Consider the following 57671-nt stretch of genomic DNA (forward strand, 5'->3'; position numbering starts at 1 on the left):
CCGTAAGGAGTGATCTTGCTGATGGTCGCCAGCTTGTAGTCCTGCACATTCAACCGCGCAGTGTAATCGTCGCCTCGATAGGTCAACGCACCTTGCTGGTTGATGTAGTCCTGGCTCTGTACGCCGATCTGATCCGATTCCAGATCCTGGAAATAGTACGGATCGCTGATGTCGGTGTAATCGACTTCGGTCATCAGGCGCTCGTCCAGGCCACCCTTGTGCTGCCAGTTGATCAGCCAGCGCTTTTCTTTGTAGTCGGACTGGCGCTTGCGCTCGTCCTCCTCGTCATTCAGCCACGCACCACCGAACTGCCCTTCGCTGGACTTGGTCAGGTAGCGGAACTCGCCTTCCATCAACAGGCCGCGCTTGGCCATGTAGCGTGGATACAAGGTGGCGTCGTAGTTCGGTGCCAGGTTGAAGTAGTACGGCGTGACCAGCATGAAGCCGGTGTCGCTGCTGGTACTGAACGATGGCGGCAGGAAGCCGGACTGGCGACGGTCATCGATCGGGAAGTAGATGTACGGGGTGTAGAACACCGGTACATCCTTGACCCGCAGGGTGACGTTGGTCGCGGTACCGAAACCGGTGGCCGGGTTCAGCGTGATGTTGTTGCCCTTGAGCTGCCAGGCGTTGCTGTTCGGCTCGCAGGTGGTGTAGGTACCGTCCTTGAGGCGAATGATCGCGTTTTCGGCACGCTTGGCGTACAGCGCGTTACCGCGGATACGCGACTTGTGCATCACGTACTCGGCGTTGTCGACCTTGGCTTCACCGGTGTCGAGCTGGATGTCGGCGTGATCGCCAACCACCAGCGAACCGTTGTCGCGGATCTTGACGTTGCCGCTCAGTTCGCCACGGTTCTCGGCCTGATACAGATTGGCCTCGTCGGCCTCGACCTGCATGCTGCCCTGGCGCATCACCACGTCACCGGCGAGGGTGGCGATCTGCTGCTCCTGCTGGTAGCGCGATACCTTGGCACCGATGAAGGTCGGCGACTCGTCCTTGGGCGTGGTGTCATCCATGCCAGGACGGGTTGGCTCGATGTAGGCCCCGGAGCAATACGGGCCGGCTTCGGCGAGCTGGGCAGGGGTCAGCTGATCGCGTGGTACCCAGTCCAGATGGCTGTAGTCGGCGCTGCGTGCCTTCAGGCCGCGCCCCTTGGTTTCGGTGACGAGTGCTGGGCCCTTGCCCGCCGCTTCGGCACTGCCGTCGGCGCTCTGGGCAGGCGTTTCGCCGGTCGAGCTGACCGCCGCACCGTCATGCACAGGGCGTGGTGGCAGGTTCGCGGTGCTGGTCTTGGGCTTGCAGTCCCAACCTCCGGCAGCGGAAACTTGGCAGTCGAACTGCTCGGCAGCCACCACGTACGACGTGGCCAGGGGTTGCATCGCCAGCAGACCGCCGGTGACGAGCAACGGGAATTTTTTACGAAACGCGGGGGATTTCAATGCCATCTTATTAGTCCGGGCTTCCTGCGTGCCATCTGCCCGCGTGTGGGGCCGCACGCCTCTCGATGGTCTGAAAAAGATGCTGGATAATAAAGCATGACCCGCTTGACGGCTAGGGCCGTCGGAGACCCATGTAATGCCCGAACATGATGTACGCCTGCAACACCTGAATGTATGGCTGGCCGAACAGCTGGCAAATCTTTTCCATAAACAGGGCTGGGGTCCGGTTCCAGCGGGCTGCCTGACCGCTGCCAGCAGCGACGCGAGCTTTCGCCGCTACTTCCGCTGGGCCGCCGAAGGACGCAGTTTTATTGTGATGGATGCCCCGCCGCCGCAGGAAAACTGCCGGCCTTTTGTGGAAATTGCTCATTTATTGGCCAGCGCCGAGGTCAATGTGCCGCAAATTCACGCTCAGGATCTCGAGCGCGGCTTCCTGCTGCTGAGTGATCTGGGCAACCACACCTACCTCGATGTGATCACCAGCGACAACGCCGATGGCCTGTTCGACGATGCCATCCAGGCGCTGCTGGCCTTCCAGCAACTGCCGATGCAGGCGCCGTTGCCCAGTTATGACGTGGCCCTGCTGCGCCGTGAGCTGGAGCTGTTCCCAGAGTGGTACGTGGGCCGTGAACTGGGCCTGCAGATGAATAATGAGCAGCAGGCGGCCTGGCAACGCATCAGCACCCTGCTGATCGACAGCGCCCTGGCCCAGCCCAAGGTGCTGGTGCACCGTGACTATATGCCGCGCAACCTGATGCAGAGTGTGCCCAACCCGGGCGTGCTGGATTTCCAGGATGCGGTGTACGGCCCGGTGACCTACGACATCACCTGTCTGTTCAAGGACGCCTTCCTCAGTTGGCCGCAGGCACGGGTGGAGGGCTGGCTCAAGGACTACTGGCAGCGGGCGCAGGCTCTGGGCGTACCGGTGCAGGCCGATTTCGAGGACTTCCAGCGTGCCAGCGACCTGATGGGCGTGCAGCGCCACCTCAAGGTGATCGGCATCTTCGCGCGCATCTGCCACCGTGACGGCAAGCCGCGCTACCTGGCCGATGTGCCGCGGTTCTTTGCTTATATAGATGAAGTGATCGCCCGCCGCCCTGAGCTGGCCGAGCTGGACGAACTGATCGACAGCCTGCAGGCCGCAGGCGGGGCGCGCGCATGAAGGCGATGATTCTGGCCGCAGGCAAGGGCGAGCGCATGCGCCCGCTGACCCTGCATACACCCAAGCCACTGGTGCCGGTGGCCGGCGTGCCGTTGATCGAGTATCACCTGCGCGCCCTGGCGAGGGCGGGCTTCACCGAGGTGGTGATCAATCATGCCTGGCTGGGGCAGCAGATCGAAGAGCACCTGGGCGATGGCGCGCAACTGGGCCTGAGCATCCGCTATTCCGCCGAAGGCGAACCACTGGAAACCGGTGGCGGGATCTACAAGGCGCTGCCGCTGCTTGGCGACGCGCCTTTTGCGCTGATCAACGGCGACATCTGGACCGAGTACGACTTCAGCCGTCTGCCTGCGTCGCTGTCCGGGCTGGCGCACCTGGTGCTGGTGGACAACCCGGGCCATCACGGCAAAGGTGACTTCCGCCTGCAGGCCGGGCAGGTCAAGGATGCCGACGCGGTTTCGCCGACCTTGACCTACAGCGGGATCGCCGTGCTGCACCCGGAACTGTTCGACGGTTGCCAGGCCGGCGCCTTCAAGCTGGCACCGCTGTTTCGCCAGGCGATGGCCAAGGGCCTGGTCAGTGGGGAGCATTTCACTGGCCAGTGGGTGGATGTCGGTACCCTCGAACGCCTTGCCGAAGTCGAGCGCCTGCTCGCCGAGCGCCGCTGACATGTTGTGGCCGAGCACAGTGATTGGTGCCGGAGCGGGTTTTGCCATCGCCAGCATTCCAGGGGCGTTGCTGGGGGCATTGCTCGGTCAGGCGATGGACCGCCGTCTGCAACTGCACAGTTGGGCGCACCTGCGCGAGCGTCTGGGCGGGCGCGCGGTGCTGCGCGACGACGAAGTGCTGTTCGTGCTGCTTGGGCGCCTGGCCAAGAGTGAAGGGCGGGTGGTCGACGGACATATCCAGCAGGCGCGTCAGGAAATGCAGCGCCTGGAGATGAGCGAACCGGCACGTCTGCGCGCGATTGCCGCATTCAACCGGGGCAAGAGCGGCAGCGAGCGCCTGCACCCGCACCTGCGTCGCCTCAAGCAGCAACCCCATGCTGCCGAAGGCTTGCTGCGTGCCTGCTGGCGCATGGTCTGGGCCGATGGCCGGGTAGGGCGTCACGAGCGCGAACTGCTGATGCAGTGGGGGCAGCAGTTGGGTTGGTCGACGACCCGGGTGCAGGCACTGGCCAGCGACTACGAGCCGCACCGGGCGGCCCTGGGCAATCAGGGCATCAGCTATCCCGAGGCCCTGCGCTTGCTGGGGGTGTTACCCGAGACCGAGCCTGTACAGGTCAAGCAGGCCTACCGGCGCCTGCTCAGCCGGCATCATCCGGACAAACTGGTGGGTAGCGGCGCGAGCCCGGCGCAGGTGCGCGATGCCACCGAGCGTACCCGTGACCTGCATCAGGCCTACGCTGTGGTACGCAAGCGGCGCGGCTTCTAGTCGACCGCTTGCGGGCTCAGCCAGCCGCGAATGCGGCGGAACAGTTGCTCCTGCTCGGCAGCCTGGTTGCCGGGCATGGCCGTCAGGGCGACCTGGTGGTAGCTGCTGTCCTTGAGTCGCTTGCTGGCCTGCAGGCGGTTCACGGCCGCCTGCCTGGCGCCGGCCTGGTTGGCATAGTAGAAGTCGGCGGTCGGCAGCTTGAGCGTGGCGGCCAGGCTGTCGAGGCTGTGTTCGACGCGGGCCGGGTTCTGCGCAGCGACCATCACCAGCTTTTGCACCTGCGGCGGTTGCCGTTCGCTGATGTAACGGGCTGACCAGTAGGCACCGCTGCCGCTGCCCAGCAGCACCACACTGCGTGCGTTCTGCTGCTGTGCGTAGGCGACGGCGGCATCCAGGCGGGCGAAGATACGCTCGGCGTCGGCCTTTTCACTGGCCGCCGGATCGGTACTGGCGGGCGCCTCGGCGCTTTCGCTGTTTTCGGTTTCTGCTGCGGTGGCCTGGGCGATGTTGGCATTGGCATCGGCCGGCGTGGCCTTGGCCGGTGCGCCCTTCACGTCCTTGTCCGGTTGCGGGGGCGGTGCCGGGGTTTCCTTGCGGGCCACCGGGCTCTCGGCCAGCAGATCCGGCAGACTCAGGCTCAGACTGGCCCATTTTGCATCGGGGAACTTGCGCCGCAGGGGGCCGACGGTGCGTGGCCAGTCGGCGCTCTCGCCGGCACCCGGGACGATGATCACCACGCCTTCGGGTGCCGGGGTGTTGGCAGGTTTCCACAGGGCCAGGAAGCTGTCGCTGCCGGCCTGCAGGGTTTGCTGCTCGTCCTTGGGCAATTGCCGCTCCAGGGCCTGGGCGTCTTCCTGGCTGCGCTCGGACAGCGCCTGGCGCGTGGCCGGCGCGGCATCGGCGTCGGCGGCCGGCGTTTCCTGCGCCAGAACTTGTGCGGTACAAGGTAGTATCAAGGACAGGCATAGCGCCGAAAGCGCCGTGCGTTTGAGTACGAACATTGATCGATCCAGGCCAGAGTGATACCGGCAGCCTAATGGTATTTGTCGACGACGGCCATGTTCGATGGCGGTCCCTTCATTGACGAGATTCAAGATGATGCGTTTGCGCTGCCTGTTGTTTATCGGCTGCTTGTGCTGGCCCTTTATGGCGAACGCGGAGCAGGCATCCGTACCGGCTGCGGTACGCCTGGACCCGGCGCAACAGCAATGGCTCGACCAGCACCGCAGCTTGCGGGTGGGCCTGGTGTTGCAGGCTCCGTTCGCGCAGTTCGACCGGCGCCTGCAGCAGCTGTCGGGTGTCAACGTCGAGCTGATGAACTGGCTGGGCAGGGCATTGGACCTGGACCTGACGTGGCGCAACTTCCCCGACCAGGCCGCGCTCGAGCATGCCCTGGCCGGCGGCGAGATCGACCTGGCGCCAGGGCTGACCCAGACCCCGGCCAGCCTGCGTCGCTGGTTGTTCAGCGACCCCTACATGCGCGTACCGCAGTTGATCGTGGGCCCGCGCAACGGCTCGATGGCAGTGGACCTGGAGCGGCTCGCCGAAAACGAGCGGGTGGCAGTGCGCATGCCCAGTTCACTGGCCGACTATCTGCGCGCGACCTATTCCAACCTGAATCTTCAAGGCGTGCCGGCCGAGCGCCAGGCCTTGCAGCTGTTGCTCAGCGAGCAGGTGCGCTACGCGGTGCTGGATGAAGCGCAGTTGAGCCGGTTGTCGCGCGAGAACGAATTCAGCGATCTGGTGGTGGTGGGCGACATCGGTTTGCCGCAGTTGCTGCGGGTGGGCTCACGGCGTGACTGGCCGATGCTGGCCGACATCATCGAGGTCGGCCTGCAGGCCATCCCGGCCAAGGACCTGGAGCAACTGCACAACCGCTGGCTGCAACCCCGCTACCCGCGCCTGAGCGAGTCACCGGGGTTCTGGCAGAACCTGGCGTTGCTGTTCGCGGCGCTGTTCTTCAGTTGCGTCTTCATCGTGATCTGGCAGCGGCGCCAGCAACAGCAGTTGGAACTTAATCTGCTGGCTGCGCGGGAAAACATCGCCAAGCGCCTGGCCCGCGAAGAGGCGCTGCGCCTGAGCCAGTTCTCCCTCGACCAGAGCACCGTGGGCATCCTGTGGGTGCATTGGGACAGCCATGTGCGCTACGCCAACCGCGCGGTCGAAAGCATGCTCGGCTATACCTCGGGGGCGCTGAACGATCGCCCGCTGATCGATATCGAGCCCAACCTGCACATGGACCGCTGGCTGGACCTGTGGAAGCGCGCACGGGCCAGCGACGAGGCGGCGCAGCGCTTCGAGACCCAGTGCCTGCGCGCCGATGGCAGCCTGGTACCGGTGGATGTGTCGTTGAGCTTCTTGCGCTTTCGCGATGCCGAATACCTGGTGGTGTTCATCAATGACGTCACCGAGCGCCGCCGTGCCCTGGCGGCGCTGCGCGAGAGCGAGGCGCGGCTCAAGGGCATTGCCGGCAACGTGCCGGGGCTGGTGTTCCGGCTGGAACGCAACCCGGCGATCGGCGACCTGGAGTTCCCCTATATCAGCGAAGGCAGCGAGGCCCTGGTCGGCTACTCGCCCATCGAACTGCAGCACCCGGACATGGGCTTGCGCAACCTGGTGCACAGCGAAGACCGCGCCGACTATCACCGCGTGCAGGACCAGGCGCTGGCCACCGACCAGGACTGGTCGTGGCAGGGCCGCATCGTCACGCGCCAGGGTGAGCAGCGCTGGGCCGACATCAAGGCCAGTACCCGCAATCTGCGCGACGGCCGCGTGGTGTGGGACGGGGTGGTATGGGACATCAGCCAGAGCAAGCGCGCCGAGCTGGAACTGGCGCGCTCCCAGGAGCAGCTGCGCGAACTGTCGGCGCACCTGGAGAGCGTACGCGAGGAAGAGAAAGCGCGGATCGCCCGCGAGGTGCATGATGAGCTCGGGCAGATGCTGACCGTGCTCAAGCTGGAAACCTCGATGTGCGAGCTGGCCTATGCCGGGCTGGACCCGGGCCTGAACGAGCGCCTGGGCAGCATGAAGCGCCTGATCGCGCAGCTGTTCCAGCTGGTGCGCGACGTCGCCACGGCCTTGCGCCCGCCGATTCTGGATGCCGGCATTGCCTCGGCCATCGAGTGGCAGGCCCGACGTTTCGAGGCCCGCACGCAGATCCCGTGCCTGGTCGAGGTACCGGACAACCTGCCGCCGCTCAGCGACGCCAAGGCCACCAGCCTGTTCCGCATTCTGCAGGAGGCCCTGACCAACGTCATGCGCCACGCCCACGCGCATACTGTGCAGATCAACCTGGGCCTGGACGGTGCGATGCTGTGCCTGACCATCAGCGACGACGGCGTGGGTTTCGTGCAGAGTGACCAGCGCCCGACCTCGTTCGGCCTGGTGGGCATGCGCGAGCGCGTGCTGATGCTGGGCGGCAGCATGCGCCTGGACAGCGAGCCGGGCGAGGGCACCACGTTGAGCGTACGCATCCCCCTGAACAACGACAGGAGCTGACAGTGATTCGAGTATTGGTTGCCGAAGACCACACCATCGTGCGCGAGGGCATCAAGCAGTTGATCGGCCTGGCCAAGGACATGCAGGTGGTGGGCGAGGCCGGCAATGGCGAGCAGTTGCTCGAAGCCTTGCGCCACACCGAATGCGAGGTGGTGTTGCTGGATATCTCGATGCCGGGGGTGAACGGGCTGGAGGCGATACCGCGAATTCGCGCGTTGAGCGCGCCGCCGGCGATCCTGGTGCTGTCGATGCATGACGAAGCGCAGATGGCGGCGCGGGCGCTGAAGATCGGCGCGGCGGGGTACGCGACCAAGGACAGTGATCCGGCGCTGCTGCTGACCGCGATTCGCCGGGTGGCGGGGGGCGGGCGCTACATCGATCCGGACCTGGCCGACCGCATGGTGTTCGAGGTGGGGCTGACGGATTCGCGCCCCCTGCACTCGATGCTGTCGGAGCGCGAGTTCTCGGTGTTCGAACGGTTGGCCCAGGGGGCGAACGTCAACGACATTGCCCAGCAGCTGGCGCTGAGCAACAAGACCATCAGCACCCACAAGGCGCGCCTGATGCAGAAGCTGAATGTGACTTCGCTGGCGGAGCTGGTGAAGTATGCGATGGAGCACAAGCTGGTGTGAGTGTTCCAAAAACGACATCGGGTTGATCCCTTCGCTGGCAAGCCAGCCGCCACAGGTTCGGCGTGTACCGACAAACCTTGTGGGGGCTGGCTTGCCAGCGAAGGGGGCAGCACGGCTATCAACGTGTCTGAAAACGCCACCCTTGTAGGGCAATCCCTACCCGCAAGTTTCCATCCGGCTGATGGCATTCTCTCAGCACCCCCGATTTGCGCCACCTTCTGCCTTCTCTAGTCTTGGGTCACAGCAGTCATCCAACAAGAAGGTGCAGGTATGAGTGAGGTGAATTCGAACGCTGCAACCGGCGAAGTGCTGGTCAGCTTCCGTGGTGTGCAGAAGAGCTACGACGGCGAGTCGCTGATCGTCAAAGACCTGAATCTGGATATTCGCAAAGGCGAGTTCCTGACCCTGCTCGGCCCCTCGGGCTCGGGCAAGACCACCAGCCTGATGATGCTGGCAGGGTTCGAAACCCCTACCGCCGGCGAGATCCTGCTGGACGGGCGTTCGATCAACAACGTGCCGCCGCACAAGCGCGACATCGGCATGGTGTTCCAGAACTATGCGTTGTTCCCGCACATGACCGTGGCCGAGAACCTGGCCTTCCCGCTGAGCGTGCGCAACCTGAGCAAGACCGACATCAGCGAGCGGGTCAAGCGCGTGCTGAACATGGTGCAGCTCGAAACCTTCGCCCAGCGCTACCCCGGCCAGCTTTCCGGCGGCCAGCAGCAGCGTGTTGCGCTGGCTCGCGCCCTGGTGTTCGAACCGCAACTGGTACTGATGGACGAACCACTCGGCGCCCTCGACAAGCAGCTGCGCGAACACATGCAGATGGAAATCAAGCACCTGCACCAGCGTCTGGGCGTGACCGTGGTCTACGTGACCCACGACCAGGGCGAAGCGCTGACCATGTCCGACCGCGTGGCCGTGTTCCACCAGGGCGAGATCCAGCAGATCGCCGACCCGCGCACCCTGTATGAAGAGCCGAAGAATACCTTCGTGGCCAACTTCATCGGCGAGAACAACCGTATCAACGGGCGTCTGCTCAGCCAGACCGGCGATCGCTGCCTGGTGGCGCTGCCCCGTGGCGAGAAGGTCGAGGCACTGGCCGTCAACGTCGGCCAGCCGGGCGAGCCGGTCACCCTGTCGATCCGTCCGGAGCGCGTGCGCCTGAACGGTCACAGTGAAAGCTGCGTCAACCGCTTCTCTGGGCGGGTGGCCGAATTCATCTACCTGGGCGACCACGTGCGGGTGCGTCTGGAAGTGTGCGGCAAGGCGGACTTCTTTGTGAAGCAACCCATCGCCGAGCTCGACCCGGCCCTGGCCGTGGGCGATGTGGTGCCACTGGGCTGGGAGGTCGAGCACGGTCGCGCACTCGATCCTATTCTGGAAGCCCAGTGAGGATCGCCTCACCCATCCCAGCAACGCGGAGAGAACAATAATGAACAAACACTTGAAGCTGACCGCTCTGACCCTGGGCCTGTTCGCAGCAAGCCAGGCCATCGCCGCCGACCTGACCGTGGTCGCATTCGGGGGGGCCAACAAGGCCGCCCAGGTCAAGGCGTTCTACGAGCCGTGGGAAAAGGCCGGCAACGGCAAGATCATCCCCGCCGACTACAACGGTGAAATGGCCAAGGTCAAGGCCATGGTCGACACCAAGAGCGTGAGCTGGAACCTGGTGGAAGTGGAGTCGCCGGAACTGGCCCGCGGTTGTGACGAAGGCATGTTCGAGCAGCTCGACCCGGCCCTGTTCGGCGATGAGTCCGACTATGTGGCCGGCGCCATCCAGCCGTGTGGCGTGGGCTTCTTCGTGTGGTCGACCGTCATGGCCTACAACGCCGACAAACTCAAGACTGCGCCCACCAGCTGGGCGGATTTCTGGGATACCCAGAAATTCCCGGGCAAGCGCGGCCTGCGCAAGGGTGCCAAGTACACCCTGGAATTCGCGCTGATGGCCGACGGTGTGGCACCTAAAGACGTCTACAAGGTGCTGGGCACCAAGGAAGGCCAGGACCGCGCCTTCAAGAAGCTCGACGCCCTCAAGCCAAACATCCAGTGGTGGGAAGCAGGTGCACAGCCGCCGCAGTACCTGGCCTCGGGCGACGTGGTGATGAGCTCGGCCTACAACGGTCGCATCGCTGCGGTGCAGAAGGAAAGCAACCTGAAGGTGGTATGGAACGGCGGTATCTACGACTTCGATGCCTGGGCCATTCCGAAGGGCGCGAAAAACCTCGAGGACGCCAAGAAGTTCATCGCCTTCTCGATCCAGCCCGAGCAGCAGAAGGTGTTCTCCTCGAACATCGCCTACGGTCCGGCCAACAGCAAGGCCGTGGCGTTGCTGACGGATGAGGTCAAGAAGGACATGCCGACCACGCCGGAGAACATCGCCAATCAGGTGCAGATCGACGTGGTGTTCTGGGCTGACAACAGCGAGCAGCTGGAACAACGCTTCAACGCCTGGGCGGCCAAGTAAGCCGTGCCAATGGGGCGTCGGCATCGTGCTGACGCCTCTTGTTTCCAAGATTTTCGGAGTTCGCTATGGCCATCGCAGTGCCCCTGAACGAAGGCGCAGGTTCCAACCTCAAGAAGCGCCTGGCGCGTGCTGAACGCGTCAACCGCTGGAAGGCAAAAGCATTGATCGCACCGCTGGCAGTGTTTCTGCTGCTGGTTTTCATCGTGCCGATCGCCGCGCTGCTGTACAAGAGCGTCGGCAACCCCGAGGTGGTTGGCGGCTTGCCGCGCACCGTCGCCGCGGTGGCTGAATGGGACGGCAAGAGCCTGCCTGGCGAGGACGTGTACAAGGCCCTCAGCGAAGACCTCGCCGAATCGCGCAAGAACCAGACCCTGGGCGATGTTTCCAAGCGTCTGAACATGGAGCTGGCCGGCTACCGCAGCCTGCTGGCCAAGACTGCCCGGGCCCTGCCGTTCAAGACCGAGCCGCAATCCTACAAGGATGCGTTGCAGGAGCTGGACGAGCGTTGGGGCGACCCGGCCTACTGGCAGGCGATCCGCCGCAACACCAGCAGCGTGACGCCGTTCTACCTGCTGGCCTCGGTGGACCACCGTATCGATGACCTGGGCGAGCTGGCGCCGACCACCCCGGACCAGGCCATCTACCTCGACATCTTTGCCCGCACCCTGTGGATGGGCCTGGTGATCACCGTCATCTGCCTGGCGTTGGCGTACCCGCTGGCCTACCTGCTGGCCAACCTGCCGACCCGGCAGAGCAACCTGCTGATGATCCTGGTGTTGCTGCCGTTCTGGACCTCGATCCTGGTGCGGGTGGCGGCGTGGATCGTGCTGCTCCAGTCCGGGGGGCTGATCAACAGCGGCCTGATGGCGCTGGGGCTGATCGACAAGCCGATGGAACTGGTGTTCAACCGTACCGGCGTCTACATCTCGATGGTCCACATTCTGCTGCCGTTCATGATTTTGCCGATCTACAGCGTGATGAAGGGCATTTCCCCGACCTACATGCGTGCGGCGATCTCCCTGGGTTGCCATCCGTTCGCCAGCTTCTGGCGGGTGTACCTGCCGCAGACCTATGCCGGCGTCGGCGCAGGTTGCCTGCTGGTGTTCATCCTGGCGATCGGCTACTACATCACCCCGGCACTGCTGGGCAGCCCGAACGACCAGATGGTCAGCTACTTTGTCGCCTTCTACACCAACACCAGCATCAACTGGGGCATGGCCACCGCGCTGGGCGGGTTGCTGTTGCTGGCCACCGTGCTGTTGTACCTGATCTATAGCTGGCTGGTTGGCGCAAGCCGCCTGCGTCTGAGCTGAGGAGCGTTGTCATGCTGAGCCCTTACATGTCGCCCGTCGAACGGGTCTGGTACTACAGTTTGCGCATCCTTTGCGGGCTGGTGCTGCTGTTCCTGGTGTTGCCGGTACTGGTGATCATCCCGTTGTCGTTCAACTCGGGGAGCTTCCTGGTGTATCCGCTGCAAGGCTTCTCGCTGCAGTGGTACCAAGACTTCTTCGGTTCGGCCGAGTGGATGCGCGCCCTCAAGAACAGCATCATCGTGGCCCCGGCGGCGACGCTGCTGGCGATGGTGTTCGGCACCCTGGCCTCGATCGGCCTGACCCGTGGCGACTTCCCCGGCAAATCGCTGGTGATGGCGCTGGTGATCTCGCCGATGGTAGTACCGGTGGTGATCATCGGTGTGGCCAGCTACCTGTTCTTCGCCCCGCTGGGCCTGGGCAACAGCTTCACCTCGCTGATTCTGGTGCATGCGGTGCTGGGTGTACCGTTCGTGATCATCACGGTGTCGGCCACCCTGCAAGGCTTCAACCACAACCTGGTACGGGCTGCGGCCAGCCTGGGCGCCTCGCCGGTCACCACGTTCCGCCGGGTGACCCTGCCGCTGATCGCCCCGGGTGTGATCTCGGGGGCCCTGTTCGCCTTCGCGACATCGTTCGACGAGGTGGTGGTGACGCTGTTCCTCGCCGGGCCGGAGCAGGCCACGCTGCCACGCCAGATGTTCAGCGGTATCCGCGAGAACCTGAGCCCGACCATTGCTGCAGCGGCGACCTTGCTGATCGCGTTCTCGGTGGTGCTGTTGCTGACCCTGGAATGGCTGCGCGGGCGTGGCGAGAAGCTGCGTACCCAACAGCCGGGCTGAAACAGATGACCCTTCGCCGGCAGGGCTGGCTCCTGTAGGAGCCGGCCTTGCCGGCGAAGTGGGCACCACCGATCCTGATCCAGGCTTGATGCCAGTCAGCCCCTGACGGTTTGCCTGAGGTACAATGCGCGCCACCGTGATTCTGCCCAACAGGTGCGCCATGCAGCCCTACGCTATTGCCCCCTCCATCCTCTCAGCCGACTTTGCCCGCCTGGGCGAAGAAGTCGACAAGGTGCTCGAAGCCGGCGCCGACATCGTCCACTTCGACGTGATGGACAACCACTACGTTCCCAACCTTACCATCGGTCCGATGGTGTGCAGCGCCCTGCGCAAGTACGGCGTGACCGCGCCGATCGACGCACACCTGATGGTCACCCCGGTGGACCGCATCATCGGCGACTTCATCGAAGCCGGCGCCACCTACATCACCTTCCACCCCGACGCCACCCTGCACGTCGATCGCTCGCTGCAGCTGATCCGTGACGGCGGCTGCAAGGCGGGCCTTGTGTTCAACCCGGCTGCCTCGCTGGATGCGCTCAAGTACGTGATGGACAAGGTCGACATGATCCTGCTCATGAGCGTCAACCCGGGCTTTGGCGGCCAGAAGTTCATTCCGGCCACCCTCGACAAGCTGCGCGAAGCCCGCGCGCTGATCGATGCCAGCGGGCGTGATATCCGTCTGGAGATCGACGGTGGGGTCAACGTCAACAATATCCGTGAAATCGCCGCTGCTGGCGCCGACACCTTCGTGGCCGGCTCGGCGATCTTCAATGCCCCGGACTACAAAGAGGTGATCGCCAGGATGCACGCCGAACTGGCCCTGGCCCGCCCATGAGCGGCTTCGAGCAGCTGTTCCCCGGGGGCCTGCCCAAGCTGGTGATGTTCGACCTGGATGGCACCCTGATCGATTCGGTGCCGGACCTGGCGGCCGCCGTGGATCACATGCTGCTCGAAATGGGGCGCCAGCCCGCAGGTGTCGCCGCTGTGCGCGAATGGGTCGGTAATGGCGTGCAGGTGCTGGTGCGCCGCGCCCTGGCCGGCAGCATCGAGCATGCCGGGGTGGACGACGATGAGGCCGCGCGCGGGCTCGAGCTGTTCATGCAGGCCTATGCCGACAACCATGAATTGACGGTGGTCTACCCCGGCGTGCGTGACACCCTCAAGTGGCTGCACAAGCAGGGCGTGGAAATGGCCCTGATCACCAACAAGCCGGAGCGCTTCGTCGCTCCCTTGCTGGACCAGATGAAGATCGGGCGATACTTTCGCTGGATCATCGGCGGCGACACCCTGCCGCAGAAGAAACCCGACCCCGCCGCATTGCTGTTCGTGATGCAGATGGCCAACGTGGCGCCGGCCCAGGCGCTGTTCGTGGGCGACTCGCGCAGTGATGTGCTGGCGTCCCGGGCGGCAGGGGTGCAATGCGTGGCGCTCAGCTACGGCTACAACCATGGCCGCCCGATCAGCGAGGAGTCGCCCGCGCTGGTGATCGATGACCTGCGCGCGCTGCTGCCTGGTTGCTTAGATTCGGCCACTGAGCTAATGTCGGACGATCAATCCCCCCCTGATAGAGATTCCATCGTGGTGGCACCCGGCAAACTCTGGATGAAAGTCATCAAGGCCCTGGCCCGTTGGCGTTGGCGCGCCTGACTTTTTTCTGGCCGGCCTGATCCGGCGCGTTTGCCTGTACGACCTATTGCCCCATTGCCACGAGGCTATCATGACCCGCGAAGAATTCCTGCGCCTGGCCGCTGCCGGCTACAACCGCATTCCCCTGGCCTGCGAAACCCTGGCCGACTTCGACACGCCGCTGTCGATCTACCTGAAACTGGCCGACCAGCCCAACTCCTACCTGCTCGAATCGGTGCAGGGCGGCGAGAAGTGGGGGCGTTATTCGATAATCGGCCTGCCATGTCGCACCGTGTTGCGCGTACATGACCATCAGGTGCGCATCACCCATGACGGTGTCGAGATCGAACAGCATGAAGTCGAAGACCCGCTGGCCTTCGTCGAGACGTTCAAGGAACGCTACAACGTACCGACCATCGACGGCCTGCCGCGCTTCAACGGTGGCCTGGTGGGGTATTTCGGCTACGACTGCGTGCGCTATGTAGAGAAGCGCCTGGGCAAGTGCCCTAATCCCGATCCGCTGGGCGTGCCGGACATCCTGCTGATGGTGTCGGACGCCGTGGTGGTGTTCGACAACCTGGCCGGCAAGATGCACGCCATCGTGCTGGCCGACCCCGCTCAGGACAACGCCTACGAAAATGGCCTGGCGCGTCTTGAAGAACTGCTCGAACAACTGCGCCAGCCGATCGCCCCGCGTCGCGGCCTGGCCCTGGGCGGCCCTCTGGCTGCTGAGCCGGAGTTTCGTTCAAGCTTCACCCAGGCCGACTACGAACGCGCCGTCGATACCGTCAAGGAGTACATCCTGGCCGGCGACTGCATGCAGGTGGTGCCCTCGCAGCGCATGTCCATCGACTTCAAGGCCGCGCCCATCGACCTGTACCGCGCGTTGCGCTGCTTCAACCCCACGCCGTACATGTACTTCTTCAACTTCGGCGACTTCCATGTGGTGGGCAGCTCGCCGGAAGTGCTGGTGCGGGTCGAAGACAACCTGGTCACCGTGCGCCCGATCGCCGGCACCCGGCCGCGTGGTGCCAACGAGGAGGCCGACCGAGCGCTGGAGCAGGACCTGCTGTCGGACGCCAAGGAGATCGCCGAGCACCTGATGCTGATCGACCTGGGCCGCAACGACACCGGTCGCGTTTCCGAGACCGGTTCGGTCAAGGTCACCGAGAAGATGGTGATCGAGCGTTACTCCAACGTGATGCACATCGTGTCCAACGTCACCGGCCAGCTCAAGCAGGGCCTGAGCGCGATGGACGCGCTGCGCGCCATTCTGCCCGCCGGCACCCTGTCGGGGGCGCCGAAGATCCGCGCCATGGAAATCATCGACGAGCTGGAGCCGGTCAAGCGTGGCGTGTACGGCGGCGCCGTCGGCTACCTGGCCTGGAACGGCAACATGGATACCGCCATTGCCATCCGCACCGCCGTGATCAAGGACGGTGAGCTGCATGTGCAGGCCGGTGGCGGCATCGTCGCCGACTCGGTGCCGGCGCTGGAGTGGGAAGAAACCATCAACAAGCGTCGGGCGATGTTCCGCGCGGTAGCCTTGGCTGAACAGACACCGCTCAGCTGAGAAGGGCGCCGCTGCGGCGCAACACAGAATTCAGAGTCGCCAGACTCAAGAGGTTGACCCAGATGTTACTGATGATCGACAACTACGACTCCTTCACCTACAACGTCGTGCAGTACTTCGGCGAGCTGGGTGCAGAGGTCAAGGTCATTCGCAATGACGAACTGACCATCGCCCAGATCGAGGCACTGCAACCCGAGCGCATTGTGGTGTCCCCAGGCCCGTGCACCCCGACCGAGGCCGGTGTATCGCTCCAAGCCATCCTGCACTTTGCCGGCAAGCTGCCGATCCTGGGCGTGTGCCTGGGCCACCAGTCCATCGGCCAGGCCTTTGGCGGTGATGTGGTACGGGCGCGCCAGGTGATGCACGGCAAGACCAGCCCCGTGTCGCACATCGACCAGGGTGTGTTCGCAGGCTTGAACAACCCGTTGACGGTGACCCGCTACCATTCCCTGGTGGTCAAGCGCGAAACGCTGCCCGAGTGCCTGGAAGTGACTGCCTGGACCACTCTGGACGACGGCTCGGTCGACGAGATCATGGGCCTGCGTCACAAGACACTGAACATCGAAGGGGTGCAGTTCCACCCCGAGTCGATACTCACCGAGCAGGGCCACGAGCTGTTCGCCAACTTCCTCAAGCAGACCGGCGGCCGCCGCTAAGGATTTGACACCATGGATATCAAGAGCGCGCTGGGCCGCATCGTCGGTCACCTGGACCTGAGCACCGAGGAAATGCGCGATGTGATGCGCGAGATCATGACCGGCCAGTGCAGCGAGGCGCAGATCGGCGCCTTCATGATGGGCATGCGCATGAAGAGCGAAAGCATCGACGAGATCGTCGGTGCGGTATCGGTGATGCGCGAGCTGGCTGACCAGGTACAACTGCAGACCCTGGACCAGGTGGTCGATGTGGTCGGTACCGGAGGCGACGGCGCCAATATCTTCAACGTTTCCACCGCCTCGGCATTTGTCGTGGCCGCTGCCGGCTGCACCGTGGCCAAGCACGGCAACCGTGCGGTATCGGGCAAGAGCGGCAGCGCCGACCTGCTCGAGGCCGCCGGTATCTACCTGAACCTGACGCCAGTGCAGGTCGCGCGTTGCATCGACAGCGTCGGTATCGGCTTCATGTTCGCCCAGACCCACCACAAGGCGATGAAATATGCCGCCGCCCCGCGTCGTGACCTGGGGCTGCGCACGCTGTTCAACATGCTCGGCCCGCTTACGAATCCGGCCGGGGTCAGGCACCAGGTGGTCGGCGTGTTCACCCAGGCATTGTGCCGGCCGCTGGCCGAGGTGCTGCAACGCCTGGGCAGCAAGCATGTGCTGGTGGTGCACTCCAAGGACGGCCTGGACGAATTCAGCCTGGCCGCGCCGACCTTCGTTGCGGAACTGAAGAACGGCGAAATCACCGAGTACTGGGTAGAGCCCGAAGACCTGGGCATGAAGAGCCAGAGCCTGCACGGCCTGGCGGTAGACAGCCCGGCCGCGTCGCTGGAGTTGATTCGCGATGCCCTGGGGCGCCGCAAGACCGAAAACGGTCAGAAGGCGGCAGAAATGATCGTGCTCAATGCCGGCGCTGCGCTGTATGCCGCCGACCATGCCATGAGCCTCAAGCAAGGCGTCGAGCTGGCCCATGATGCACTGCACACCGGGCTGGCGCGAGAAAAGCTCGAAGAGCTGGGCGCCTTTACCGCGGTATTCAAGCAGGAGAATGAAGAGTGAGCGTACCGACGGTTCTGGAAAACATCCTGGCGCGCAAGGTTCAGGAAGTGGCCGAGCGCAGTGCCCGCGTCAGCCTGGCTGAACTCGAGCGCCTGGCGGCCGTCGCCGATGCGCCGCGCGGGTTCGCCAATGCGCTGATCGAGCAGGCAAAGCGCAAGCAGCCGGCAGTGATCGCCGAGATCAAGAAGGCATCGCCGAGCAAGGGCGTGATTCGCGAAGGCTTCGTGCCGGCCGACATTGCCGTCAGTTATGAAAAGGGCGGGGCCACCTGCCTGTCGGTGCTTACCGATATCGATTACTTCCAGGGCGCCGATGCATACCTGCAGCAGGCGCGCGCCGCGTGCACGTTGCCGGTGATCCGCAAGGACTTCATGATCGATCCTTATCAGATCGTCGAGGCCCGTGCGCTGGGTGCCGATTGCGTGCTGCTGATCGTCTCGGCACTGGATGACGTGAAGATGGCCGAGCTGGCGGCCACGGCGAAGAGCGTAGGGCTGGATGTATTGGTCGAAGTGCACGACGGCGACGAGCTGGAGCGTGCGCTGAAAACCCTGGATACACCGCTGGTGGGCGTGAACAACCGCAACCTGCACACCTTCGAGGTGAGCCTGGAAACCACCCTCGACCTGCTGCCGCGCATCCCGCGTGATCGCCTGGCAATCACCGAAAGTGGCATTTTCAATCGGGCAGACGTCGAGCTGATGGAGATCAACGAGGTCTACTCGTTCCTGGTGGGCGAAGCGTTCATGCGTGCCGAGCACCCGGGGTTGGAACTGCAGCGCCTGTTCTTCCCCGAGCGCGTGGTGCACAACCCGGCGCAAGGCCTGGACTGATCCACACTGAAGCCGGCGTTGCCGGCTTTTTTGTATCGACAAGGTGGGTGTGATGACTGAACAAGCTGTTGCGGTGACGGTGGAGGCGGGCTTGCAGGCCGAGCAGGACCTGCTGGCGGCTGTGTGCAAGGGCGAAAAGCAACATGGCCTGCTGTTCTGGCAGCCGACGGACCGCGCGCTGGTGATGCCGCGGCGCATGAGCCGGCTGGAAGGTTTCGAGGCCGCCTGCACCGAATTGGCCGTTGCCGGCTGGCCGGTGCTGCTGCGCGAGACCGGCGGTGAGCCAGTGCCGCAGTCGGCTGCGACAATCAATATCGCGTTGGTGTATGTGGCGCCGCGCAGCGAGGGTGATCACGGTCGTATTGAGAAGGCCTACGAGCGCCTGTGCCTGCCGCTATGCGAGGTGTTGCGCGAATGGGGCGGGCTGGCGTCGGTGGGGGAGATCGAGGGGGCGTTCTGCGATGGGCGCTACAACGTCAACCTCAATGGTCGCAAGCTGGTCGGCACGGCGCAGCGCTGGCGTCAGGGCCTGGGCGGCAAGCGCCCGGTGGTGCTGGTGCATGGCGCCTTGCTGCTGGACAACGAGCGCGAGTCGATGGTGGCGGCAGTCAATCGCTTCAATGAATGCTGCGAGCTTGAGCAGCGCTGCCGCGCCGACAGTCATATCGCCCTGCATGAAGTGGTGCCCCAGGCACCGCTGCTGGCGCGCCTGGAGCAGGCCTACTCGCAGGTGATCGCGGCGATCGAGCGCGATTAACGGGTGCCGAAGACCACCATGGTCTTGCCTTTGACATGCACCAGGTTACGTTCTTCGAGGTCCTTGAGCACGCGGCCGACCATCTCTCGCGAGCAGCCGACGATGCGGCCGATTTCCTGGCGGGTGATCTTGATCTGCATGCCGTCGGGGTGGGTCATGGCATCGGGCTGCTTGCACAGCTCCAGCAGGCAGCGGGCCACCCGACCGGTCACGTCGAAAAACGCCAGGTCGCCCACCTTCTGCGTGGTGTTGCGCAGGCGCTGGGCCATCTGGCTGCCCAGGGCGTAAAGGATGTCCTGGTCCTGGCGGGCCAGTTCACGGAATTTCTCGTAGCTGATTTCAGCCACTTCGCATTCGGTCTTGGCGCGTACCCAGGCGCTGCGCTGGTGTTCCTTGCCGATGGGTTCGAACAGGCCCAGCTCACCGAAAAAATCGCCACTGTTGAGGTAGGCGATGATCATCTCGCGGCCTTCCTCGTCCTCGATCAGGATGGTCACCGAGCCCTTGACGATGAACGACAGGGTATCGGCCCGATCACCAGCGCAGATGATGTTGTTCTTGGCTGCAAAGCGGCGACGCTGGCAGTGGGCGAGCAACTTGTCGATGTTCTTGATCTTGGCTGGAAGGGTTGTTGCAACCATGGCTGAATCCTGGAAAGACGCGACGCGTGGGCATTCTTGTCGACCGCTGGGCGCGGGTGCCAGCAGTTTGGCGCCAGCTTATCAGACGCCTGTAGGTGTATCGGCATATTTACTCGAACGCTTAGCCTTTTCGCACGTGCGCGCAAGGTCTAAGCTGACAGCCTTTTTTCAAAGCAAGGGAATCCGGGTGATGAAGGCGCGTATCCAGTGGGCAGGCGAAGCCATGTTTCTTGGCGAATCGGGCAGTGGCCATGTAGTGGTCATGGATGGTCCACCCGAGAGTGGTGGGCGCAACCTGGGCGTGCGGCCGATGGAGATGCTCCTGCTGGGCCTGGGTGGCTGCAGCAATTTCGACGTGGTGAGCATTCTGAAGAAATCGCGCCAGGCGGTAGAGAGCTGCGAGGCGTTTCTCGAGGCCGAGCGGGCCGACGAGGACCCCAAGGTGTTCACAAAGATTCATCTGCGCTTTGTGGTCAAGGGCCGCGGCCTGAAGGAGGCCCAGGTCAAGCGCGCGGTGGAGTTGTCGGCCGAGAAGTACTGCTCGGCATCGATCATGCTGGGGCGCGCCGGGGTCGAGATCACCCACGCCTACGAGATTGTCGAGCTGGGTTGATCGTCGCGTGGCCATTCGCCGGTAACGCGGGCTGCTACAGGCGGATGCCGCTTCCCTTGTAGGAGCCAGCCTTGCTGGCGAAGCGCTCCAGCGCAAACAGCAGCATCAGCCCCGGTACCAGCGCCAGCAACCACCAGTGCAGGTTCAGCACCAGCAGCCCGAGTACTTCGCTTGTGCTCCAGGTATTGCCGAACGCGGTGGAGAACAACTCGCACAGCAGCCAGGCACTGACGGCCGCAATGGCAGCAAACACGCCGCCTAATACGCGGCGCCGGCGGATGATACTGCCCAGCAACACGAACAGCAGCATTCCGGGTACACAGAACAGCGCCAGATCCAGCGCGCTGTTGTCGGAATCGCCCAGATAGGGCAGCGACATGCTGAAGGGCGTTTCGCGCAGGCTTGCGGTCATCGCCAAGATGAACAGGTAGCCCACCAGCACCAACCCCATGCTTTGCAGCGCTCGAATCAGCAGCAGGCGCACCCTCATCGACGAAGCCCCGGCAACAGGTCGAGCAGGCCGTTCGGCAGCAGTGCGCGAAGGTTTGTACTCAGGCGTTCGCGATGCTTCTGGTAGAGCAGGCCAAGGCCGATGACCCCCAGGCCGATCATGCTCAGCACTACCGGGAACAGCAGCGAGTCGGCGAATACGTCATACGACAGGTAGCCAAGGTAGGCCGAAACGCCCATGGCCCCGAACACCATGAACAATGGCCGGCGCAGCAGCACGGCGACCGCCATCAGCCCCAGGTTGATCAGGCAGTACAGCGCCTTGCCGACCTCGCTGTCACTGTCCATCGAGGTCAGCCCGCCCCAGAAGGCCAGCAGCCCGGCCAGATAACCCCAGAACGCATAGTCCTCGCGGGTTCGGCCATCGATGCCGAGGAACACCAGCAACAGGCCGAGGCCGAACCAAAGCGAAACCTTCTGGCGTTGCGCCCAGTTGAACGGCTCGCCGTAGATCCACTCGGTCAGGTCCATCGACATGAACCACAGCGCCACGGCGATGGGCATCACGATGAACGGGAAGGGGATCAGGCGCAGCATCAGCAGGCCGGCGATCACGGTGGCCGCTTCCATCAGCAGCCAGCCGCCCTGCACGTAGGTGTAGTAGCTGTGGTAGTGAGTCTGGGTATCGTCCAGGGGCCAGAAGCCTGTAAGGCGCTCGAGGGCGAACACCGCCAGCGGTACGATGCTGACCGCCACCGCTGCCAGCAGACCGGCAGGAATACGCTGGCCGCGGCGCTGAAGTGCCAGGCCACCGCCAGTCAACACGGCCATGTAGGCCAACGCGATCAGCAACAGTGCGCTGTCGCCGATGCGCATCCAGGCCTCGCTCAGCAGCCAGCCCATGGCCCCCATGATCAGCAGGGCGCCGAAGTAGAACGCGACATGGGCCAGCTGGAAACTGGGCCGTTGTGCGGGCTGGCGCTTGAGGAATTCAAGCAGGGCCTTGTCCTGGCCCGGGTTCAGTACGCCGGCATCGACGGCGCGGGCCAGGTCCCTGGCATCGAAGTGTTCCATCAGATTCGATAGGTGCTCTTGGTCATGACCTTGGCCATCAGACTCATGCCGAACTTGACCGGTGCGGGGAAGCGAAAGCCGCCGGCATCCAGTGCCGACTCGGCGTGCTGCTCTTCATCAACGCGCATCTGTTCGAGGATTGCGCGGGACTTTTCGTCCTCGGCCGGGATCTGTTCCAGGTGCTCGTCCAGGTGCTTGCACACCTGGTGCTCGGTGGCCGCGACGAAACCGAGGCTGACCTTGTCGCTGATCAGGCCGGCGACAGCGCCGATGCCGAACGACATGCCATAGAACAGCGGGTTGAGAACGCTCGGGTGGCTGCCCAGTTGGCGGATGCGTTGCTCGCACCAGGCCAGGTGGTCGATTTCTTCCTCGGCGGCATGTTCCATCGCCTTGCGTACCTGCGGCAGCTTGGCAGTCAGGGCCTGGCCCTGGTACAGCGCCTGGGCACAGACTTCACCGGTGTGGTTGATGCGCATCAGGCCGGCGACGTGGCGGGTCTGGTCGTCGCTCAGGTCGGCGTCTGGCTGGATGATCGCAGGCGACGGGCGGGACGGTTGGCCGCTGAAGGGGAGCAAGGTGCGCATGGCGGTATCGGCCTGCAGCAACAAGCGGTCGAGCGGCGAATAGTGACGTTCGGTAGCCATCGGGCACCTCCGCAAGAATGTGCCCGACAGTTTAACCCAATCCAGATGACAGGGCTTGCGTTGGATCAGCCCGGCGGCCAGGTCATCTGGCGCTGGCCGAGCACGTGCATGTGGATGTGGTAGACGGTCTGTCCACCCTGCTCGTTGCAGTTCATCACCACGCGGAAACCTTCCTCGCAACCCAGTTCCTTGGCCAGTCGCTGGGCGGTGAACAGGATATGACCGGCCAGACCCTTGTCTTCTTCGGTGAGGTCGTTGAGGGTGCGGATCGGCTTTTTCGGGATGACCAGAAAGTGCACCGGCGCCTGGGGGGCGATATCGTGGAAGGCCAGAACCTGGTCGTCCTCGTAGATGATCCTGGCCGGAATCTCCCGGTTGATGATCTTTGTGAACAGAGTTTCCACAACGCTTGCTCCATGGTGGGGTTCGGGCTTGAGTGTACTCAGGCGCCGCTTGCTCGCCCAGTGCCGATTCGCTTCAGCGTGGGCAGTAGGCCCGGTTGATTGCGCCGGCCAGCTTGCGCGCAAGCCAGCGCGACAGCCAACGCGGGCTGGCGGCCAGCCAGCGGTTGCGCCGACCGGGGATGATCAGTGCGCGGTTCTTTTCCAGTGCGCGCACGGTGTACAGGGCCACTTCCTCGGGGTTCATGCAGCGGTTGCCGTTGTCCAGCCGGGGGATGCGCCGCAGCGGCGATCGAACCGGGCCGGGGCATAACACCGAAACCTTGATACCGGTCTGCTTGAGTTCCTCGCGCAGGCCTTCGGAAAAATGCAGCACATAAGCCTTGCTCGCCGCATAGGTGGTCATCCAGGGGCCGGGAGCGAAGGCGGCCAGCGACGCGACATTGAGGATCTGCCCGCCACCCTGCACCGCCATCGCGTTGCCCAGCGCATGGCACAGGCGGGTGAGGGCGAGGATGTTGACCTCGATGATGTCCTGCTCGTCGCCCCATTCCTGGGCCAGGAAGTGCCCGTAGGTGCGGATGCCGGCGCAGTTGACCAGCAGGTCGATCTGTCTGTCACCTTCCTCGAGCTCCAGCAGAAAGCCGGACAGGCGCAATGGCTCGCCCAGGTCGCAGGCGCGCAGTAGCACTTCCACGCCGAAGCGCTGGGTCAGTTCCAGGGCGATGCTTTCCAGCAGGTCGCGCTGCCGGGCCACCAGTATCAGGTTGCGCCCCCGGCGCGCGAGGGCCTCGGCCAATGCCAGGCCCAGGCCACTGGAGGCGCCGGTGATCATGGCGTAACGGGTCATGCAGTTCTCCAATCGGCAGGGGGCGGTGCGGCTGGCGCCTAGTTTACAGACTGGAGCAGGTAAAGGCTGCGGTCAGCCGTTGAGGGCAGTCATGTAGATACCCCACGCCATGAACGGTATCCACAGCGAGGCCACCACGATAACCGCCTTGGTGTTGGGGGGCGGTGGCGGCCCGTAACGATTGCTGGCGGGGTTGCCGGGAATCAACAGCAGGGCCAGGAAAACCAGGTTGCCGATGTAGTAGGGGATCAGGGTCAACAGGCTGTACCAGCCATTGAAGCCCAGGTCGCTCAGGCGCCGGGCGATGAACACCAGGCTGAAGATCTTGGCGGCCAGCAACATCGGCACGATGGCGGCGACCAGGTCTTTGGAGAGCGAGGACATCAGTGCAACCAGCAGCACTGTCCCGAACACTGCGCCAATCAGCACCAGGCTCCAGGCCAGTAGCCGCACCCTGCCAATGCGGCCGCGCACGCTCATGACCCTGAGCTTTTCGTTGTTCAGTTGAAGGGGGTTGATGTAGGTGTCGCGCATCGGGCTTCCTTTGCCGTTGAGAGTGGTTCAGCCAGGCCGGTGCTGGCCCAGCTGGATCGCCGCGGCCTGGGCCTGGCGGTATTCGTGGTCGAGTCGAGCGATCAGTTGATCAACCGTGCCCAGGCTGTCGATGGCGCCGACGCCCTGGCCGGCGGACCATACGGTCTTCCAGGCCTTGGCCTCGTCATCCAGTGGCTTGAGCCGGCTTTCGCCCGACTTGCCCAGAGCGTTGAGGTCGAACCCGGCGTTTTCCAGGCTCTGACGCATGAAGCTGGCTGGCACCCCGGACACTGCGGCGGTGTGGATGATATCGGCTGCCTTGGCATCCAGCAGCATTTGTTTGTAGGCGTCAGGCGCCTGGCTTTCGGTACTGCCAATGAAGTGGGTGCCCAGGTACGCGAGATCTGCGCCCAGCAGTTGCGCGGCCAGAACTTCGTGGCCGCGGTTCAGGCAGCCTGCCAGCAGCAGCGTCTTGTCGAAGAACTGGCGAATTTCGGCAATCAGGGCAAAAGGACTCCACGTACCGGCGTGACCACCGGCACCCGCCGCCACGGCGATCAGGCCGTCCACGCCGGCCTCGGCGGCTTTCTCGGCATGGCGCCGGGTGGTGACGTCATGGAACACCAGGCCGCCATAGCCGTGGACGGCATCGACCACTTCCTTTGCCGCACCCAGGCTGGTGATGACGATGGGCACGCGGTGCTCGATGCAGATCGCAAGATCGGCCTGCAGGCGCGGGTTGCTGGGGTGCACGATGAGGTTCACCGCATAGGGCGCGGGGTTGTCGAGCCCGGCCAGGCCCGCCTCTATCTGCTCCAGCCAGGCCCTGAAGCCGGCACTGTCACGCTGGTTGAGCGCCGGGAAGCTGCCCACCACGCCATTGCTGCAGCAGGCCAGGACCAGCTGTGGATTGGAAATCAGGAACATCGGCGCTACCACCACGGGCAGGCGCAGGCGTTGTTCAAGCAGGGCGGGCAATGACATGGCGGGCTCTCGGAGTGGAGGATCAGAACGGTTTGACCACGACCAGGATGACGATCAGCAACAGGATGACCACAGGCACTTCATTGAACCAGCGGAAGTACACATGGCTGCGGGTGTTTTCGCCGCGCGCGAAGCGCTTCACGTTGGCGCCGCACATGTGATGGTAGCCGGTCAGCAGAATGATCAGGGTCAGCTTGGCGTGCATCCAGCCCTGCTTGAGGAAGTCGGGGTTGAGGCTGAGCAGCCAGATGCCGAACACGAAGGTCGCGATCATTGCCGGGCCCATGATGCCGCGGTACAGCTTGCGCTCCATGGTGACGAAGCGTTCCTGGCTGATGGTGTCCTGGCTCTGGGCGTGATAGACGAACAGGCGAGGGAGGTAGAACAGGCCGGCAAACCAGCAGACGACACTGACGATGTGCAGGGCTTTGATCCAGAGAAACAGCATTTTTAGGTAGTCCTTCAGGTTCACGGTCGTCAGATAGTAGTGGCTTGTGTGTGCAGGCGTCACCCGAACGGTTGTTACCAAGGCTGTGGGCCCATATTATCCGTGGTTTTCCAGTCGGTTCGTTGAAAGGGGCAGGTATATGGTCAAGGTCGGTATCGTCGGCGGCACGGGTTACACCGGTGTCGAGCTGCTGCGTCTGTTGGCACAGCATCCACAGGCTGAAGTGGCAGTCATCACCTCGCGTTCCGAAGCGGGCCTGCCGGTGGCCGAGATGTACCCGAACCTGCGTGGCCACTACGACAACCTGGCTTTCAGCGTGCCGGACACCAAGACCCTGGCGGCCTGTGACGTGGTGTTCTTCGCCACCCCGCACGGCGTGGCCCATGCACTGGCCGGCGAGTTGCTGGCAGCCGGCACCAAGGTCATCGACCTGTCGGCCGACTTCCGACTGCAGGACGCCGATGAGTGGGCGCAGTGGTACGGCCAGCCCCACGGCGCGCCAGAGCTGCTCAAGGATGCGGTGTATGGCCTGCCGGAAGTGAACCGCGAGCAGATCCGCAGCGCCCGCCTGATCGCCGTGCCGGGTTGCTACCCCACCGCGACCCAGCTGGGGTTCCTGCCGTTGCTGGAAGCGGGCATTGCTGATGCCTCGCGCCTGATTGCCGACTGCAAGTCTGGGGTCAGTGGTGCGGGCCGCGGTGCCAGCGTTGGCTCGCTGTTCTGTGAAGCCGGTGAAAGCATGAAAGCCTACGCGGTGAAAGGCCACCGCCATCTGCCCGAGATCCGTCAGGGCCTGCGCCGGGCAGCCGGTGGTGATGTCGGCCTGACGTTCGTGCCTCACCTGACGCCGATGATCCGCGGTATTCATTCGACCTTGTATGCCACCGTCGCCGACACCTCGGTCGACCTGCAGGCGCTGTTCGAAAAACGCTACGCCAATGAGCCGTTCGTCGACGTGATGCCAGCCGGCAGCCACCCGGAAACCCGCAGCGTGCGCGGGGCCAACGTATGCCGCATTGCCGTGCATCGCCCGCAAGGGGGTGATCTGGTGGTGGTGTTGTCGGTAATCGACAACCTCGTGAAGGGGGCCTCGGGCCAGGCGGTACAGAACCTGAACATTCTGTTCGGTCTGGACGAGCGTATGGGCCTGTCCCACGCCGGGCTGCTGCCTTAAGGCGCAACCGGCAGACTGCAAGCGGGCATAGGGCGGCATTTGCCGCTTGTCGCTTGCGGCCTGCCGCTGCTTCTATTGTTGACCGATTTTCTCGGAGAAGCGGATAATGCGCGTCATCACGCATTAAGGCGGCAACAGCGCCGGGAGAAAGTCAGCATGAGCGTCGAATCCTTCACCCCCACGATTTTGCAATTCACGCAGGGTGCCGCGCACAAGGTGAAGACCCTGGTCGATGAAGAGGGCAATGATCGCCTCAAATTGCGCGTGTTCGTGACCGGTGGCGGTTGCTCGGGCTTCCAGTACGGCTTCACCTTCGACGAAGATGTGGCTGAAGACGACACCATCGTCGAGCGCGAGGGTGTTGCCCTGGTGGTCGACCCGATGAGCTTCCAGTACCTGGCGGGCGCGGAAGTGGACTACCAGGAAGGTCTGGAAGGTTCGCGTTTCGTCATCAAGAACCCGAACGCCACCACCACCTGCGGTTGCGGCTCTTCGTTCTCGATCTGAGTTACAGGCAGTACTGCTGACGCCGCGCCTCTGCGCGGCGTTTTGCTGTGTGCGTTCAGGCGGGGTAGATCGCGCCCAGAACGCGCAGGCCCTTGGCGCCAGTAACACTGGGGCGGTTGGCGGCGATGCCCTCCAGGCAGCAGTGTGCCAGCCAGGCGAACGCCATGGCTTCCACCCAGTCTGGATCGACGCCGTTGATGGCAGTGCTGCTGACCCGGGCGTTGGGCAGCAGGCAGGCCAGACGCTTCATCAGTGTGCCGTTGTGGGCGCCGCCGCCACAGACCAGCAGCGCCTGGGTGGCTGTCTGCGCCGCCTGCAGCGAGCTGACGATGCTGTGGGCGGTAAGTTCGAGCAGGGTGGCCTGCACGTCGGCATCGCTGCCGGGGGGCTGGCCGGCCAGGTGCTTGCGCAGCCATGTCAGGTTGAACACCTCGCGGCCGGTACTCTTGGGACCGGTGCCGGCAAAGAACGGATCGCTGAGCAGGCTGGCGAGCAGCCCGGGGATGACGTGGCCTGTGGCCGCCCAGGCGCCGTCGGCATCATAGCCGTGACCTTGTTTCTCGTTGATCCAGGCATCCAGCAGTACGTTGCCCGGGCCACAGTCGAAGCCGCTGACCGGCTTGCCGGTCTCGATCAGGCTCAGGTTGCTGAAGCCGCCGACGTTGAGTACTGCCAGGCGCTCGCCCTGATTGTCGAACAGCGCTTCGTGAAAGGCCGGCACCAAGGGGGCCCCCTGGCCGCCGGCAGCCACGTCGCGGCGGCGAAAATCGCTGACCACTGTAATCCCGGTCAGCTCTGCCAGCAGCGCCGGGTTGCCGATCTGCACGGTGAAGCCCTGGGCAGGCTCGTGGCGAATGGTCTGTCCGTGGCTGCCAATAGCGCGGATATCTGCAGGCTGCAGGTGCTGTTCGGCCAGCAATTGCTGAATGCCCTCGGCGGCCAGTCTCACCCAGGCAGCCTCGGCCAGGGCGGCGCGGGCAATTTCGTCGGGGCCGCTGGCGCACAGCGCGAGCAAGTCGTCGCGCAGCGCCTGGGGCATCGGAATGTAATGAGTAGCGAGCAGCGTGAGACGCTGCTCCTGTCTGATCAAGGCGATGTCCAGGCCATCGAGGCTGGTGCCGGACATCACTCCCAGATACAGGGCCATGGCTTAGCGCTTGGCCGAGGCCAGCATGGTGGCCTTCTCTTGTTCCATGCGCGCCATCAGCGGCTGGCTTTGCTGCAGGAAGCGCTGGCGTTCAGCCTTGGCGATCGGATCGGCCATTGGCAGCTTCTGTCCGAGCGGGTCGACGTGCACGCCATTGACCTGGAACTCGTAGTGCAGGTGCGGCCCGGTGGACAGCCCCGTGGTGCCGATGTAGCCGATCACCTGGCCCTGCTTGACCGTGCCGCCGGTCTTGATGCCCTTGGCGAAGCCCTGCATGTGCCCGTACAGGGTCTGGTAGGTATTGCCGTGCTTGATGATCACGGTGTTGCCGTAGCCTCCACGACGACCGGCCAGCAGTACCTTGCCGTCACCGGCGGCCTTGATCGGCGTGCCGCGCGGCGCTGCATAGTCGACGCCCTTGTGGGCGCGGATCTTGTTCAGGATAGGGTGCTTGCGACCTGCCGAGAAGCGCGAGCTGATGCGGGCGAAGTCCACCGGGGTACGAATGAACGCCTTGCGCATGCTATTGCCGTCGGCGGTGTAGTAGCTGGTGTTGCCCTGCTTGTTGGTATAGCGCACCGCAGTGAAGCTCTTGCCGCGGTTGGTGAAGCGTGCCGACAGGATGTTGCCGTTGCCGACCACCTTGCCATTGACCACTTTCTGTTCGTAGATCACGTCGAATTCGTCACCCTGGCGGATGTCCTGGGCGAAGTCGATGTCGTAGCCGAAGATGCGGGCCATGTCCATGGTCAGCGAATGGTTCAGGCCGGCACGCTGCGCGGAAGCCGACAGCGAACTCTTGATGACGCCGTGCACGTAGGCCGAGCGAACCACTGGCTTGGTGATTTCACGGTTGAAGGCATAGCCCTTGTCGCCCTTGGTCAGGCGGATGGTCTCGAGATCGCTGACCTTGCTGTGCAGGCTGGCCAGCTGGCCGTCCTTGTCCAGTTCGATTTCCAGTACCTGGCCATGCTTGAGCTGGCTGAATTGCTTGGCCTGCTTGTTGCTGGCAAGCACCTCGTGCACCACATTGGCCGGCAGGCCGACCTTGGCGAACAGTGTCGACAGGGTGTCGCCACGGGCCACGGTGACTTCGCGGTGGCTTGGATCCTTGGCGGGTTCGGCAGTTGGGGTGGGTTCGGTCTTGGCGGTTTCTTCGGTGGGCGCGGGGGCAGTGTCAATCTGGGCGAACGGCGAGGCGGTGGTTTCTTCGCGGACGTCGGCCTGGGTGGTTTCCTGTTGCTTCAGCTGCTCGGCAGGGGATTCCAGCTCGAGGTTAAGGGTAGTTTTCTTGGCTTCGACCTCGCTGGAGGGGAACACCAGCAAGGCCAGGCTGAGCAGGGCGGCGATACCGCTGGCGGCCAACAGGTGGCTCTTCGGATAAAGCGGAGGCGCTTTAGTCGGTTCGTTGGTCATAGGTAGATTGACTTTGAAAAAGATGGATTGGAAAAGATGAATGACATGATGAAGATGAAATAACTGTATAAAATATAACCAAATCCCCTTCAGCGCAAGCGCGCAGACGTCATCAGTCGGGTGTGCGGTCACATCCGGGGCAAAAACTTGTATTTGATGGCTGATCTTGTATGGTTGGGGCCCTTTGAATCTGAGCCTTGCGGGTCTGTTATGAAGTCGGTTGAAGAGCAGCTAGCGCTGATCAAGCGTGGTGCGGAAGAGGTACTGGTCGAGGCCGAACTGGTCGAGAAGCTCAAGCGCGGGCAACCGCTGCGGATCAAGGCGGGTTTCGACCCGACTGCGCCGGATCTGCACCTGGGGCACACCGTCCTTATTAACAAGCTGCGCCAGTTCCAGGAACTGGGGCATCAGGTGATCTTCCTGATCGGCGACTTCACCGGCATGATCGGTGACCCGAGCGGCAAGAGCGCCACACGCCCGCCGCTGACCCGCGAGCAGGTGCTGGAGAACGCCGAGACCTACAAGCAGCAGGTGTTCAAGATTCTTGATCCGGCCAAGACCGAGGTCGCGTTCAACTCTACCTGGATGGACGCGCTGACCCCGGCCGACTTCATTCGCCTGGCTTCACAGTACACCGTGGCGCGCATGCTCGAGCGCGACGACTTCGACAAGCGCTATACCAGCAACCAGCCGATCGCGATTCACGAGTTCCTCTATCCGCTTGTGCAGGGCTATGACTCGGTGGCGCTGAATGCCGATGTCGAGCTGGGCGGTACCGACCAGAAGTTCAACCTGCTGATGGGGCGCGAGCTGCAGCGTGGCTACGGCCAGGAGGCGCAGAACATCGTCACCATGCCATTGCTCGAAGGGCTGGATGGCGTGAAGAAGATGTCCAAGTCGCTGGGTAACTATGTAGGTATCCAGGAAGCACCAGGGGTGATGTACAGCAAGCTGGTGTCGATCCCTGATACGTTGATGTGGCGTTACTTCGAGCTGCTGAGCTTTCGCTCCATGGAAGAGATCGATGGGTTCCGTGCTGAAGTGGCTGCTGGTGCCAACCCGCGGGATATCAAGATCAAGCTGGCTGAAGAGATCGTGGCCCGCTTCCATGGTGAGGAGGCTGCGGCCAATGCCCACCGCGCAGCGGGTAATCGCATGAAGGATGGGGAGTTGCCGGAGGACCTGCCGCAGATCGACGTACTGGCTACCGAGGCCATGCCGATTTCTGCTGTGCTGAACAAGGCGGGCCTGGTCAAGAACTCGGCGGCAGCCCGTGATCTGCTGGCGGCAGGAAGCGTGAAGGTCGATGGTGAGGTCGTTGATCGTGGCTTCGTCTTCGAGCTGGGCTCCACCCATGTGTGTCAGGCGGGCAAGAAGGCGTTTGCACGTATCAGTCTGAAGGCTGAATAAAGAGAGGGCGGCGTAAGCCGCCCTTCCTATATAGAGAAGGGCTGGTTTGCTTTGTTTTGCGAAAGTTTCAAATTAGCCCTTGACGCACGATTTAATCTCTCTATAATTCGCCCCACTTCCGGCTCTTCCGGCGCCCGGCTGGTGGCCTGCGGCACGATGACCAGCCTGCCGCCATACAGCAGCGCGCCAAAGATTTCCCACACCGAGAAGTCGAAGGCATAGGAGTGGAACAGGCTCCACACGTCACTCGGCCCGAAGTTGAACCAGTGTTCGGTGGCGGCAAACAGGCGTAGCACGTTGTGGTGCGCGAGCAACGCGCCCTTNTGTCTAGTCCTGAAATAGGTTTACACCTGTTCAGGTAGGCCGATAGGCCTCAAAACGCCCGATGCACCGCATCGGGCGTTTTGTTTTTCAGGGCCATATGGGGCCGTTCTGTGTTGTAGATCTGCACTGCCTCATCAACCATCTGCCTCGCTTGCTCCAGATCTTCAGGTCTGCTTAACAGCAGCTCCATCTTGAGGATTCCGTTGATTCGCTCAGCCAGCGCGTTCTGGTAGCAGTCATACCCATCAGTCATGGAGCACTGAACGCCGTGCCGTTGGTGCAGTGACTGGTATAGCGCCGAGCAATATTGGATGCCTCGATCCGAATGGTGGACTAATGGCTGGCGACGACGTCGCTTTCGTAAGGCCTGCTTGAAGGCTTGCGCTACTGACTCGGCATGCAGGCTTTCATGGACGTGGTGACCAACAATTTTCCTGGAGTACGCGTCCGTTACCAGGCTCAGGTACAGCGGGCCGTTACGTGCGGGCAGATAAGTAATGTCGGCAACCCAGACGTGCTCCGGCCTTGTCGGAACGACTTGGCTTGGACCGGGCTTGATTAAGTTGGGATGGCGGTAGAAGCGATGAAAGCTCTGTGTTGTCTTGTGGTATGCCCGCTTGGGCAGTACCAGCAAACGGCGCTCTCCCAAGACCTGAAACAGCCTATCTCGGCCGACCTGGAATCGTTTGTCAGGTTGGCAATGCAGCAAATAGTGCAGCTTACGGGTACCCAGACGGGGCTGGCGCAGCCGGACTTGCTGAACAAACTGAACCACCCGATCTGCCTGGCGCTCTTTGCCATCAGCAGCTCGGTTGCGCTTGTAGTAAGCCTGTCGACTGATGCCTAGAAACTGACAAGCCCTGGCAATGCTCAGTCCTGCGACTTGACCTTGCGAGAGGACTTGCCGGATCGCTTTTTTACGACCGAGACACCATAGTCATTTTTCAGAACATCAACGACCGTTTCAAAGAACTGGGCCTTCTGGCTCATCAGCTCAAGCTGCTGCTCAAGCTCTTTGATTCGCTGCTCTGGAGTGAGCATTTTGGGGTCAGACATCGCGCAGCTCCTCTCGTCGCGGATCGAGGCCCCCTGGCTCCAATCCTGCCGACCGTGCTTACGCAACCATACCAGAACCGTCGACCGTCCCTGGATGCCATACCGCACCTGGGCCTGCTTGTAGGTCAGTTCGCCTTTTTCAATCTGATCAACCACCGCCAATTTAAAAGACAGTGAGTAATCACGCTGTGTGCGCTTTACACCTTGCTCCATCTGACTCTCCGGAAATTCGGGATGGGAGGTGTAAACCTTATTCAGGACGGGACACGCCCACAAAAAAAGCCCCCACGCCTTGCGGCGCTGGGGGCTTTTTCGTGAAGGCGTTCGAGCAAACGGTCTCACACCTTCGCCAACACCAGTTCATCCCCGGCCCGCAGGTCCTCCCGCGCACTGAAGTACACCGCCGTGAGCAGGCCCACCGTGCCCATCAGCAGGCAGAACCCCACACACACCCATGGGCTCCACGGCATCAGCGCAATCAGCATAAGCGGCGTGGTGCTGGCCCACAGCGCATAGGCCAGGTTGTAGGTAAAGGAAATCCCCGACACGCGAATGGCCGGCGGAAACAGCCCGACCATCACCGACGGCACCACCCCCACCACACCACAGGCCAGCCCTGCCAGCGCATAGGCCACCCCGGTCCAGCCCCAGCCGCCGATCAGGCTGGCATACAGCGCCCCCACTCCCAACGGCAGCAACAGGCTGTAGACCATCAGCGCGCGCCAGGCACCTACCCGGTCCACCAGCAAGCCGGCCAGCACGCAACCGATGTTCAAGAACACGATACCCAGCGCGCTCAGGGCGAAGGTGTCGGCCGCGCTCATGCCGAAACGCTGCTGCATCACCGTCGGGGTAATCACCACCAGCACCACCACCGCCGAGGTCAGCACGCAGGTCAGCAGGGCCGCCGGTACCAGCGCGCGGCGGTGCTCGCGCAGCACCGTGCGCAGCGGGAAGGCCACCGGTTGTTCACGCCGCTCGCGCAGCGCCAGGAACACCGGCGTCTCGCTCAGCCAGCGGCGCAGCCACACCCCGATCACGCCGAACACCCCGCCCAGCAAGAATGGATAGCGCCAGGCGTAGTCCAGAATCTCCTGGGCGGTGAACACCTGGGCCAGCGCCGTGGCGGTCAGCGCGCCCAGCAGGTAGCCGAACGTCAGCCCGGCCTGCAGAAAACCCAGCGCATAGCCCCGCCGCCCGGCCGGCGCATGCTCGGCGACGAAGGTCCAGGCACTTGGCACCTCACCGCCCACCGCCGCGCCCTGCAGAATGCGCAGGCCCAGCAGGATCAGCGGCGCCGCGTAGCCGATGTCGGCATAGGTCGGCATCACCCCGATCAGCAGGCACGGCAGCGCCATCATCAGGATGCTCAGGCTGAACACCTTCTTGCGCCCCAGGTGATCGGCAAAATGCGCCATCAGGATGCCGCCCAGCGGCCGCGCCAGGTACCCGGTGACGAAGATCCCGAAGCTCTGCAGCAGACGCAGCCACTCCGGCATCTCGGGCGGGAAGAACAGCTGGCTCAGGGTCAGCGCGAAGAACACGAATATGATGAAATCGTAGATCTCCAGCGCACCGCCCAGCGCCGCCAGGCCCAGGGTCTTGTGGTCGTCGCGCGAAAGCCGCAGCGGGCGCGCAGGGTTGGTGGCAGTCATAAAGGCATCCGCTTCGATAGGCTCACTGCGCGCAGCAAGGCGCGCCAGGACAGGCGCAGAGCATACCAAAAAGCGGCGAACGGCTCAGGCCTCGCGAGGGAACACCGTATGCCCCATGTTCAGGCGGCGCATGGGGGGCGCGTTACCAGCAGGCCTGTACCCGGGGTTGGGCAACTGCCCCAGCAGCAGTGGGGCATCGATGATAGCCATGAAGGACTGCAGGGCCTCGTTGTCGGGCACCTTGGGCAGGCTGACGCTCACCGCCTGACGCTGGCCAGCAGGCACCGCAGGTACGCGAAGGTGTTGCGACTCATACAGCAGCACATGCTGGATCTGCGTACTCACGCGACAGAACCGCTCCAGATCGACCCCCACGTGGCTGGCCAGGTCGATATTTCCGACCAGCAGACTGAACGGCAAAAGCGCGTTCTGCACCAGGCGCTGCAGGTCGTCGAAGGTCTCGACAGGGGCAATCCGGTAATACCCCAGGCCGTTGAGCATCTTCTCCAACTGCAGCAGTTGGATGGGGTGCTCATCGGCAATCAGGATTCGCATGGACTTGTCGGGCATCGGAAGGGCCTGGATAGAGAGCATGGAAGACATTCCTTGACCGCTACTACGCCACGATAAACCTCAGGCTGCGACAGGCATTACGTCAGGTGACGGATCTGATAGATAGTTGTAGGGAAATGCCGGGAAATCAAGGCACAGCCTCAATTGTTTGTTGCTGACCAGTGCATCAGACGGAATTTTGGCGCATCCGCGCCCGGCAATGTTTCATGGCATTGACGATATTTTTTTCCACCAGACTGCGAGAAATTCCGAGTCTTTCGGCAATTTGCTGGTGAGAAAGCCCCTCCAGCTTGCGTAGAAGGAAACTGTCCCGGCACCCAGGGCTTAGTTCCCCCAACGCCTGCTGCATCAGCTCCAGTCGGCGATCCATGTCCATGCGCTGGCAGGGCGCCGGCGAACGGAATGCCTCGTCGGTGTCGAGCACTTCCAGCGGCTCGTTGTGCCGCACCTGACTACGCCGATGGTCGTCGATCACCAGATTCAGCGCGGTACGGTAGAGAAAGGCCCGCGGATACTCGATCTGCTGTTCGCCATGTCGCTCGAGCACTCGCACATAAGCGTCGTGGGCCACGTCCTCGGCCGCCTGGCGACTGCCCAGCCGAACACACAGAAAGCTCACCAGTTCGCGATAGTAGTTTTCCAAAACGACACCTGGCCAGGATTCGGCGCTAAAGCGCCGAGAATGGAGAATCAGGGTGAAGCCAGTAGGCAACAATACAAATTATTATTATTCTCAGCAACCTCCGTCACGCCTCGCAGATTACCCGACTGCACGGCCTGCGACCCTGAATGTGCGCCGGTAAATTCCTGCGCATATAGCTCGTCTAACGAGGAGCCCCCGTGCCTGCGCTGTCTACGCCAGCAACTCGCGGGTCAACCCTTCTGGCTGGAAGCCCGCATGACACGTCTTACGAAAAATCGCCGCCTGTTGCTCTGCGGCCTCGGCCTGCTCGCCGCCGGCAGCCTGGCGGCCTGGCAAACCCTGCCATTGGGTGGTGAGCCCTCGAACACCATCAAGGTTACCCGCGCCGACATCGAAAGCAGCGTGACAGCACTCGGCACCCTGCAGCCACGCCGCTATGTCGATGTCGGCGCCCAGGCCTCGGGACAGATCCGCAAGTTGCATGTGGAAACCGGAGACCACGTCGAGGAAGGCCAACTGCTGGTCGAGATCGACCCTTCGACCCAGAAGGCACGCCTCGATGCAGGCCGCTATTCGATCGAGAACCTCAAGGCCCAGCTGCAGGAGCAGCGCGCCCAGTACACCCTGGCCGAGCATCAGCTCAAGCGCCAGCAGCAACTGGCCGCCAGCGGCGCTACCCGCGAAGAGGATGTGCAGACCGCACAGGCACAACTGAAAGTCACCCAGGCACGCATCGGCATGTTCCAGGCGCAGATCCTGCAGGCCCAGGCCAGCCTGCGCAGCGACGAGGCAGAGCTGGGCTACACGCGTATCTACGCGCCGATGTCCGGCACGGTGGTCGCCGTGGATGCGCGTGAGGGCCAGACACTCAACGCGCAGCAGCAAACACCGCTGATCCTGCGCATCGCCAAGCTGTCGCCGATGACCGTATGGGCTGAGGTCTCGGAGGCCGACATCGGCAACGTCAAACCCGGCATGCAGGCCTACTTCACCACCCTGGCCGGCGGCAAGCGCCGCTGGAGCAGCACCGTGCGCCAGATCCTGCCGGTACCGCCCAAGCCGCTCGACCAGATCAGCCAGGGCGGTGGCAGCCCCACCAGCTCCAGCGCCTCCGGCGGTGGGGGCAAGGTCGTGCTGTACACCGTCCTGCTGGACGTGGACAACGTCGACAATTCCCTGATGGCGGAAATGACCGCCCAGGTGTTCTTCGTCGCCGGCCAGGCCAGCAACGTGCTCACTGCCCCGATCGTGGCGCTGGAGCCCGATGCCCGGCAAAACGACATGCGCCTGGTCCAGGTACTGCACCCCAACGGCAAGGTCGAGCAACGCCAGGTTCGCGCCGGCCTCAGCGATCGCCTGCGCGTGCAGATCCTCGAAGGCCTGGCCGAGGGCGACACCCTGCTGATCGGCGCGCCCGCCGCCAGTGGAGGCTGAATGTCCACGCCCCTGATCGAACTGCGCGACATACGCAAATCCTACGGCGGCATCGACACGCCCAAGGTCGAGGTGGTACGCGGTATCAGCCTGGCCATCCAGCCCGGTGAGTTCGTTGCCATCGTCGGGGCTTCGGGCTCGGGCAAGTCGACCCTGATGAACATCCTGGGCTGCCTCGACCGCCCCACCAGCGGCCAGTACTACTTTGCTGGCAAGGATGTCGCCGAACTGGACAGCGACGAACTGGCCTGGATCCGTCGCGAAGCCTTCGGCTTCGTGTTCCAGGGCTACCACCTGATCGCCTCCGGGTCGGCCCAGGAAAACGTCGAGATGCCGGCAATCTACGCCGGTACCCCTGCCGCCGAGCGCCATGCCCGCGCGGCCGGGCTGCTGGCCCGACTGGGCCTGGCCACCCGCACGGGCAACCGTCCGCACCAGCTGTCCGGCGGTCAGCAACAACGCGTCTCGATTGCCCGCGCGCTGATGAACGGCGGCCACATCATCCTGGCCGACGAACCCACCGGCGCCCTCGACAGCCAGAGCGGCGCCGAAGTGATGAGCCTGCTCGACGAACTGGCAGGCCAGGGCCACGTCGTGATCCTGATCACCCATGACCGCGAAGTCGCCGCGCGCGCCAAGCGCATCATCGAGATCCGCGACGGCCTGATCCTAAGCGACTCGGCCAACGCGGCGGCGCCAGCGCGCGCAGCGGTGGCCAGCCTGAATGCAGACGACCTGCGCCAGCGCCTGGACCGCGGCGCCACCCAGAGCGGGGCCTGGAAAGGCGAGCTCATCGAAGCCCTGCAGGCCGCCTGGCGCCTGATGTGGATCAACCGCTTCCGCACCGCCCTGACCCTGCTCGGCATCGTCATCGGCGTGGCCTCGGTGGTGGTGATGCTGGCCGTCGGCGAAGGCAGCAAGCGCCAGGTCATGGCGCAGATGGCCGCCTTCGGCTCCAACATCCTTTACCTCAGCGGCAGCGAGCCAACGCACAACGCCCCCGCCGGAGTGGTGACCCTCGACGATGTGGCAGCAGTGGCGCAGTTACCGCAGGTGAAGATGATCATGCCGGTCATCGGCAGCGAACTGACGGTGCGTTACGGCAACAGCAACCAGCGCTTCTACGTCGGCGGCAACAACACCCACTTCCCCGAGATCTTCAACTGGCCGGTGGTCGAAGGCAGCTTTTTCACCGACGCTGACGAACATGCTGCCGCAGCCGTCGCGGTGATCGGTCACAAGGTCAGGGAAAAACTCCTCAAGGATGCCGGCGACCCTATTGGCCAGTACATCCTGATCGGCAACGTGCCCTTCCAGGTCATCGGCATACTTGCCGAAAAAGGTTCCAGCTCCGGCAACCAGGACAGCGATGGCCGCATCGTGGTGCCCTACTCCGCCGCTGCCGTGCGCCTGTTCGGCAGCCGCGATCCGGAGTACGTCACCATCGGCGCAGTCGACTCGGGCCGGGTCAAGGAAACCGAGCAGGCCATCGATCACCTGATGCGCCGCCTGCACAACGGCAAGCATGATTTCGAGCTGACCAACGATGCGGCGCTGATCCAGGCCGAGGCGCGCACCCAGAACACCCTGTCGCTGATGCTGGGCGCAATCGCAGCCATTTCGCTGCTGGTGGGCGGCATCGGGGTGATGAACATCATGCTGATGACCGTGCGCGAACGCACTCGCGAAATCGGCATCCGCATGGCCACCGGCGCCCGCCAGCGCGACATCCTGCGCCAGTTCCTCAGCGAGGCGGTGCTGCTGTCGATGGTCGGTGGCATCACCGGCATTGCCCTGGCGCTGTTGATCGGCGGCGGCCTGCTGCTGGCCGACATTGCCGTGGCCTTTACCCTGGGCGCCATGCTTGGCGCATTCACCTGCGCGGTCATCACCGGCGTGGTATTCGGTTTCATGCCCGCACGCAAAGCCGCCCGTCTCGATCCGGTCAAGGCCCTCACCAGTGAATGAACCTCCGATGAAACCGCTCTTGAGCGCATTGAGCCTGGCCCTGCTGCTCAGTGCCTGCAGCACTCCACCCACCCCGCCTGACATCGGGTTTGCCCCGCCACAACAGTGGCAGTCAGCCAACACCCAGGCGGTGCGCGACAGCAACCGCGCCTGGTGGCGCAGCTTTGCCAGTCCCGAACTCGACCAACTGATCGCACAGGCCGACAGCGGCAGCTACGACATTGCCGCTGCCATCGCCCGCGTGCGCCAGGCCCGTGCGGCGCGCACCATCGCTGGCGGCACGCTGCTGCCCGAAGTTGGCGCAGCCCTGGCCGGCAATCGCGAAAAACAGATGCACCACAACGGCTACGGCACCTCCAGCAGCACCAACGACCGAGAATCGGTCAGCTACAGCGCCAGCTTCAACGCCAGCTACGAGGTCGACTTCTGGGGCGGCAATGCGGCGGCACGCGACAGTGCCGAGCAGACCCTCAAGGCCAGCGAGTTCGACCAGGCTACCGTCACCCTGACCCTGTTCAGCAACGTGGCCAGCTTCTACCTGCAGGCCCTGGCCCTGGACGAACAGCAGCGTATCGCCAGCCTCAACCTGGCCAACGCCCAGCAGGTACTGGAGGTGGTACGCGCCAAGTACAACGCGGGCTCGGCAACTGCACTGGAGCTGGCCCAGCAGCAAGTACTGGTCGCTGCGCAACAGCGACGGCTGCCGTTGCTGCGCCAGCAGGCCACCGAGGCCCGCATCACCCTGGCCGCATTGCTGGGCAAGCCGGTGCAGGCCCTCACCCTGCACGCCAGCGATTTCAACCGCATCGCCGCCCCTGGCATCGATGCCGGGTTGCCCAGCGACCTGCTCAGCCGCCGGCCAGACATCGCCGCGGCCGAGGCTCGCCTGGCAGCGGCCAAGGCCGACGTGCAGGTGGCGCGCGCCGCAATGCTGCCCAAGTTGACCCTGACTGCCGGCCTGGGCTCCGGCGCCAACGTCGCCGCCGACGTGCTGCGCAACCCGTTCTACAGCCTGGCGGCCGGCCTCAGTGCGCCGATCTTCAACAATGGGCGGCTCGGCGCCGAACGCGACAAGGCCACCGCCGTGCAGCAGGAACTGCTGGAAAAATACCGCGGCGAACTGATCAACGCATTTGCCGATGTCGAAAAGGCCCTCAACAGCATCGACGGCCTCGATCGCCAGCGCCAATGGCAGCGCGTCGAGCTGAGCCAGGCCCAGCAGGCCTTCGACATTGCACGCACACGCTACGAGGCAGGCGCCGAATTGCTGCTCAATGTACTGGAAGCGCAACGCAGCCTGTACGAAAGCCAGGACGAGGCCGTGCTGCTGCATCTGCAGCGACTGCAGGCCAGCATCGCCCTGTACAAGGCTGTGGGAGGGGGGTGGCAGGTGCAATGACTGCACCTGCCCTCAGGTGCGACGCGTGACCACCAGGTGACGCGCGTACCAGGGGCGTTGCGGCACCCGGCGCAGCAACCCCTTGAAACGCTGCTTGTCCTTGGTATTGGCGACGATCACCCGCAGCGCCAGCTTCATGGTCTCCGGGTCCATCTCCACGCTCTTGCCCGGCTGCAGGCCTGGCGTGGTGCTGCAACCATGGGTCACAGGGCCCAGCCAGGGCTGCCTGATATCGACCCAGCGCCCCTTGGCGAACCACGGTACGCCATTGACCCGGTTACGCGTCACCTGGCCGGGGTGGAAGCGTTCGTGGGCGCGGAACCAGTCTTCGATACGGTCATCGATCCAGCCATGGAACAGCCAGAATACAGGGTTCACATGGGAGGAAAACGGATCGCCGAGAAAGTCGTTTTCGGGCCCATACCAACGCGCCGAGAAGTCGTCCAGGTCACGCGCCATGGGTACTGGCGCACCGTTGGACGGGTCACGCGGCACCGACGCCCAGCGCATGTGCAGCCAGTCATGCAGGCCCAGCTCCATCTCCGAGCCCAACTGCCCCAGGGTCAGGCGCGACAGGTAACGCGGGTCGCGGTACTGCGACTCCCATACCTCGAAATTGCTGTGGTAGGTCTCGGCACTCTTGATGTCACTGACCCACTGGGTGTACTCGGCATCCCCCGGCGCCAGCCAGGTTGGCGGCACCGCACAGCCGTCATGGTTGTCGAAGTAGCGCGCAAAGCCCAGGCGGTCGCGTTCAAGCTCCGGCTGTGGCGCCGGAAAGCGCGGCCAGGAAGGCAGGTCCTGCAACCCCCGCGCGGTCTGCAGCATGTGTCGATGCATGAACAGAAAATCCACCCCGGAGCCATTGCGGTCCTTGGTCGGCCCCCGCGCATCGCGCTCGCGCTCGCGCGTTCCGGGCTGCCAGCCAAGCCCGCGCAGAGCATTGCGCTTGTCTTCGGGTAACGAGTGCCACTGGTCACGCGAAGCGTGCCAGAGTTGGTGAAACAACCTGTGCTCGTCGGAAATCAGCCAGTTCAGCAGGGCCGGCTGCAAGCCGATGCGCTCGCGTGCTTCCGGGAACAGCTTGCGGGTGGCGACAAAACGGTTGTCCTGCTGTACCAGGGCAAGGCTGCGGTCCAGGCGCGCAATGCGCCCGGTAAGCGTGCCGCTGCCGGCGTTGGCAAATTCACCCCACACCTCATCCAGCACCATGCTCAATTCGTAGACCGGTTGCTGCAGCCCCTGCTCCCGATCGAAAAGGCGCCACGTCAGCTCCCCCGCTCCCGGCGTGGCCAGGTCGCCCAGCAGGCTGTAGCGCGGGGCCGCGGGGGCACGCAGGGCCTGCGCGGTGTCGATGAAACCGCGAACCGCGCGCCCGCGCGGTGCAATGTCGATGAACACCTCCAGGTCATGCGTGGCCAGGCCGTCCAGTCCCGCATCGCGCCCTTCCAGGCGCAGGCTCCACACCCCGCGCAACTGATCGGCCAACTGGCGTCCTGCCGTATCCGGCAGCTCGACCCTGGCTTCCCCCGGGGTAACCGGATGCTCGGGTCGCGTCAGTTCCTTGTGCGCGTACAACGCAGCAGGCACCGCAGCACCGGTCAGTGCCAGGCCTGCGACAAATCCTCGTCGAGATATCGTCATTGCCCTACCTGTATCAGCCTGGAAGCAGGCTTTATCCAAGCTAGGACGTAGGCTTGAAGGTTAAATTTAGTGTCGGCGCCACACCCGGTGCCGGATAAATTAATCGGCCCTGCGCTCGTTCTTCCTGGGGAGCACACCGCGTACCGTCCCTGCCTGCGTGCAGCGATCCGCCCCTCATGGAGACCCCAGATGATCCCGACCCCCTGGCGCAACGCACTGGCCCTTGGTGCCCTGCTCGCCTGCCTGATGCCCGCCGCACACGCCGCCGTACCGCCCCCGGGCGAGGTGTTCCAGGACTGCAAGGACTGCCCTGAAATGGTCGTGCTGCCCAGCGGCAGCTTTACCATGGGCACCCCTGATGACGAAGTCGGCCGCCAGCCCGACGAAGGCCCGCTGCACCAGGTGACCTTCAGCAAGCCATTTGCCGTCAGCCGCTTCACCGTGACCATCGGCCAGTGGCAGGCATTTCTGCGCGACACCGGCTACAAGATGCCCGACGCCGATGACCGCCCCGGCCGCAAATGCAGCGCCGGCAACCCCAGCTACCCGACCACCGCGCGTCACCCCGCCGTCTGCATGACCTGGCACGAAGCGCAGCGCTACATCGACTGGCTGTCGAACAAGACCGGCAAGCCCTACCGCATGCTCAGCGAGTCGGTACGCGAGTACGCCGCACGTGCCGGCAGCACCGGCCCCTTCCCGTTCCCCTTCGACGAAGGCAAGGAATACAGCATCGCCAGGCATGCCAACACCTACGGGCCTGAAGACGGCTTCAGCTTCACCGCCCCGGTGGGCAGCTTCCCCCCCAACGCCTTCGGCATGTACGACATGCACGGCAACGTCTACGAATGGGTCGCCGACAGCGTGCATGACGATTACGTCGGCGCACCCACCGATGGCAGCGCCTGGATCGACCCCAAGCCGAGCGACCCCACCTGCGACTACCGGCACATCCGCGGCAACGACTGGACCGAAGCGCCGATCTTCTCGCGCTCAGGCAACCGCAACGACCGCTGTTCGGACAACGCCGGCGACTGGCTGGGCTTTCGTGTGATGCGCGACCTGTAGCCGACCGGCCAGGGCGCCGGTGCCGCGCCGGCGCCCTCACTAAATCCCCCGCGTATCCACTCGTCCAGTTTCAGACAGCCCGCCGTGCGCGGGTCCACTCGCCCTTAGCACGTAGCCACGTCGCGACCGAGGTAGTTTCATGACCGCAGCACCGCGTAGCGCCATTCGCGAACTCTTCAGCCTGCTCAGGCCTTACCGCGCCATCGTGATCGCCTCGATCGCGCTGGGTATCGTCGGAGGCCTGAGCGTCACCGCCCTGCTGGCCACCGTCAACCAGGGCCTGCACGATGCCGGCGGCATGGGCAAGGGCGTGGTCCTGGCGTTTACCGGGCTATGCGTTCTGGCCCTGCTCAGCACCATCGTGGCCGATATCGGCAGCAACTACGTCGGCCAGAAAATCATCGCCAAGCTGCGCAAGGACCTGGGCGCCAAGGTGCTCGCCGCACCGATCGAGCAGATCGAGCGCTACCGTACCCACCGCCTGATCCCGGTGCTGACCCACGACGTCGACACCATCAGCGATTTCGCCTTTTCGTTCGCGCCACTGGCCATCTCGCTGACCGTGGTGATCGGCTGCCTGGGCTACCTGGCGATGCTGTCCTGGCCGATCTGCCTGATGACCCTGATCGCCATCGGCATCGGTTCGGCGGTGCAGTTCTTTGCCCAGCGCCGCGGCGTCAAGGGTTTCCATGCCGCGCGCGACGCCGAGGACAACCTGCAGAAGCACTACCAGGCAATCGCCGAGGGCGCCAAGGAACTGCGCATCCACCGCCCACGCCGCCACGCCATGTTCACCCGCAACATCCAGGGCACCGCCGACTTCATCTGCGATACCCATGTACGCGCCATCAACATCTTCGTGATCGCCAAGAGCCTGGGTTCGATGCTGTTCTTCGTGGTCATCGGCCTGGCCCTGGCCCTGCAGGCGTTCTGGCCGGCCAGCAACCCCACCGCGCTGAGCGGCTTCGTGCTGGTACTGCTGTACATGAAAGGCCCACTGGAGAACCTGATCGGCAACATCCCGATCATCAGCCGGGCGCAAATCGCCTTCCGCCGCATCGCCGACCTGGCCGAGCGCTTCTCCTCGCCCGAGCCACACCTGCTGCTCAGCGCTGCAGAAAAGCCCGCAGGCGCCTTCGAGGGCCTGGAAATGCGCGACGTTCAATACAGCTTCCCGGCGGCACCCGGCGCCGCGCCCTTCCGCCTGGGGCCGGTCAACCTGAACATCGAGCCCGGCGAGATCCTGTTCATCGTCGGCGAGAACGGCTGCGGCAAGACCACCCTGATCAAGCTGCTGCTGGGCCTGTACACGCCGCAACAGGGCATGGTGCTGCTCAACGGCAAGGCTGTTGATGCGCCTGGCCTGGACGATTACCGCCAGCTGTTCACCACCATCTTTGCCGACTACTTCCTGTTCGACGAACTGGTGCAGCGCGAAGGCGCCTTGCCCGACGATGCCGCGCAGTACCTGGAACGCCTGGAGATCGCGCACAAGGTCAGCGTGCGCGACGGCGCCTTCACCACCACCGACCTGTCCACCGGCCAGCGCAAGCGCCTGGCCCTGGTCAATGCATGGCTCGACGGGCGCCCGGTGCTGGTGTTCGACGAGTGGGCCGCCGACCAGGATCCGACCTTCCGCCGGATCTTCTACACCGAGCTGCTGCCCGATCTCAAACGCCTGGGCAAGACCATCATCGTGATCTCCCACGACGACCGCTATTTCGACGTGGCCGACCAACTGGTGCGCATGCACGGCGGTCGTGTGGTCAGCGAAAAAGTCTTCGCCTGAACGCCTTGAACCGGCGAGCGCACCGCCGCTCGCCGCTGCCCGCCTTTGCAACTAAATCGCATTCGTCGCCCTTCGTCTTCCTGACAACGCTCAATTTCTGCCGACGGCGACGAGATCGACATGAATCAGATGAACCACCCCTCCGACGACGACCTGCTGGCCCTGCTGCTGGCCGACGAAGCCGGCTCCGAACACGTGATCAAGGCCGGTTGCGCACCCTCGCATGGCGCCTTGTCCTTCGCTCAGCAGCGCCTCTGGTTCCTGCAGCAGTTCGACCCGCAGAGCTGTGCCTACAACCTGCCTCGCGCACTGCGCCTGAACGGTCCGCTGAACGCCGACGCGCTGGAGCAGGCGTTGAATGCAGTGATCGACAAGCACGATATCCTGCGCACCCGCTTCGTCGAAATCGACAACCTGGCGCAGCAGCAGGTCGACCGCCAGGCGCGACTGATACTTGCACGGCACAACCTGGGCGAACTGCCCGCCACCGAGCGCGACGCAGCCATACGCCGGCACCATGACGCCGACCTGGCCCAACCGTTCGACCTGAGCCAGGCGCCTCTGATTCGCGGCACGCTGTTGCGTACCGGTGCCAGCGAGCACGTGCTGCTGCTGAACATGCACCACATCGTGTCCGATGCCTGGTCCAATGCGATCCTGCTGCAGGACCTGGCCCAAGCCTTTGCGCAAGCGCAGGCAGGCCTGCCCGGTGGCCTGCAGCGGCCGTCGATCCAATACGCCGACTACGCGCACTGGCAGCGCCAGCAGTACCCGCTCAGCGCCGCCCACGAACGCGCGACCGCCCATTGGAAGCAAGTGCTCGACGGCGAGCTGCCGAGCCTGGACCTGCCCTTCGACAGGCCGCATGCACCAGACCAGCTACACCTCGTCGGCAACCATTGCCTTACCCTGCCGGCCTCGCTGGGCAGCGCCCTGCAGCGGTTCTGCCAGCAACAGGGGCTGACACCCTTCATCGTGCTGCTGGGTGCCTGGCAACTGCTGCTGGGTCGCTATACCGGCCAGCACGACTTCACCGTCGGCGTGCCCAATGCAACCCGCAGCCAGGGCCAGACACAGGCGCTGGTCGGCTTCTTCGTCAGCAGCCAGGTGTACCGTGCCCGACTCGACGGCGCGCAACCCGTCGCCGAATTTCTTCAACGCCTGCGCGAACAGTCGTTGGCCGCACTGGAGCACGCCGACTACCCCATCGAGCTGATTCTGGAAGACCTGCAACTGCAACGCAGCACCCAGGCCAACCCGCTGTTCCAGACGCTGTTCAACTGGCGCGTGGCCAACCAGGACGCAGCACAACTGCGCCTGGATGGCCTGGAGGTGGAATTTCTCGGTGTCGAGCAGCAGCAGGCCAAGTTCGACCTGTCGCTGGAGATCGACTACAGCCAGCAGCAGATCGACGCCACGTTCAGCTACAGCACCGCACTGTTCCTGCCACAGACCATCGAGCGTCTGGCCGGCCACTGGCAGCACCTGCTTCAGGGGCTTGTCGAAACGCCTCAACTGCGCCTGGGCGAGCTGCCAATGCTCGAGCGTGCCGAACAGCAGATGGCCCTCCACACCTGGAACGCCACAGCCACGGACTTCGGCGCGCATGCCAACCTGCAGACCCTGTTCGAACGTCAGGCGCACGCCACCCCGGATGCCGTCGCCGTACGCCTGGGCAGTGCCGCTCTCACCTATCGTCAACTCAACCAGCGCGCCAACCGCCTGGCGCACAAGCTCCTGGAGCTGGGCGTAGGTGCAGAGGTCGGCGTGGGCATTGCGTGCGAGCGCAGCCTGGAGATGGTGATCGGGCTGCTGGGCGTGCTCAAGGCCGGGGGCGCCTATGTGCCGCTGGACACCGGCTACCCGCAGGATCGCCTGGCCTACATGATCGAGCACAGCGACATTGCACTGCTGTTGACCCAGGCATCGGTGCACCCTGGCCTGCTGCTGCCCGAGGCCCTGCCGGTCATGCTGCTGGAGCAGGCCGACAACGAACTGCAGGGGTATGCCGACAGCAACCCGACGCCAGTGGTCGACGCGGACAACCTGGCCTACATCATCTACACCTCCGGCTCCACCGGTCGCCCCAAGGGTGTGCAGGTTCGTCATGGCGCACTCACCAACCACATGCTGTGGATGCAGCAGACCCTGCAATTGCAGGCCCAGGACCGGGTGCTGCAAAAAACCGCGTTCAGCTTCGATGCCTCGGTCTGGGAGTTCTGGCTGCCGTTGCTCAACGGCGCGCAACTGGTGCTGGCTGGCCCTGAACTGAACGACGACATGTCGCTGCTGTGGCCCGAAGTGCAGGCCCAGCGCATCACCGTTCTGCAAGCCGCGCCTTCGCTGCTGCAAGCCCTGATGGGCCAGGCCGAGCGCACATCACTGGCCAGCCTGCGGGCAATCCTGCTGGGCGGCGAAGCGCTGAGCCCGGCGTTGGTGCAGCAACTGCGCAGCGTCAGCGACGCCCGTATCTACAACCTCTACGGGCCCAGCGAAGCCACCATCGACACGTGCTGCTACAGCGTGCCGGCCACGCCCGACGGCGCCATCGTCCCCATCGGCCAGCCAATCAGCAACCTGCGCACCCACCTGCTCGACCACGAGCTGAACCCCTGCGCCATCGGCGTCAGTGGCGAGCTGCTGATCGGTGGCGTGGCCCTGGCCCGCGGCTACCACGCCCGGCCCGGGCTGACCGCCGAACGCTTCGTGCCAGACCCCTTCGCCGGACACGGCGAGCGCCTGTACCGCAGTGGCGACCTGACCCGCTATCGCGACGACGGCGTGATCGACTATGTCGGCCGCATCGACCACCAGATCAAGCTGCACGGCCTGCGCATCGAACTGGGCGAGATCGAGGCACGCCTGCTGCAACAGCCCCAGGTGGCCGAAGCCGTGGTACTGGCCCCGGACTACCTGGGCAGCCAGCGCCTGGTGGCCTATGTGGTGGCCACCCGGCCTTTGCCCGATGCTCAGGCGCAGGACCAGTTGCGCCAGGCCCTGATCGCCGGGCTCAAACAGCAACTGCCGGCCTACATGGTACCGGCCCACTTGCTGCTGCTCGACGGCCTGCCCCTGACACGCAACGGCAAGCTCGACCGCAAGGCCTTGCCTATGCCCGACACCGCGCCCACCGGCTACCGGTACGCGGCCCCGCAAAGCGCCATGGAACGCCAGATCGCGATGCTCTGGCAGGAAGTGCTCAAGCAGCCGAACATCGGCTTGAACGACAACTTCTTCGAACTGGGTGGCGACTCGATCGTCTCCATCCAGGTGGTCAGCCGCGCCCGTCAGGCTGGCATTCGCTTTACTCCCAAACAGCTGTTCCAGCACCAGACCGTGCAGGGGCTGGCCCAGGTCGCACAGTTCGACGACCCGGTTGCACACATCGACCAGGGGCCGGCCAGCGGCACGGTCGCGCTGCTGCCGATTCAGCAGGCATTCTTCGATACGCCGGTGCCATCACGTCATCACTGGAACCAGTCGGTCCTGCTCAAGCCGGCCGGGCAGCCACTCGATGCCGCTGTGCTGGAACAGGCAGTGAACACCCTGATCAACCACCACGACGCATTGCGCCTGAGTTTCACCCAGCAGGCACAGGGCTGGAACAGCGTCTACCGCGCGCCTGCGGACGCCCACAACGCCCTGCTACAAGCGGTGGCGTGCGATGATCGCGAACTGGAGCAGTTGTGCGAACGCGCCCAGCGCAGCCTGGACCTCGAACACGGCCCGTTGCTGCGCGCGCTGCTGGTGAGCCTGGCCGATGGGCGTCAACGCCTGTTACTGGTAGCCCACCACCTGGTGATCGACGGGGTTTCCTGGCGCATCCTGTTTGATGACCTGCAAAGCGCCTACCAGCAGTGCCTGGCTGGCCAGCCCCCCCAATTGCCGGCCCGTACCAGTTCGCTGCAGGCCTTCGCCCAGGCGCTGCGCGAGCATGCCAGGGGCCAGGCCATCGGCGAGCTGGACTACTGGCTGGACCAGCACCAGGCCATCGCAGCCGACCTGCCCGATGCCCGGAGCGCCATGGGCGCACCGGCACAGGTCGCGCTGCTCGACTCGCACCTGGACAGCGAACGCACGCGTCGCCTGCTGCAACAGGCTCCTGCGGCCTACCGCACCCAGGTCAACGACCTGCTGCTCAGCGCGCTGGCCCGAGTACTCGCACGCTGGACCGGACAGGCCGACAACCTCATCCAGCTCGAAGGGCATGGCCGCGAAGAGCTGAGTGAAGGGCTGGACCTCACCCGTACCGTGGGGTGGTTCACCAGTGCCTTCCCGCTCCGGCTGTCGGCGGGACATGACCTGCAGGCCACCATCAAGCAGGTCAAGGAGCAACTGCGTGGCATACCCGACAAAGGCATCGGTTTCGGTGCCCTGCGCTACCTGGGCGAGCGAGCCGTGCGCGAGGTGTTGCAGGCGCTGCCAGATGCACGTATCACCTTCAACTACCTCGGCCAGTTCGACACCAGCTTCGATGACACCCAGCAACCGCTGCTGATACCGGCCAGCGAAGCGGCAGGTGCCGAGAAACACGCCGATGCCCCGCTGAGCAACTGGCTGAGCATCAATGGCCAGGTGTACGCCGGCGAGTTGAGCCTGAGCTGGACCTATGACCAGAACCGCTTCGCCCCGCAGGTGATAGAGCGTCTGGCAGAGGACTATGTCGCAGAGCTCGGCGCACTGATCGACCACTGCTGTGACAGCCTGAATCAGGGCGCTACCCCGTCGGACTTCCCGCTGGCCGGGCTCGACCAGGCGCAACTGGATGCCCTGCCGATCGACCTGGCATTGATTGACGACCTCTATCCGCTGTCGCCGCTGCAGCAAGGCATGCTGTTCCATACACTCTACGAGCAGGAAGCCCACGACCTGGACGGTCGCAGCTACATCAACCAGATGCGCCTGGACATCAGCGGCCTGGACCCCCAGGCATTCGCCGAAGCCTGGCAGGCCGCCGTCGACCGACACGACAGCCTGCGCACGGTGTTCCTCTGGCAAGGCGAAATGGCGCAGCCACTGCAGGCGGTGTACAGGCAGATGCGCGTGCCGTTCAGCCTGCTCGACTGGCAGCAACGCGCTGACCTGCCGGGCGCGCTCGACGCACTGGCCGCCGAGCAGCTGCAACAGGACCTGGCGCTGGACAAGGCTGCGCTGTTCAGGCTTGTGCTGGTGTGCACCGCACCTGGGCACTATCACCTGATCCATACCAGCCACCACATCCTGATGGATGGCTGGAGCACCTCGCAGTTGCTCGGCGAAGTGTTGCAACGCTACAGCGGCCAGGCCCTCGCTACCCCGCCAGGCCGCTACCGCGACTACATCGACTGGCTCGGCCGTCAGGACGCCGTACTTGACCAGGCCTACTGGCACACTCAACTGGCCGACCTGGAGGAGCCCACCCGGCTCGCGCATTCGGTCGTCAACAGCACGCCGGCGCAGGGCCATGGCGCCTGCTACCTGAGCCTGGATGCGCCACGCACTCAACGCCTCAACGACTTCGCACGCCAGCAGAAAGTTACCCTCAACACCCTCGTGCAAGCCGCTTGGCTGGTAGTGCTGCAACAGTACAGCGGCCAGCGCTGCGTATGTTTCGGGGCCACCGTGGCCGGGCGCCCGGCTGATATCGCGGGCGTGGAACAGCAGATCGGCCTGTTCATCAATACCCTGCCGGTCATCGCCAGCCCGCGCCCCGACGTCAGCGTGGCCAGCTGGCTGCAGCAGGTGCAGGAAATCAACCTTGGCCTGCGTGAGCACGAACACACCGCGCTGAGCGATATCCAGCGCTGGTCCGGTCAACAGGGCGAGGCACTGTTCGACAACATCCTGGTGTTCGAGAACTACCCGGTGGCCGAAGCCCTGGAACAGGAGGCGCCCGCCGGGCTGACATTCGGTGCAGTCGACTATCACGAACAGACCAACTACCCGCTGACCCTGGCCATCAGTGCTGGCGACTCGCTGCTGCTGCATGCCAGCTATTCGCGACAGCATTTCAGCGACGCGGGCGTGCAGGCCATCGGCGAGCACCTGCTCAACCTGCTCGAACGCATGCGCGACAACCCCCGCCAGCACCTGGGCGAGCTGGAGATGCTCGCGCCGATCGAACGCCAGCAGGTCGTCCAGGCGTGGAACGCCACCAGCACCGAATACCCGCTCGAACGCTGCGTGCACCAGCTGATCGAAGACCAGGTCGAGCGGAACCCCGGCTCCCCGGCCCTGGTGTTCGGCGGGCAGCACCTGAGCTATGTCGAACTCAACAGCCGTGCCAACCAGCTCGCCCATGCGCTGATTGCACGCGGTGTCGGCCCCGACGTGCTGGTCGGCATCGCCATGGAACGCAGCATCGAGATGGTCGTCGCCCTGCTGGCGACCCTCAAGGCCGGTGGCGCCTACGTGCCGCTGGACCCGGAATACCCGCACGAGCGCCTGGGCTACCTGTTCGACGACAGCGGCATCGCCCTGCTGCTGACCCAGCAGCACCTGCTGGCACAGTTGCCGGTGCCCGAAGGCCTACCGCTGCTGGCCCTGGACACGCTGGACCTGAGCGAGCACGCCCAGAGCAACCCGGACATTGCCCTGCACCCGGAGAACCTGGCCTACGTCATCTACACCTCCGGTTCCACCGGCAATCCCAAGGGCGCCGGCAACCGCCACAGCGCACTCACCAACCGCCTGTGCTGGATGCAGCAGGCCTACGCTCTGGACGCCAGCGACACGGTACTGCAGAAGACCCCGTTCAGCTTCGACGTGTCGGTGTGGGAGTTCTTCTGGCCGCTGATGACCGGTGCGCGCCTTGTGGTCGCTGCTCCTGGCGACCACCGCGACCCGGCCAGGCTGGTAGCGCTGATCAACCAGCACCAGGTCAGCACCCTGCACTTCGTACCGTCGATGCTGCAGGCCTTCCTGCTGGATGCCGGTGTGCCGCGCTGCACCAGCCTCACCCGCATCGTCTGCAGCGGCGAGGCCCTGCCGGTGGACGCGCAGCAGCAGGTGTTCGCCAAGTTGCCGAACGCCGGCCTGTACAACCTGTATGGCCCTACCGAAGCCGCCATCGACGTGACCCAGTGTTCGGTGGCGGCAAACAGGCGTAGCACGTTGTGGTGCGCGAGCAACGCGCCCTTGGGTTTGCCGGTGGAGCCGGAGGTATAGATCACATAGGCCAGGTTGGCCGGGTCAAGCGTCAGGCCTGGGTTGCTGGCGGCATAACCAGTGAAGTCATCGTCCAGCAGCAACGTGCGCACCCCGGCCGGCGTTGGCAAACCCAGGTGCGACTGGGCCAGCACCACGCTCAGGCCGCTGTCTTCCATCATGTAGGCCAGGCGGTCCTCGGGGTACGCCGGGTCCAGTGGCACATAAGCGCCGCCGGCCTTGAGGATCGCCAGCAGGCCGACCACCATCTCCAGGCTGCGCTCGCAGGCCAGGCCCACCAGCACCTCTGGCCCGATGCCCTGGGCAATCAACGCATGGGCCATCTGGTTGGCGCGTTCGTTGAGTTCGCGGTAGCTGAGCTGGGTGTCACCCAGGGTCAGCGCGATGGAGCCCGGCGCACGCGCAGCCTGGGCTTCGATCAGTTCATGGAGGCAGCGCTGGCTGGCGAACTGCGCAGGCGCCGGGTTCCATTGCTGGAGATTGGCCTGTTGCTCGCGGGCGTCGAGCAACGGCAGTTCACCGACGCGCTGTTGCGGACGCTCGACGATGGCGCGCAGCAGGTTCTGCCAGTGCCCCAGCATCTGTTCGATGGTGTGGGCCTCGAACACGTCGGTGGCAAAGGTCAGCGAAGCCGCTATGCCCTCCTCACGCTCGAACACCTCCAGCGACAGGTCGAACTGTGCGGTATGGGTATCCCACTGCAACGCCTCCACCTGCAGGTGCGGGAACGGCTGCAGCCCCTGCCCGTTTCGGGTTTGCGCCTGGTAGTTGAACAGCACCTGGAACAACGGGCTGCGCCCCAGGTTGCGGCCCGGCTGCAGCGCCTCCACCAATTGCTCGAACGGCAGGTCCTGGTGCGCATGAGCCTGCAGGGTGGCCTGGCGCACCTGCTCCAGCAGCACAGTGAACGCCTGTCGCCCGCTCACATGAGCCTTGAGTACCAGGGTGTTGACGAAGAAGCCGATCAGGCCCTCGGTTTCCAGGCGGTTGCGGTTGGCCACCGGCACTCCGACACGAATATCGTCCTGGCCGCTATAGCGGTGCAGCAGCGCCTGGAACGAGGCCAGCAACAGCATGAACGGGGTAACCCCGCACTCGCGGGCCAGTTGCAGCAGCCCGCGTGTCAGACCGGCGTCCAACGCCACATCGCGCCTGGCGCCGTGGAAACTGCGCTGGGCGGGGTGGGCACGGTCGGTGGGCAACTGCAGCGTCGGCTGCTCGCCCCCCAGTTGCTCCAGCCAGTAGCGCAACTGACGTTCGCGCTCGCCTGCCTCCAGCCACTGACGCTGCCACTGGGCGAAATCGGCGTACTGGATCGGCAGTTCCGGCAGCACCAGTTCCTGAGCGCTGATGCCAGCGCCGTAGCGACGGATCAGTTCGTCGATCATCACCTGCATCGACCAGCCGTCCGAGACGATATGGTGCTGGGTGAGCACCAGTACATGGTCGTCCTCGGCCAGGCGCAGCAGCTTGACCCGCAGCAGCGGCCCCTGGTCCAGGGCAAACAGGCGGCTGCTTTCAGCCGCGACACTAGCCTGGATCTGCGCCGTGCGATCAGCCACATGCGCCAGCACCTCGAAGTCGATAGGCAGCGGCGCCGCTGGGTCTATGACCTGCCTGACATGGGCGTCCACCTGGACGAACCGGGTGCGCAACGGCTCATGCCGCGCAACCAGCGCATCGAAGCTGCGCTGCAACGCCGGCACATCCAGCGGCCCGCGCAGGCGCAGGGCCGCCGGCAGGTGATAGGCACTGCTCTGCGGGTCCAGCTGCCAGAGGAACCACTGGCGCTCCTGGGCGTAGGACAGCGGCAGCGGCACGCCGCGTTCGACCGCGACCAGCGCAGGCTCGTCAATGCGCTTCAATGCATCCAGCGTGGCGACGAAATCCGCCAGGCGACTGTGTTCGAACAGCGTGCGCAAGGCCACGTCGAAGCCCAGCACCTGACGCACCCGCGAGATTACTTGGGTAGCCAGCAGCGAATGCCCGCCCAGCTCGAAGAAATCGTCGGTACGGCCGATACGCTCGCAGCCGAGCATCTGTTGCCAGAGGGCGGCGATCTGTTGTTCAAGTTCGCCCTGCGGCGCCACGTATTCGGCCTGCAGCAGGCTCGCATCCGGCGCCGGCAAGGCGCGGCGGTCGAGCTTGCCGTTGGCCGTCAGTGGCCATTGCTCCAGGAACAACAGGTGCGTGGGCACCATGTAGTCCGGCAGTTCGGCCTTGAGCCCGGCCTTGAGTTGATCACGCAATTGGGTGTGCTCGGCACTGGCGTCCTGCGGCACGACGTAGCCCACCAACTGCTGGCCGCTCGGCCCGTCCACCGCCAGCACCAGCGCCTCGCGCACCGCAGCCTGTTGCGCCAGACGTGCCTCGATTTCACCCAGCTCGATGCGGAAGCCGCGAATCTTGACCTGATGGTCGATGCGGCCGACGTACTCGACGATGCCATCCTGGCGATAACGCGCCAGGTCGCCCGTGCGGTACAGGCGCTCGCCGCGGGCCGAGAACGGATCGGGCACGAAACGCGTGGCGGTGAGATCGGCACGCTTGAGATAACCACGCGCCAGGCCGGCCTGGCCCACATACAGCTCGCCGATGGCGCCTTTGGGCACCGGGTTCAGGTCGGCATCGAGCAGGTACCACGACAGGTCCGGGATCGGCTCGCCNACGCCTTGCGGAACTGGCAGTTGCAGGTGCGACTGGGCCAGCACCACGCTCAGGCCGCTGTCCTCCATCATGTAGGCCAGGCGGTCCTCGGGGTACGCCGGGTCCAGTGGCACATAGGCGCCGCCAGCCTTGAGGATCGCCAGCAGACCGACCACCATTTCCAGGCTGCGCTCGCAGGCCAGGCCCACCAGCACCTCCGGCCCGATGCCCTGGGCAATCAACGCATGGGCCATCTGGTTGGCGCGCTCGTTGAGTTCGCGGTAGCTGAGCTGGGCGTCACCCAGGGTCAGCGCGATGGAGCTCGGCGCACGCGCAGCCTGGGCTTCGATCAGTTCATGGAGGCAGCGCTGGCTGGCGAACTGCGCAGGCGCCGGGTTCCATTCGGCCAGCACCTCGCGCTGCTCGGCCTGCTCCATCAGCGCCAATGTGCCCAGGGGCCGATCAGCCGCCGAGGGCATGGCCAGCAGCAGGTGGCCCAGCTGCGCGGCGATCTGCTCGATCGTGGCCGGTGCGAAGTGCGCCAGGTCGTAGCTCATGTGCAACGACAGTTCGTCGCCAAGCCCCACGGCCAGGGTCAACGGGTAGTTGGTCTGTTCGTGCTGCTCCATCGCGCCGAAGCGCAGGCCCTCTGGCGCCGCCTGCTCCAGCACCTCGGCCACCGGGTAGTTCTCGAACACCAGGATATTGTCGAACAGCGCCTCACCGCCCTTGCCGGCCCAGCGCTGCACTTCGAACAGCGGTGTGTGCTCATGCTCGCGCAGGCTCAGGTTCTGTGCCTGGACCTGCTGCAGCCACTGGCCGACCGTCAGCTCCGGGCGCGGGCTGGCGACCACCGGCAAGGTGTTGATGAACAGCCCGATATGCTGCTCGACCCCCTTGAGCTCGGCCGGGCGCCCCGCCACCGTGGCGCCGAAGGCCACGCACGCTTGCCCGGTATAGCGTTGCAACAGCAACAGCCAGGCCGCCTGCAGCAGGGTATTGACGGTGACTTTCTGTTCACGGGCAAAGCGTTGCAGGCGCCCGGTGTCGACGGCCTGCAGGGTCAGGTAGTGATTGGCATAGCCATCTCCGGCAGGCGTCGATACCCGGGCCAGGCGTGTCGGCTCCTGCAAGTCGCGCAACTGCTCGCCCCAGAAGGCTTCGCTGCGCTGACGGTCCTGACGCTGCAACCAGGCGATGTAGTCGCTGTAGTTGCCAACGGCGACCTGCGGTGCCTGCCCGCAATAGCGTTGCAGCACCTCGCCCAGCAACTGCGAATTGCTCCAGCCATCCATCAGGATGTGGTGGTGGGTATAGATCAAGTGGTAGCGCTGCGCCCCGCTCTGCACCAGGTGCAGGCGCAACAGCGGCGCGTGGCCCAGCTCGAAGCCGCGGCGGCGCTCGTTGCCAGCCAGCGCGGCCACCGCCTGTGCCAGGTCGTCGCGCTCACGCCAGTCGTGCACCTCGAAACTCAGCGTGGCCTGGCGCAGCACCGCCTGCAACGGCTGCAGCAGCGGCGGCTGCCAGAGAAATGCGGTACGCAGGATGTCGTGCGCGTCCACCGCATCCTGCCAGGCGCGTGCAAAGCGCACGGGGTCGAGCCCGTCGATCTCCAGGCTCATCTGCGTGATGTAGTCGGCACTGTCCTGCTGGTACAGGCTGTGGAACAGCATGCCTTGCTGCATCGGCGACAGCGGGTAGAGGTCCTTGAGGGTAGGCGCGGCAATCGGCAAGGCATCCAGCTGGGCCTGCTCGAGTCCCGCCAGCGGGAAGTCCGACGGCGTCACGCCACCGGCCTCGGGGCTGCAGCAATGCGCGATCAGCAGGCACAGTTCGTGGCCATAAGCATCGGCCAGGCGCTGCACGCGGGCGGTATCGAACATGGCGCGGCTGAAGGTCCAGTTCAGTTCCAGCTCGCCCTTGTAGACCTGGCCATTGATGCTCAGCCAGTTGTCCAGCGGCGCCTCGGCGCTTTGCGGGTTGCCGGCCGCATCGCCGCAGGGCGTGAACAACGCGGTGGCGTCGGCGAAGCTGGCATCGAACTGGCCCAGGTAGTTGAAGGTGATGCGCGGCGTCGGCAGCTCGCCCAGCGCACGGCGCGCCGCCTCGTCGCCCAGGTAGCGCAGGGCGCCGAAGCCGATGCCCTTGTCGGGGATGGCGCGCAGCTGCTGCTTGATTGCCTTGATCGAGTCACCCAGGCCTGCGGCCGGGGTCAGCTTGAGCGGGAACACGCTGGTGAACCAGCCCACGGTGCGGGTCAGGTCCTGGTCCTCGAACAGCTCCTCGCGGCCATGCCCTTCCAGTTGCAGCGCCACTGCCGGGGCCTGCGTCCAGCGGGTCAGCACCCGGGCCAGCGCGGTCAGCAGCAGGTCGTTGACCTGGGTGCGGTAGGCGGCGGGCGCTTGCTGCAGCAACTGACGGGTCTGCGCCAGGTCCAGGCGCGTACTGACACTGGCAGCCTGGCGGTTGCTCAGGTCGCCTTGCGGGTGCTCGCACGGTAACGCCAGCGCCACCCCCTGCAACTGGTGCTGCCAGTAATCCAGCTGGGCCTGCACCGCTTCACTGCGCGCATGCTGCTGGAGCCACTGCGCCCAGCGTCTGATCGATGTGGTCCTGGGCGGCAGCTGCACGGCCTGCCCGTCACGCAAGGCGGCGTAGGCCTGTTGCAGGTCCTCGAACAGGATGCGCCACGATACGCCGTCCACCGCCAGGTGATGGATCACCAGCAGCAGGCGC

General features: G+C 64.4%; 44 protein-coding genes and 3 pseudogenes (2 of these 47 cut by a window edge). 26 read left to right on the forward strand and 21 right to left on the reverse strand.

All coding sequences use genetic code 11. From position 1 onward, the window contains the following. Positions 1–1448, reverse strand: partial view of an LPS-assembly protein LptD gene (locus tag CR917_RS20595; RefSeq protein ID WP_104572877.1) — the 5' portion only. Its footprint begins 1357 nt before the window's first position; the window shows 1448 of its 2805 coding nt (coding positions 1–1448); its start codon is at positions 1446–1448; its stop codon lies off the left edge, out of view. Positions 1449–1578: 130 nt separating this feature from the next. Between CR917_RS20595 and CR917_RS20600 the strand changes: the two genes are divergently transcribed. Genes CR917_RS20600 through CR917_RS20610 form a run of 3 tightly spaced genes read left to right on the forward strand, consistent with a single transcriptional unit; the run spans position 1579 to position 4038 of the window. Further along, entirely contained in the window at positions 1579–2604 is a 1026-nt protein-coding gene (locus CR917_RS20600; protein WP_058541836.1) for an aminoglycoside phosphotransferase family protein, read from the forward strand. Continuing rightward, entirely contained in the window at positions 2601–3272 is a 672-nt protein-coding gene (gene murU, locus CR917_RS20605; RefSeq protein WP_043863760.1) for an N-acetylmuramate alpha-1-phosphate uridylyltransferase MurU, read from the forward strand. Before CR917_RS20600 ends, murU begins: the two co-directional genes overlap by 4 nt. 1 nt (position 3273) lies before the next feature. Next, entirely contained in the window at positions 3274–4038 is a 765-nt protein-coding gene (locus CR917_RS20610; RefSeq protein WP_043863761.1) for a TerB family tellurite resistance protein, read from the forward strand. On the opposite strand, the gene CR917_RS20615 is transcribed toward CR917_RS20610, so the two are convergent. After that, the gene (locus CR917_RS20615) at positions 4035–5039 is read right to left on the reverse strand and encodes an alpha/beta hydrolase family protein (RefSeq protein WP_100634759.1); all 1005 of its coding nucleotides are present in this window, start codon (positions 5037–5039) and stop codon (positions 4035–4037) included. The two genes, CR917_RS20610 and CR917_RS20615, sit on opposite strands and share 4 nt — an antisense overlap. A gap of 94 nt (positions 5040–5133) precedes the next feature. Here CR917_RS20615 and CR917_RS20620 point away from each other — a divergent pair, with 94 nt between their 5' ends. From CR917_RS20620 to CR917_RS20680, 13 genes are all read left to right on the forward strand, one after another. Beyond that, on the forward strand, positions 5134–7536 hold the full coding sequence (locus CR917_RS20620; RefSeq protein WP_104572878.1) for a PAS domain S-box protein: 2403 nt from the start codon (positions 5134–5136) through the stop codon (positions 7534–7536). 2 nt (positions 7537–7538) lie between these two features. Beyond that, positions 7539–8168, forward strand: a complete 630-nt coding sequence (locus CR917_RS20625; RefSeq protein ID WP_043863764.1) for a response regulator transcription factor — start codon at positions 7539–7541, stop codon at positions 8166–8168. 270 nt (positions 8169–8438) lie between these two features. After that, positions 8439–9563, forward strand: coding sequence for an ABC transporter ATP-binding protein (locus tag CR917_RS20630; RefSeq protein WP_043863765.1), 1125 nt, complete (start codon positions 8439–8441; stop codon positions 9561–9563). A gap of 40 nt (positions 9564–9603) precedes the next feature. Beyond that, positions 9604–10635, forward strand: coding sequence for an ABC transporter substrate-binding protein (locus tag CR917_RS20635; RefSeq protein WP_054915954.1), 1032 nt, complete (start codon positions 9604–9606; stop codon positions 10633–10635). Between the two features lie 65 nt (positions 10636–10700). Continuing rightward, entirely contained in the window at positions 10701–11948 is a 1248-nt protein-coding gene (locus CR917_RS20640) for an ABC transporter permease (protein WP_043863767.1), read from the forward strand. Between the two features lie 11 nt (positions 11949–11959). Next, a complete protein-coding gene (locus CR917_RS20645) occupies positions 11960–12787 on the forward strand; it encodes an ABC transporter permease (RefSeq protein ID WP_043863768.1) in 828 nt (275 codons plus the stop codon). A 160-nt stretch (positions 12788–12947) separates the two neighbouring features. Next, positions 12948–13622, forward strand: coding sequence for a ribulose-phosphate 3-epimerase (rpe, locus tag CR917_RS20650; RefSeq protein WP_043863783.1), 675 nt, complete (start codon positions 12948–12950; stop codon positions 13620–13622). Then, complete coding sequence (locus CR917_RS20655; RefSeq protein WP_043863769.1) at positions 13619–14434, forward strand: phosphoglycolate phosphatase; 816 nt, start codon at positions 13619–13621, stop codon at positions 14432–14434. Before rpe ends, CR917_RS20655 begins: the two co-directional genes overlap by 4 nt. 70 nt (positions 14435–14504) lie before the next feature. Then, the gene (gene trpE / locus CR917_RS20660; protein WP_043863770.1) at positions 14505–15986 is read left to right on the forward strand and encodes an anthranilate synthase component I; all 1482 of its coding nucleotides are present in this window, start codon (positions 14505–14507) and stop codon (positions 15984–15986) included. A 62-nt stretch (positions 15987–16048) separates the two neighbouring features. After that, complete coding sequence (locus CR917_RS20665; RefSeq protein ID WP_043863771.1) at positions 16049–16642, forward strand: aminodeoxychorismate/anthranilate synthase component II; 594 nt, start codon at positions 16049–16051, stop codon at positions 16640–16642. A gap of 12 nt (positions 16643–16654) precedes the next feature. Continuing rightward, positions 16655–17704 carry an anthranilate phosphoribosyltransferase gene (gene trpD, locus CR917_RS20670; RefSeq protein ID WP_043863772.1) on the forward strand — a complete coding sequence of 350 codons (1050 nt, stop codon included), beginning with the start codon at positions 16655–16657 and terminating at the stop codon, positions 17702–17704. Further along, a complete protein-coding gene (gene trpC, locus CR917_RS20675) occupies positions 17701–18537 on the forward strand; it encodes an indole-3-glycerol phosphate synthase TrpC (RefSeq protein WP_104572879.1) in 837 nt (278 codons plus the stop codon). Before trpD ends, trpC begins: the two co-directional genes overlap by 4 nt. Positions 18538–18589: 52 nt before the next feature. Beyond that, positions 18590–19294, forward strand: coding sequence for a lipoate--protein ligase family protein (locus CR917_RS20680; RefSeq protein ID WP_058541841.1), 705 nt, complete (start codon positions 18590–18592; stop codon positions 19292–19294). On the opposite strand, the gene crp is transcribed toward CR917_RS20680, so the two are convergent. Next, complete coding sequence (gene crp, locus CR917_RS20685; protein WP_043859825.1) at positions 19291–19935, reverse strand: cAMP-activated global transcriptional regulator CRP; 645 nt, start codon at positions 19933–19935, stop codon at positions 19291–19293. The two genes, CR917_RS20680 and crp, sit on opposite strands and share 4 nt — an antisense overlap. 190 nt (positions 19936–20125) lie before the next feature. Here crp and CR917_RS20690 point away from each other — a divergent pair, with 190 nt between their 5' ends. Further along, positions 20126–20548: an OsmC family protein gene (locus CR917_RS20690; protein ID WP_043859826.1), complete on the forward strand. Its 423-nt coding sequence runs from the start codon at positions 20126–20128 to the stop codon at positions 20546–20548. A 34-nt stretch (positions 20549–20582) separates the two neighbouring features. On the opposite strand, the gene CR917_RS20695 is transcribed toward CR917_RS20690, so the two are convergent. From CR917_RS20695 to hemJ, 8 genes are all read right to left on the reverse strand, one after another. Beyond that, the gene (locus CR917_RS20695) at positions 20583–21038 is read right to left on the reverse strand and encodes a hypothetical protein (protein WP_088514308.1); all 456 of its coding nucleotides are present in this window, start codon (positions 21036–21038) and stop codon (positions 20583–20585) included. Continuing rightward, positions 21035–22075 (reverse strand): DUF2157 domain-containing protein, encoded by a 1041-nt coding sequence (locus CR917_RS20700; RefSeq protein ID WP_058541843.1) that lies wholly within the window; start codon positions 22073–22075, stop codon positions 21035–21037. The genes CR917_RS20695 and CR917_RS20700 overlap by 4 nt, the downstream gene beginning before the upstream one ends. After that, positions 22072–22719: a 2-polyprenyl-3-methyl-6-methoxy-1,4-benzoquinone monooxygenase gene (gene coq7 / locus CR917_RS20705; protein ID WP_054915949.1), complete on the reverse strand. Its 648-nt coding sequence runs from the start codon at positions 22717–22719 to the stop codon at positions 22072–22074. Before coq7 ends, CR917_RS20700 begins: the two co-directional genes overlap by 4 nt. Positions 22720–22784: 65 nt before the next feature. Then, on the reverse strand, positions 22785–23123 hold the full coding sequence (locus CR917_RS20710) for a histidine triad nucleotide-binding protein (protein ID WP_058541844.1): 339 nt from the start codon (positions 23121–23123) through the stop codon (positions 22785–22787). A gap of 73 nt (positions 23124–23196) precedes the next feature. Then, on the reverse strand, positions 23197–23970 hold the full coding sequence (locus tag CR917_RS20715; protein ID WP_104572880.1) for an SDR family oxidoreductase: 774 nt from the start codon (positions 23968–23970) through the stop codon (positions 23197–23199). A gap of 72 nt (positions 23971–24042) precedes the next feature. Continuing rightward, on the reverse strand, positions 24043–24504 hold the full coding sequence (locus CR917_RS20720) for a DUF805 domain-containing protein (RefSeq protein WP_104572881.1): 462 nt from the start codon (positions 24502–24504) through the stop codon (positions 24043–24045). Positions 24505–24531: 27 nt separating this feature from the next. Next, positions 24532–25488, reverse strand: coding sequence for a nitronate monooxygenase family protein (locus CR917_RS20725; protein WP_104572882.1), 957 nt, complete (start codon positions 25486–25488; stop codon positions 24532–24534). Positions 25489–25510: 22 nt separating this feature from the next. After that, positions 25511–25936 (reverse strand): protoporphyrinogen oxidase HemJ, encoded by a 426-nt coding sequence (gene hemJ / locus CR917_RS20730; RefSeq protein ID WP_043859832.1) that lies wholly within the window; start codon positions 25934–25936, stop codon positions 25511–25513. A gap of 139 nt (positions 25937–26075) precedes the next feature. On the opposite strand from hemJ, the gene argC reads away from it, so the two are divergent. Beyond that, the gene (gene argC, locus CR917_RS20735; protein ID WP_043859833.1) at positions 26076–27110 is read left to right on the forward strand and encodes an N-acetyl-gamma-glutamyl-phosphate reductase; all 1035 of its coding nucleotides are present in this window, start codon (positions 26076–26078) and stop codon (positions 27108–27110) included. Between the two features lie 156 nt (positions 27111–27266). Then, positions 27267–27617, forward strand: a complete 351-nt coding sequence (erpA, locus tag CR917_RS20740; protein WP_043859834.1) for an iron-sulfur cluster insertion protein ErpA — start codon at positions 27267–27269, stop codon at positions 27615–27617. Between the two features lie 55 nt (positions 27618–27672). Here erpA and CR917_RS20745 read toward each other — a convergent pair whose 3' ends face one another. Together CR917_RS20745 and CR917_RS20750 are read right to left on the reverse strand one after the other, a co-directional pair. Further along, a complete protein-coding gene (locus CR917_RS20745; protein WP_043859835.1) occupies positions 27673–28764 on the reverse strand; it encodes an anhydro-N-acetylmuramic acid kinase in 1092 nt (363 codons plus the stop codon). 3 nt (positions 28765–28767) lie between these two features. Further along, the gene (locus CR917_RS20750) at positions 28768–30180 is read right to left on the reverse strand and encodes a peptidoglycan DD-metalloendopeptidase family protein (protein ID WP_043859836.1); all 1413 of its coding nucleotides are present in this window, start codon (positions 30178–30180) and stop codon (positions 28768–28770) included. A gap of 210 nt (positions 30181–30390) precedes the next feature. On the opposite strand from CR917_RS20750, the gene tyrS reads away from it, so the two are divergent. Further along, on the forward strand, positions 30391–31590 hold the full coding sequence (gene tyrS, locus CR917_RS20760) for a tyrosine--tRNA ligase (RefSeq protein ID WP_104572883.1): 1200 nt from the start codon (positions 30391–30393) through the stop codon (positions 31588–31590). Between the two features lie 122 nt (positions 31591–31712). Here the strand turns inward: tyrS and CR917_RS20765 are convergent. The 5 genes and pseudogenes from CR917_RS20765 to CR917_RS20785 all read right to left on the reverse strand — a co-directional run. Next, positions 31713–31913, reverse strand: a pseudogene (locus CR917_RS20765) (AMP-binding protein); the annotation flags it as partial. Positions 31914–31963: 50 nt separating this feature from the next. After that, a protein-coding gene (locus tag CR917_RS20770) for an IS3 family transposase (protein ID WP_104571780.1) occupies positions 31964–33183 on the reverse strand; the annotation gives its coding sequence in 2 pieces (ribosomal slippage) (positions 31964–32835 and positions 32835–33183; 1221 coding nt in all). 125 nt (positions 33184–33308) lie between these two features. Next, positions 33309–34625, reverse strand: a complete 1317-nt coding sequence (locus CR917_RS20775) for an MFS transporter (protein WP_104572884.1) — start codon at positions 34623–34625, stop codon at positions 33309–33311. Between the two features lie 84 nt (positions 34626–34709). Further along, complete coding sequence (locus CR917_RS20780) at positions 34710–35195, reverse strand: histidine kinase (RefSeq protein WP_104572885.1); 486 nt, start codon at positions 35193–35195, stop codon at positions 34710–34712. Between the two features lie 169 nt (positions 35196–35364). Continuing rightward, positions 35365–35841: a sigma-70 family RNA polymerase sigma factor gene (locus tag CR917_RS20785; RefSeq protein WP_104572886.1), complete on the reverse strand. Its 477-nt coding sequence runs from the start codon at positions 35839–35841 to the stop codon at positions 35365–35367. Between the two features lie 255 nt (positions 35842–36096). Between CR917_RS20785 and CR917_RS20790 the strand changes: the two genes are divergently transcribed. The 3 genes from CR917_RS20790 to CR917_RS20800 are packed head-to-tail and all read left to right on the forward strand — an operon-like array spanning position 36097 to position 40642. After that, positions 36097–37275, forward strand: a complete 1179-nt coding sequence (locus tag CR917_RS20790) for an efflux RND transporter periplasmic adaptor subunit (protein ID WP_104572887.1) — start codon at positions 36097–36099, stop codon at positions 37273–37275. Next, positions 37276–39243 (forward strand): MacB family efflux pump subunit, encoded by a 1968-nt coding sequence (locus CR917_RS20795; protein ID WP_104572888.1) that lies wholly within the window; start codon positions 37276–37278, stop codon positions 39241–39243. Positions 39244–39250: 7 nt separating this feature from the next. Beyond that, positions 39251–40642 carry an efflux transporter outer membrane subunit gene (locus CR917_RS20800; protein ID WP_104572889.1) on the forward strand — a complete coding sequence of 464 codons (1392 nt, stop codon included), beginning with the start codon at positions 39251–39253 and terminating at the stop codon, positions 40640–40642. A gap of 12 nt (positions 40643–40654) precedes the next feature. Here CR917_RS20800 and CR917_RS20805 read toward each other — a convergent pair whose 3' ends face one another. Continuing rightward, on the reverse strand, positions 40655–42286 hold the full coding sequence (locus CR917_RS20805) for a PvdJ/PvdD/PvdP-like protein (RefSeq protein WP_104572890.1): 1632 nt from the start codon (positions 42284–42286) through the stop codon (positions 40655–40657). A 189-nt stretch (positions 42287–42475) separates the two neighbouring features. Here CR917_RS20805 and CR917_RS20810 point away from each other — a divergent pair, with 189 nt between their 5' ends. The 3 genes from CR917_RS20810 (at position 42476) to CR917_RS27810 (ending at position 52289) form a co-directional block, all read left to right on the forward strand. After that, positions 42476–43354, forward strand: coding sequence for a formylglycine-generating enzyme family protein (locus CR917_RS20810; RefSeq protein WP_104572891.1), 879 nt, complete (start codon positions 42476–42478; stop codon positions 43352–43354). A 139-nt stretch (positions 43355–43493) separates the two neighbouring features. After that, complete coding sequence (locus CR917_RS20815) at positions 43494–45143, forward strand: cyclic peptide export ABC transporter (RefSeq protein WP_104572892.1); 1650 nt, start codon at positions 43494–43496, stop codon at positions 45141–45143. Between the two features lie 120 nt (positions 45144–45263). After that, positions 45264–52289, forward strand: coding sequence for a non-ribosomal peptide synthetase (locus CR917_RS27810; RefSeq protein WP_104572893.1), 7026 nt, complete (start codon positions 45264–45266; stop codon positions 52287–52289). On the opposite strand, the pseudogene CR917_RS28205 reads toward CR917_RS27810, so the two are convergent. After that, positions 52268–52798, reverse strand: a pseudogene (locus CR917_RS28205) (AMP-binding protein); the annotation flags it as partial. The gene CR917_RS27810 and the pseudogene CR917_RS28205 overlap by 22 nt on opposite strands. Beyond that, positions 52784–57671, reverse strand: a pseudogene (locus CR917_RS20825) (amino acid adenylation domain-containing protein) (its annotated part continues 4681 nt past the right edge of the window); the annotation flags it as partial. The pseudogenes CR917_RS28205 and CR917_RS20825, both read right to left, overlap by 15 nt.

The sequence above is a fragment of the Pseudomonas sp. BRM28 genome (assembly GCF_002939405.1).
GTDB lineage: Bacteria > Pseudomonadota > Gammaproteobacteria > Pseudomonadales > Pseudomonadaceae > Aquipseudomonas > Aquipseudomonas palmensis.

Excerpts from the sequence above, each read along its gene's own strand:
- murU (WP_043863760.1), top strand. The coding sequence starts at position 2,601 with ATGAAGGCGATGATTCTGGCCGCAGGCAAGGGCGAGCGCATGCGCCCG.
- CR917_RS20600 (WP_058541836.1), top strand. The coding sequence starts at position 1,579 with ATGCCCGAACATGATGTACGCCTGCAACACCTGAATGTATGGCTGGCC.
- trpD (WP_043863772.1), top strand. The coding sequence starts at position 16,655 with ATGGATATCAAGAGCGCGCTGGGCCGCATCGTCGGTCACCTGGACCTG.
- CR917_RS20775 (WP_104572884.1), bottom strand. The coding sequence starts at position 34,625 with ATGACTGCCACCAACCCTGCGCGCCCGCTGCGGCTTTCGCGCGACGAC.
- CR917_RS20690 (WP_043859826.1), top strand. The coding sequence starts at position 20,126 with ATGAAGGCGCGTATCCAGTGGGCAGGCGAAGCCATGTTTCTTGGCGAA.
- CR917_RS20750 (WP_043859836.1), bottom strand. The coding sequence starts at position 30,180 with ATGACCAACGAACCGACTAAAGCGCCTCCGCTTTATCCGAAGAGCCAC.
- CR917_RS20810 (WP_104572891.1), top strand. The coding sequence starts at position 42,476 with ATGATCCCGACCCCCTGGCGCAACGCACTGGCCCTTGGTGCCCTGCTC.
- CR917_RS20745 (WP_043859835.1), bottom strand. The coding sequence starts at position 28,764 with ATGGCCCTGTATCTGGGAGTGATGTCCGGCACCAGCCTCGATGGCCTG.
- CR917_RS20610 (WP_043863761.1), top strand. The coding sequence starts at position 3,274 with ATGTTGTGGCCGAGCACAGTGATTGGTGCCGGAGCGGGTTTTGCCATC.
- CR917_RS20645 (WP_043863768.1), top strand. The coding sequence starts at position 11,960 with ATGCTGAGCCCTTACATGTCGCCCGTCGAACGGGTCTGGTACTACAGT.
- CR917_RS20725 (WP_104572882.1), bottom strand. The coding sequence starts at position 25,488 with ATGTCATTGCCCGCCCTGCTTGAACAACGCCTGCGCCTGCCCGTGGTG.
- CR917_RS20665 (WP_043863771.1), top strand. The coding sequence starts at position 16,049 with ATGTTACTGATGATCGACAACTACGACTCCTTCACCTACAACGTCGTG.
- CR917_RS20680 (WP_058541841.1), top strand. The coding sequence starts at position 18,590 with ATGACTGAACAAGCTGTTGCGGTGACGGTGGAGGCGGGCTTGCAGGCC.
- CR917_RS20635 (WP_054915954.1), top strand. The coding sequence starts at position 9,604 with ATGAACAAACACTTGAAGCTGACCGCTCTGACCCTGGGCCTGTTCGCA.
- trpE (WP_043863770.1), top strand. The coding sequence starts at position 14,505 with ATGACCCGCGAAGAATTCCTGCGCCTGGCCGCTGCCGGCTACAACCGC.
- CR917_RS20815 (WP_104572892.1), top strand. The coding sequence starts at position 43,494 with ATGACCGCAGCACCGCGTAGCGCCATTCGCGAACTCTTCAGCCTGCTC.
- CR917_RS20720 (WP_104572881.1), bottom strand. The coding sequence starts at position 24,504 with ATGCGCGACACCTACATCAACCCCCTTCAACTGAACAACGAAAAGCTC.
- argC (WP_043859833.1), top strand. The coding sequence starts at position 26,076 with ATGGTCAAGGTCGGTATCGTCGGCGGCACGGGTTACACCGGTGTCGAG.
- CR917_RS20630 (WP_043863765.1), top strand. The coding sequence starts at position 8,439 with ATGAGTGAGGTGAATTCGAACGCTGCAACCGGCGAAGTGCTGGTCAGC.
- CR917_RS20655 (WP_043863769.1), top strand. The coding sequence starts at position 13,619 with ATGAGCGGCTTCGAGCAGCTGTTCCCCGGGGGCCTGCCCAAGCTGGTG.
- hemJ (WP_043859832.1), bottom strand. The coding sequence starts at position 25,936 with ATGCTGTTTCTCTGGATCAAAGCCCTGCACATCGTCAGTGTCGTCTGC.
- rpe (WP_043863783.1), top strand. The coding sequence starts at position 12,948 with ATGCAGCCCTACGCTATTGCCCCCTCCATCCTCTCAGCCGACTTTGCC.
- CR917_RS20790 (WP_104572887.1), top strand. The coding sequence starts at position 36,097 with ATGACACGTCTTACGAAAAATCGCCGCCTGTTGCTCTGCGGCCTCGGC.
- CR917_RS20795 (WP_104572888.1), top strand. The coding sequence starts at position 37,276 with ATGTCCACGCCCCTGATCGAACTGCGCGACATACGCAAATCCTACGGC.
- crp (WP_043859825.1), bottom strand. The coding sequence starts at position 19,935 with ATGGTTGCAACAACCCTTCCAGCCAAGATCAAGAACATCGACAAGTTG.
- coq7 (WP_054915949.1), bottom strand. The coding sequence starts at position 22,719 with ATGGCTACCGAACGTCACTATTCGCCGCTCGACCGCTTGTTGCTGCAG.
- CR917_RS20615 (WP_100634759.1), bottom strand. The coding sequence starts at position 5,039 with ATGTTCGTACTCAAACGCACGGCGCTTTCGGCGCTATGCCTGTCCTTG.
- CR917_RS20620 (WP_104572878.1), top strand. The coding sequence starts at position 5,134 with ATGATGCGTTTGCGCTGCCTGTTGTTTATCGGCTGCTTGTGCTGGCCC.
- CR917_RS20695 (WP_088514308.1), bottom strand. The coding sequence starts at position 21,038 with ATGAGGGTGCGCCTGCTGCTGATTCGAGCGCTGCAAAGCATGGGGTTG.
- CR917_RS27810 (WP_104572893.1), top strand. The coding sequence starts at position 45,264 with ATGAATCAGATGAACCACCCCTCCGACGACGACCTGCTGGCCCTGCTG.
- CR917_RS20800 (WP_104572889.1), top strand. The coding sequence starts at position 39,251 with ATGAAACCGCTCTTGAGCGCATTGAGCCTGGCCCTGCTGCTCAGTGCC.
- CR917_RS20780 (WP_104572885.1), bottom strand. The coding sequence starts at position 35,195 with ATGCCCGACAAGTCCATGCGAATCCTGATTGCCGATGAGCACCCCATC.
- erpA (WP_043859834.1), top strand. The coding sequence starts at position 27,267 with ATGAGCGTCGAATCCTTCACCCCCACGATTTTGCAATTCACGCAGGGT.
- CR917_RS20640 (WP_043863767.1), top strand. The coding sequence starts at position 10,701 with ATGGCCATCGCAGTGCCCCTGAACGAAGGCGCAGGTTCCAACCTCAAG.
- CR917_RS20805 (WP_104572890.1), bottom strand. The coding sequence starts at position 42,286 with ATGACGATATCTCGACGAGGATTTGTCGCAGGCCTGGCACTGACCGGT.
- CR917_RS20715 (WP_104572880.1), bottom strand. The coding sequence starts at position 23,970 with ATGACCCGTTACGCCATGATCACCGGCGCCTCCAGTGGCCTGGGCCTG.
- tyrS (WP_104572883.1), top strand. The coding sequence starts at position 30,391 with ATGAAGTCGGTTGAAGAGCAGCTAGCGCTGATCAAGCGTGGTGCGGAA.